The following is a 54,336-nucleotide window of genomic DNA, read 5'->3' on the forward strand; positions in this document are numbered from 1 at the left end:
TCCATGGGGCGGGCTTCGTTGACCACTACGCTGCGGCCGCCCAGGGGCTGGCCGTTCATGCCGTTGATGGCGGCTTGCGCCTCGGCGTCACTGCCCATTTCGACGAAGCCGAAGCCCTTGGAGCGGCCGGTGTCGCGCTCCATCATGACTTTGGCGCTGGTCACGGAACCGAACTGGCTGAAGGCCTGTTCGAGGTCGCCGTCACGCACCGAGTAAGGCAGGTTGCCGACGTAGAGTTTGTTGCCCATGCAAGGGACTCCTAAAAACACATAAACAAAGCGATGGAGTCCCGAAAACGCATTCAACAAACCGCAGAACACCGTAAGGAAGCGAGACTGAGCTGCGCACCGCAAACTTTGGCGCGGGCACTGGAACCTGCGCCGGGTCATTATGCGCCATACCGTACGGGCTTTTGCAAGTGTTTTTTGCGCCAAAGTGTTGGGGAAAACCAGCATCGGCATGAAAAAAGGGCCCGCAGGCCCTTTTCAGTTCGGATATCGACGCAGGGCTCAGTAGCCGCCGCGGCCGCCGCCACCGTAGCCGCCACCACTGCGGCCACCGCCGCCGTAGCCGCCACCACCACCGCCGCCAAAGCCGCCGCCACCGCTGCGCGGGGGGCGCGATTCCATCGGGCGGGCTTCGTTGACCACCAGGTTGCGGCCACCCATGTTCTGGCCGTTCATGCCCTTGATGGCGGCTTGCGCCTCGGCATCGCTGCCCATTTCGACAAAGCCGAAGCCCTTGGAGCGGCCGGTGTCGCGCTCCATCATGACCTTGGCGCTGGAGACATTGCCGAACTGGCCGAAGGCCTGGGCCATGTCAGAGTCGCTGAAAGAATAGGGCAGGTTGCCCACGTAAAGTTTGTTGCCCATGGAAGGGACTCCTCAAGAGATGCAAAAACGCGATGGAGTCCGCTTTACGCCGTCAACAAATCCGTGAATCTTATGGAACGCGAAACTGACCAAAACACCGCAATCATGTGCGGCTGTTTAGAGCGACACTCTCGCATTATGCGCCACATGTCGCCTGTGTGGTTTTACCAGCTCGCTTCGCGCTCCGGCGTGGCACTGATCTTGTGGATGCTGAGGTCGGCGCCGTCGAACTCCGCCTCCTGGCTCAGCCTGAGGCCCAGCGTCGCCTTGAGCAGGCCGTAGACCAGGAAGCCGCCGGCCAGCGCCCAGGCCAGGCCCAGGCCCGTGCCCAGCAGCTGCGCGCCCAGGCTCACGCCGCCGAGGCCGCCCAGCGCGGGGCTGCCGAACAGGCCGGCCGCCACGCCGCCCCAGGCGCCGCACAGGCCGTGCAGCGGCCACACGCCCAGCACGTCGTCGATCTTCCAGCGGTTCTGCGTCAGCGTGAACATGACCACGAACAGGGCGCCTGCCACCGCGCCCACCGCCAGTGCCCCCAGCGGGTGCATCAGGTCCGAGCCGGCGCAGACCGCGACCAGGCCTGCCAGCGGGCCGTTGTGCACGAAGCCGGGGTCGTTCCTGCCCAGCAGCAGGGCGGCCAGGGTGCCGCCCACCATGGCCATCAGCGAGTTCACGGCGACCAGGCCGGAGATCTTGTCCAGGGTCTGGGCGCTCATCACGTTGAAGCCGAACCAGCCCACGGTCAGGATCCAGGCGCCCAGCGCCAGGAAGGGGATGTTGGACGGCGGGTGGGCCGACATGGCGCCGTCCTTGCGGTAGCGGTTGCTGCGCGCGCCCAGCAGCAGCACAGCCGGCAACGCAATCCAGCCGCCCACGGCATGCACCACCACCGAACCCGCGAAGTCGTGGAATTCGGCGCCGGTCTGGGCCTTGAGCCAGGCCTGCACACCGAAATGCTGGTTCCAGGCGATGCCTTCGAAGAAGGGGTAGACGAAGCCTACGATGACCGCGGTGGCCAGCAGCTGCGGCCAGAAGCGCGCGCGCTCGGCGATGCCGCCCGAGACGATGGCGGGGATCGCGGCAGCAAAGGTCAGCAGGAAGAAGAACTTCACCAGCTCGTAGCCGCTCTTGGCCGCCAGCTGCTCGGCGCCGACGAAGAAATGCGTGCCGTAGGCCACGCCGTAGCCGACCAGGAAATACGCCACGGTCGAGACCGAGAAGTCGACCAGGATCTTGACCAAGGCGTTGACCTGGTTCTTCTTGCGCACGGTGCCGAGCTCCAGAAAGGCGAAACCGGCATGCATGGCCAGCACCATGATGCCGCCTAGCAGTATGAACAGGGCATCCGCGCCCTGTTTGAGTGCTTCCATAAGGTCCTCTGAGATTGAATTGATCTGTATTGGTGCTTTTTTCGCCGATTTCTCGGGAATGCACCAAAACAAAGCAAGAATCGCGCCAATTCTGGGCGATGCATTGCGCTAAAATCGCGCCTGTCATTGGGGAGTAGCCTCCCTTCGAATCCGAGAGGGGTTTGCGTCAACAGACTTGTCTGCCTGCGGCGGACATGGCGCAAACAGGCTCTACGGACTTGGCGAGACCTTTGACTGCGCAGCCTCCACTGCCCCTTGCGGGCCGGGCCGGAGATGCCGCGCGGTCATTGGTTTTGTGCTCACGGTCCGGCCCGGCCCCGCCATCCATGCAAGCCTTTCTCGTCTCCACCGGCCTCGTCGCGCTCGCTGAAATGGGCGACAAGACGCAGCTGCTCTCGCTGCTGCTGGCCGCGCGCTTTCGCAAGCCCTGGCCCATCGTGCTCGGCATCCTGGTCGCCACCCTGGCCAACCACGCGCTCGCGGGCGCGCTGGGCACCTGGGTCACGCGCTTGATGGGGCCCGAGCTGCTGCGCTGGGTGCTGGGCGGCTCCTTCCTCGCCATGGCGGTCTGGATGCTGATCCCCGACAAGCTCGACGAAGGCGAGGGCGGCAACGCGCCGCGCCTGGGCGTGTTCGGCACCACGCTGCTGGCCTTCTTCCTGGCCGAGATGGGCGACAAGACCCAGGTCGCCACCGTGATGCTGGCCGCGCAGTACCAGGCCTGGGTCTGGGTGGTGGCCGGCACCACCCTGGGCATGATGCTGGCCAACGCGCCGGTGGTCTGGCTGGGCGACGCGATCACGCGGCGCGTGCCGATCCGCGTGGTGCATCTGGCCTCGGCCGCCGTCTTCGCCGGCCTGGGCGCGTTCGCGCTGCTGGCCTGATCGCCCTATGGGGCCGCCTGCTGGCCGCGCCGGTAGATCAGGTGGTAGCTCAGGCCCACCCCCAGGCTGCCGCCGACCAGGTTGCCGGCGATCACCGGACCCAGGTTGGCAGCGAAGCCGCCCCAGCTCACCAGTGCCTGGCCGGGCAGAACGGGGTCGGCCTGCTGGATCAGCAGGGCCAGCGGGAACAGGTACATGTTGGCGATGCTGTGCTCGAAGCCGGCCGCCACGAAGGCGCTGATCGGGAACACGATGGCCACGGCCTTGTCGACCACGCTGCGCCCGGCCATGGCCATCCAGACCGCCATGCAGACCAGCACGTTGCACAGCACGCCGCGACAAAAGGCCTGCAGGGCCGGCAGCTCCTGCTTGGCCAGCGCGATCTTGAGTACCGTGCGGCCGATCGCGCCCTCGTTCATCGCGGTGTGGCCGCTGGCGAACACCAGCAGCGCAAGCGCCGCCGCACCCGCGAGATTGGCCAGGCTGACCAGGGTCCAATTGCGCAGCACCTCGGCCGTGCCGATCTTGCCGTCGGCCCAGGCCATGACCAGCAGGTTGTTGCCGGTGAACAGCTCGGCGCCGGCCACCACCACCAGCAGCAGGCCGAGCGAGAACACCAGGCCGCCCAGCCACTGGCCCGCGGCGTAGCCCAGCGTGGCGTCCGACTTGACCAGCACGAAGCCCAGCGCCCCCAGGCCGATGAACACGCCGGCCAGCACGCCCAGCATCAAGAGCGGCAGCGTGGCCAGGCGTGCCTTGGCCACGCCCACGGATTCGACGCGCAGCGCGACCTCGCGCGGCGCATAGGCATCGGAGCCGTACAGCTCGGACATCGGCTTTCCCTTCATTGGCCGCACCGCGGCTTGCACGTATACTAGCTGCAGCGCCGATTTGCTCCAGCTTGCGGGCGCGCCGCGTCGGGGAGGATTTCCATCCCCGACGCGGCGAAAACAGCTAAAGAGGGACCCGTAGCCCGGTGTCGCTTCTTTGGCGTCACCGGGTTTTTTCTTGTCATGATCGTCACACCGCAGTCCATGAGTTTCGACGCGCCGCTGGCTCTGCAAAGCGGCGCATCGATACGCGGCTACTCACTGGCCTACGAGACCTACGGCCATCTCAACGCCGACCGCTCCAACGCCGTGCTGATCTGCCACGCGCTCAACGCATCGCACCACGTGGCTGGCCGCTACGAAGGCCAGGCCCGCTCCGAGGGCTGGTGGGACAACATGATCGGCCCGGGCAAGCCGGTCGACACGGACCGCTTCTTCGTGATCGGCGTGAACAACCTGGGCTCCTGCTTCGGCTCCACCGGGCCCATGCACCAGAACCCCGGGACCGGCAAGGCCTGGGGCGCCGATTTCCCGGTGGTCACGGTGGAGGACTGGGTCAACGCCCAGGCGCGCCTGCTCGACGCCCTGGGCATCCAGCAACTGGCGGCCGTGATGGGCGGCAGCCTGGGCGGCATGCAGGCCCTGTCCTGGACCCTGCAGCACCCCGAGCGCGTGCGCCACGCCGTGGTGGTGGCCAGCGCGCCCAACCTCACGGCCGAGAACATCGCCTTCAACGAGGTGGCGCGCCGTGCCATCGTGACCGACCCCGACTTCCACGGCGGGCATTTCTACGAGCACGGCGTGATCCCGAAGCGCGGCCTGCGCATCGCGCGCATGATCGGCCACATCACCTACCTGAGCGACGACGTGATGAACGAGAAGTTCGGTCGCAGTCTCAGGGCCCCCACGCTCCCCGCTGCGCGTGGTTCGCTGCCCCCCGAGGGGGCTGGTCCGGCTAGGGGCGGCCCGTCGCCGGACCTGCGCGACTATTTGTATACGACGCAGGACGTGGAGTTCCAGATCGAGAGCTACCTGCGCTACCAGGGCGACAAGTTCAGCGAGTACTTCGACGCCAATACCTACCTCTTGATCACGCGCGCGCTCGACTACTTCGACCCGGCGCGCGCCCATGGCGGCGACCTGACGGCCGCGCTGGCCCAGGCGGTCTGCAAGTTCCTGGTCGTCAGCTTCACCACCGACTGGCGCTTCTCCCCGGCGCGCAGCCGCGAGATCGTCAAGGCCCTGGTAGCCAACCGGCGCGAGGTCAGCTATGCCGAGATCGACGCGCCGCATGGCCACGACGCCTTCCTGCTCGACGACCCGCGCTACCTCGAGGCGGTGCGCGCCTACTTCGCGAACATGGAGGTGAGCGCCGCCGGGCCGTCCCAAGGTGCGAAGGCCCCCTCGGGGCCGGGCCTAAGCGTGATGCCTCGGGACGTGCATAGCGCAGGCCCGGCAGGGGCTCGCTTCGCTGTACAGCTGCGCGCACGGACGCTGCGCGAGCCCAGCGCAGTACACGGAGTGACCAGCGTGGGGGCCCGTACATCATGAGTGACTTGCTGATCATGCAGTCGATCGCCCGGCTGGTGCCGGAGGGCGCGCGCGTGCTCGACCTGGGCTGCGGCGACGGCGCCATGCTGGACCTCTTGCAGCGAGAGCGCGGCTGCAGCGGCTACGGCATCGAACTCAGCGACACCGACCTGCTGGCCTGCGTGCGGCGCGGCGTCAACGTGATCCAGCTCAACCTGGACCAGGGCCTGTCCATGTTCGGCGACCAGAGCTTCGACGTGGTGCTGCAGATCGATACCCTGCAGCACCTGCGCAACACCGAGACCATGCTGCGCGAGACTGCGCGCGTGGGCCGCATCGGCATCGTGGCCTTCCCCAACTTCGCGCACTGGCCCAACCGGCTCAGCATCCTGCAGGGCCGCATGCCCGTGACCAAGCGCCTGCCCTACCAGTGGTACGACACGCCCAACATCCGCGTCGGCACCTTCACCGACTTCGAGGTGCTGGCGCGCAAGAACGGCCTGCATGTGCTCGACGCCTTCGGCCTGCAGGAGGGCCGCGAGCTGCGGCGCTGGCCCAATCTGCGCGCCGGCACGGCGGTGTTCAAGCTGCAGCGCGGCTGAGAGGCATGGCCCCCACGCTCGGCACTGGCGTGTCCTCGCTGGCCCCCCGAGGAGGCCTTCGCGCCTGGGGGCGGCCCGAGTCACTCGCCGGCGGTGCCGGGCGCGAATTCCTTCTCGTGCATCCATGCCGCGTGCTTGGGGGCGCGCTTGGTGCGGCTCCATTCCTCGAGCATGTCCCACTTGACCTCGTCTAGCCGCTGGTGCATCCCGGGCGTGCCCGTGTTGGCCGCCAGCTCGAGGCGGTGGCCGTTGGGGTCGAAGAAGTAGATCGACTTGAAGAGGGTGTGGTCGGTCGGGCCCACGACGGGGATGCCGGCCGCCTCCAGGCGCGCCTGGGTGGCCTCCAGCGTGGCCGGGCTGTCGACCTCGAAGGCGATGTGCTGCACCCAGTCCGGCGTGTTGGGGTCGCGGCCCATGGGCGGCGAGTTCGGGATCTCGAAGAAGGCCAGGATGTTGCCGCCGCCCGCGTCGAGGAACAGGTGCATGTAGGGGTCGGGCGTGTGGGTCGAGGGCACCTGGTCTTCGGCGATCGCGAGCACGAAGTCCATGTTCAGGTGCTTGACGTACCAGTCCACGGTTTGCTTGGCGTCCTTGCAACGGTAGGCGACATGGTGGATCTTGCTGATTTTCATGAGGGGCTCCTTGGGTCTGGGGGCGATGGGGTGGGGTGTTCAGGCGGCGGCGCGCGCCAGGCGCAGGGCCTCGCGCAGCACGGCCAGGTCGCCGACGTGGTTGGCCAAGAGCAGGATCAGGCGCGCGTTGACGCGCTCGCTCTGCTCGTCGCTGAGCTCGCGGTGGGTCTCGATCAGGGCCTCGTAGAAATCGTCGCCGGGCGTGAAGTCGCGGAAGTAGCGCCGGCCGGCCTCGTGGAAGTTGGGCGCCAGGTTCAGTGCGGCAGCCGGCGCGGCCTCGCGCTGGCTCAGGGGGGCGTTCATCGTGGCTCTCCTTCGGTTCAGGCGTTGCAGGTGGCGCGTGCCAGGGCGGCGCGCACGCGGTCCGCGTCCAGGCTGCGCCAGCGCGCGGCCACATGCTGGTCCGGGCGGGCCAGGTAGCCGCTGCGGGGGTGCGCGTCGTAGCGCCGTGCGATCAGGCCATCGCGGTCGACCAGCACCGCGAAGCCCTCGACCTCGGCCGGGCAGGGCGAGACCAGCAGCGGCTCGACCGCGATCGCGCCCTGGGCCAGCGACTGCAGCGCCGCGCGGTCGGCGCCGGACAGGCGGCCTTGGGCATCCAGGAAATGCAGGCACTGGAAGCGGTTGCCGAGCTGGTCCAGCAGCCAGCCGTCCTGGCCTTCTCGCGCGATCGGTGCGTCGTCCATGGGCGCGCCGGGCACCATGTCGCCGGCGAACGGCTCCTGGTCGGGCGTGTTGAGCGGTGAATCGGTCAGGAAGGCCGGCACCGAGAGCCGGCCCGAGTTGACCAGCTTGCGCGCGAAGGCATGCTCGCGCGCCAGGTCCAGCACCGCGTTGCGGAAGCTCCGGCTGGCGCGGCTCTTGGGCGTGATGAAGTCGGTCGAGCGGGTGGAGTTCAGCAGGTTCTCGTCGGCCGCGAACTCGCGCTCGGCGGCGTAGCTGTCGAGCAGGCGCTCGGGCGCCTGGCCGGCCTGCACCAGGCGCAGCTTCCACATCAGGTCGTCCGTGTCCTGGAAACCCGAGTTGGCGCCGCGCGCGCCGAAGGGCGAGACCTGGTGCGCGGCATCGCCGACGAACAGGAGGCGGCCATGGCGGAAGTCCTTCATGCGCCGGCACTGGAAGGTGTAGATGCTCACCCATTCGAGCTCGAAGGGCCGCGCGTCGCCCAGCATGGCCTGGATGCGCGGGATCACCTTCTCGGGCTTCTTCTCCTGCTCGGGGTCGGCGTCCCAGCCGAGCTGGAAGTCGATGCGCCAGACCTTGTCGGCCTGCTTGTGCAGCAGCACGCTCTGGCCCGGGTGGAAGGGCGGGTCGAACCAGAACCAGCGCTCGGCCGGGTAATCGGCCTGCATGATCACGTCGGCGATCAGGAAGCGGTCCATGAAGATGCGGCCCTCGATGTCCAGGCCCAGCTGGCGCCGGATAGCGCTGCGCGCGCCGTCGGCCACCAGCAGCCAGTCGGCCTCGATCTCGAACCGGCCGTCGGGCGTCTCCACGGTCAGCCGCGCGTGGTCGGCCTGGGGCTGGACCGAGATCAGCTTGTGCTGCCAGCGGATGTCGGCGCCGAGCTCCAGCGCCCGCACGATCAGCATTTCCTCCAGGTGGTACTGCTGCAGGTTGATCATGCCGGGCCGCTTGTGGCCGGGCTCGGGCACCAGGTTGAACTGGTAGACCTCCTGCTCGTTGAGGAAGGTGCGGCCCACGTTCCAGCTCACGCCCTTGGCGCAGGCGGCCTCGCCCACGCCCAGGCGGTCCAGGATCTCGAGCGCGCGCTTGGCGTAGCAGACCGCGCGCGAGCCGACCGAGACGGTCTTGTCCTCGTCCAGCAGCAGCACGGGCAGGCCTTGCAGGCGCGCGTCTATGGCGGCGGCCAGGCCCACGGGGCCGGCGCCGACCACGATCAGCGGGCGGCGCTGCGGCGGGCTGGACTGCAGGTCCGTGGGCGGACGGTAGGGGTAGGTTGGATTGATGTAGGTACCCATCAGAGGTCTCCGGCTCGGTTTTTGGCGCGGATGCGCCAGTGAAAACTTTAATTTACTATAGAGAAACGAATTTACCTAATCGAAATTAAAGTGGTGTGGTCGACCGTTTGATCTGGATCAACCCTGGCCGCGCTGGGATTTCGCCGCGTCGGGAACACAGGCTCCCGACCTGGCCAGGACGGTGTCCCGTCCAAGTGCTGGCGGGCTGATGGAGGTTTCTCCACGGGCACCACGCGCCCGCCCCGCAGCGTTTCCTTTGCCGAAGCCCTGCGCTTCTGCCTCAAGCTCGGCTTCATCGGCTTCATCGGCTTCGGTGGCCCGGCCGGTTGGGCATGAGGCAGGGCCGGGCGCGGGTATTCCGCAGCATGCAGGCGCCGTCGCATGGGTTAAATTCGTATGATGACTTTAGAGTGCCTCGCATGAACGCCCGCTTTCAGTCCATCACGCCGGGCGCGCGCCTGTCCGACCAGGTCGCCGACGCGCTGGGCACCGAGATCCGTTCCGGCCGGCTGGCCGTCGGCGCCAAGCTGCCGACCGAGCAGGAACTGGCCGGGCAGTTCTCGGTCAGCCGCACCGTGGTGCGCGAGGCGGTGTCGCGGCTCAAGTCCCTGGGCCTGGTCGATTCGCGCCAGGGCAGCGGTGTCTATGTACGCGACGCCGGCTTTTCACCGCTGAACTTCGACGCGCGCTACGCCGGCTCGCGCGAGGCCGTGATCCAGATGGTCGAGGTGCGGCGCGCGCTCGAGGGCGAGGTGGCCGCGCTGGCGGCCCAGCGCCGCAATCCTGAGGACCTGCTGCGCCTGCGCCAGGCCATAGCGGCCCTGGAGATGGCGGTGCAGGCCGGCGGCGACGGGGTCGAGGAGGACGTGCGCTTTCACCGCGCCATCGCCGAGGCCACGGGCAACCCCTTCCTGATGGACACGCTGCAGTACCTGGGCCAGTTCCTGCGCGGCGTGACCCAGGTGACGCGGGCCAACGAGGCGCGGCGCGCCGATTTCGCGCGCCAGGTCAGCGAGGAGCATGTGCTGATCCTGCAGGCCATAGAGGCCGGCGACCCGGACCGCGCCCGCCAGGCGGCGGCGGGCCACATGAGCAATGCCATAGGCCGCATCCGCCAGGCCGACCCGGCCTTCTGGCAGCAGGAGGGCGCCGAGCTCGCGAGCCCGCTGCTGGCAGCCCGGCCCGGCAGCGCGCGGCCCTGAGCCCTCGCCTGGCCTGGGGCTAAGGGATAGCCCTGATGGGTTCGCTCGGCTAAATTTGTATGATAACCATATCAATACACGCTGACGGGTGTGCGTCCGGGGCGCGCCCGCCCAGGCGTCGTCGGTGGCCGGCGGCGCCACACCCTGTCCGGCCTCTCAAGGAGTTTTGACATGCAACCCAGCATCGGCCTGATCGGCCTCGGCGCCATGGGTGGCGGCATGGCGCAGTCGCTGCGCCGCGCCGGCCACGCCCTTCATGTCTACGACGTTCGTGCCGAGGTGGCCCAGGCCTTCGCCCAGGACGGCGGTACGGCCTGCGCCACGCTGGCCGAGCTCGGCGCGGCCAGCGACGTGGTGGTCTCGGTGGTGGTCAACGCCGCCCAGACCGAGAGCGTGCTGTTCGGCAGCGCCGGGCAGCCGGGCTGCGCGGCCAGCATGAAGCCCGGCAGCGTGTTCGTGATGTGTTCCACCGTGGATCCGAACTGGTCGATCGCGCTGGAGGCGCGCCTGGCCGAGCTCGGCATCCTCTACATCGACGCGCCGATCTCGGGCGGCGCGGCCAAGGCCGCCAGTGGCCAGATGACCATGATGAGCTCGGGCCGTCCCGAGGCCTATGCCCTGGCCGAGCCGGCGCTCAACGCCATGGCCGCCAAGGTCTACAAGCTGGGCGAGCGCGCGGGCGCGGGCAGCAAGGTCAAGATCATCAACCAGCTCCTGGCCGGCGTGCACATCGCGGCGGCGGCCGAGGCCATGGCCCTGGGCCTGCGCGAGGGCGTGGACGCGGCGGCGCTGTACGAGGTCATCACCCACAGCGCGGGCAACAGCTGGATGTTCGAGAACCGCATGGCCCATGTGCTGGCGGCCGACTACCGGCCGCTGTCGGCGGTCGACATCTTCGTCAAGGACCTCGGCATCGTGCTCGACGTGGCGCGTGCCAGCAAGTTCCCGCTGCCGCTGTCGTCCACGGCGCACCAGATGTTCATGCAGGCCTCGACCGCGGGCTTCGCGCGCGAGGACGACAGCGCCGTGATCAAGATCTTCCCGGGCATCGAATTGCCACAGCCGCCGGCCCAGGCCGAATGAGGCGACACTGGCCATCACCGCTCCCTTTCCCATTCCTTCTCGAGACAAGCCCATGAACATCCTGATCACCGGCGGCTGCGGCTTCCTCGGCGCCCGCCTGGCCCGCACCCTGCTGCAGCAGGGCAGCCTGTCGCTGGCCGGCGCCGCGCCGCGTGCCATCAACCGCATCACCCTGGCCGACCGCGTGGCCCCGCCCGAGGACCTGCGCGCCGACCCGCGCATCGCGAGTGCCGAAGGCGACCTGCTCGAGCTGATCGCCAGTGGCCAGGGCCTGCCGGCCGACACCGACCTGGTGTTCCACCTCGCGGCCGCGGTCAGCGGCGAATGCGAGGCCGACTTCGACCTCGGCATGCGCAGCAACCTCGAGGCCACCCAGGTCCTGCTGCAGGCCTGCCGCGCCCTGGGCAGCAAGCCGGTGCTGGTGTTCTCCAGCTCGGTCGCGGTGTTCGGCGACTCGCCCGAGCAGCCGCTGCCGCCGGTCATCACCGACACCACCCTGCCCACGCCGCAGAACAGCTACGGCATCCAGAAGTTCATCGGCGAGCAGCTGGTGGCCGACTGCACGCGCAAGGGCTTCGTGCGCGGGCGCAGCGTGCGCCTGATGACGGTCTCGGTGCGTCCGGGCCGGCCCAACGCGGCGGCCTCGAGCTTTCTCAGCGGCATGCTGCGCGAGCCCCTGGCCGGCCAGCGCGCCACCTGCCCGGTGCCGCCCGACACCGCCGTGGCCCTGTCCTCGCCGGGCAACACGGTGGCCGGCCTGATCCGCGCGGCGACCGCCTCGGACGGCGAATGGGGCGCGCGCACCGCGGTCAACCTGCCGGCGCTCACGATCACGGTGCGCGAGATGGCCCAGGCGCTCGAGCGCGTGGCCGGCCCGGCCGCCACCGCCCTGATCGCCTGGCAGCCCGACGCCCAGATCGCCAAGATCGTCACCAGCTGGCCCAGCCGCATCCAGGCCACTCGCGCTAAAGGCCTGGGGCTTGAGGCCGACGCCAGCTTCGAGGCCATCATCCGCGCCTACGCGCAGGAGAACCCCGACGCGGTCAAGCTGGAAGTCAGGGGCTGAGCATGGGCGCAGGCATCCTCCTGGGCTGCATCGCCGACGACTTCACCGGCGCCAGCGACCTGGCCAACAACCTGGTGCGCGCCGGCATGCGCGTGGTCCAGACCATAGGCGTGCCCGAGGGGCCCCTCAGCGTCGAGGTCGACGCCGTGGTGGTGGCGCTCAAGTCGCGCACCATCGCGCCCGAGCAGGCCGTGGCTCAGTCCCTCGAAGCCCTGGCCTGGCTGCAGGCCCAGGGCGCGCGCCAGATCTACTTCAAGTACTGCTCCACCTTCGACAGCACGCCGCAGGGCAACATCGGCCCCGTGACCGAGGCGCTGATGGACGCGCTGGGCTGCGACTTCACCATCGCCACCCCGGCCTTCCCCGACAACGGCCGCACCGTGTTCAAGGGCTATCTGTTCGCCGGCGATGTGCTGCTGAGCGAGAGCGGCATGCAGAACCACCCGCTCACCCCCATGACCGACCCCAACCTGGTGCGCGTGCTGCAGGCGCAGACCCGGCGCAAGGTGGGCCTGATCGACTACCGGGCGGTGAGCCAGGGCGCCGATGCGGTGCGCGCGCGCATCGCCGAGCTGCGCGAACAGGGCGTGGGCATGGCCATCGTCGACGCGGTCTCGAACGAGGACCTGCTGCGCATGGGCCCGGCGCTCAAGGAGCTGCCGCTGCTGACCGCCGGCTCGGGCGTGGCGATTGGCCTGCCGGCCAACTTCGGCGTCGCGCCCTCGCCCCAGGCCAGCCGTCTGCCGCCCGCGGGCGGCCTGCAGGCCGTGGTCTCGGGCAGCTGCTCGCTGGCCACCAACCGCCAGGTGCTGGACTTCATCAAGTCCGGCCGGCCCGCGCTGGCCATAGACCCCTTGCGCATCTCGGCCGGCGTGGACGTGGCCGCCGAGGCCCTGGCCTGGGCCGAGCCGCTGCTCGAGAGTGGGCCGGTGCTGGTCTATGCCACCGCCGACCCCGCCGCCGTCAAGGCCGTGCAGGGCCAGCTCGGCGTCGAAGAGGCGGGCGCCATGGTCGAGCGCTGCATCGCGGCGATCGCGCGCGGCCTGGTGCAGCGCGGCGTGCGCCAGCTGGTGGTGGCGGGCGGCGAGACCTCGGGCGCCTGCGTGCAGGCGCTGAGCATCGCCCAGCTGCAGATCGGCCCGCAGATCGACCCCGGCGTGCCCTGGTGCCATGCGCAGTCTGTTGCGTCCGGTGGCGAGGGCCTGCACCTGACGCTCAAGTCCGGCAACTTCGGCAGCGACGACTTCTTCACCAAGTCCTTCAAAATGCTGCAGGCATGAACGAGACACAAGCCCGCGAAGAGATCTGCCGCGTCGGCCGCAGCCTGTTCGAGCGCGGCTACGTGCATGCCACGGCCGGCAACATCAGCCTGCGGCTGGACGACGGCTTCCTGATCACGCCCACCGACGCCTGCCTGGGCCGGCTCGACCCCGCGCGCCTGGCGCGCCTGGACGCCAACGGGCAGCAGCTCGGCGGCGACCGCGCGAGCAAGACCCTGGCCCTGCACCGCCAGATCTACGACGCGGCCCAGCGCTTCGACCCCGGCACCCGCTGCGTGATCCACACCCACAGCACGCACTGCGTGGCGCTGACGCTGCGCGCCCAGGGCGAGGAATTGCTGCCGGCGCTCACGCCCTATTTCGTGATGAAGGTCGGCCATGTGCCGCTGATTCCCTACCACCGCCCCGGCGACCCGGCCGCCGCGGCCCTGGTGGCCGAGACCATCGCGCGCTACGGCGAGCGCGGCGCGCCCATCCGCGCGGTGATGCTCGAGCGCCTGGGACCCAATGTCTGGCACGACAGCCCGGCCGCCGCCATGGCCACGCTGGAGGAGCTCGAGGAGACCGCGAGGCTGCTGTGCCTGAGCCCTTCGCCGCCCGCCCCGCTGGACGAGGCGCAGATCGAGGAGCTGCGCCGGAGCTTCGGCGCGCGCTGGTAAGCCCGCGCGCGCCTTCCATCGACCCGTCTTCCAAGGACAACCCATGCCCAAGTTCGCTGCCAACCTGTCCATGATGTACCCCGAGCTGCCCTTCCTCGACCGCTTCGAGGCGGCGGCCAAGGACGGCTTCCGGGCCGTCGAATACCTGTTTCCCTACGCCTTCGCCAGGGAGGAACTGGCCGCGCGCCTCAAGGCCCATGGCCTTCAGCAGGTGCTGTTCAACGCCCCGCCCGGCGGCACCGACGCCGCGTCCATCGACGCGGCCTGGGCCGGCGGCATGCGCGGCACGGCCTGCCTGCCCGGCCGCGAGGCCGAGTTCCGCGCCGGCGTGGCGCTGGCCCTGGACTACGCCGAGGCGCTGGCCTGCCCGCGCATCCACCTGATGGCCGGCCTGCTGCCGGCCGACCGCACGCGCGAGGAGCTGCGCCCCACCTATGTCGCCAACCTGCGCTGGGCCGCGGACCAGGCGGCCCGGCGGGGCCGCGAGGTGCTGATCGAGCCGATCAACCTGCGCGACATCCCGGGCTTCTTCCTGAACCGCCAGGACCAGGCCCATGCCATCGTGGCCGAGGTCGGCGCGCCCAACCTCAAGGTGCAGATGGACCTCTACCACTGCCAGATCGTCGAGGGCGACGTGGCCATGAAGATCCGCCAGTACCTGCCCAGCGGCGCCGTGGGCCACCTCCAGATCGCCGGCGTGCCCGAGCGCCACGAGCCCGACATCGGCGAGCTCAACTACCCCTACCTGTTCGGCGTGATCGACGAGGTGGCCGCCGCCTGCGGCTGGGACGGCTGGCTGGGCTGCGAGTACAAGCCGCGCCAGGGCGGCCAGGCCGGCGGCACCTCGGCCGGCCTGGGCTGGATGCAGGCCTGGCGCTGACGCGCGGGATTGAGTTGCGGGGCCGGGTGTGAAACACTGGGCCCATGGATGACGGCGCAGGCAAGAAGACGGCCTTTGTTCTGGCCGGTGGCGGCAGCTTCGGCGCGGTGCAGGTCGGCATGCTGCGCGCCCTGGTCGCGCATGGCCTGAGGCCTGACCTGGTGGTCGGCTCCTCGGTGGGCGCGATCAACGGCGCCTACTTCGCCGGCGCGCCCCATGCGCGCGGCGTGGCGCAGCTCGAGGCGATCTGGCGCAGCCTGGATCGGCGCGAGGTCTTTCCCCTGGCCTGGCGCGACGTGTTCGGCGTGGTGGGCGGCCGGCGCAGCTTCGCCATCGACCCCACGGGCCTGCGCCGCCTGTGCGAGCGCTGCCTGCCCTACCAGCGGCTGGAGCAGGCGCAGCTGCCGCTGCATGTGGTGGCGACCGACCTGCTGGGCGGCGGCACGGTGCGCCTGTCGGAGGGGCCGGCGGTCGACGCCATCATGGCCAGCAGTGCGATCCCGGTGGTGTTTCCGCCGGTACGCCTCGCCGGGCGCTACCTGATAGACGGCGCGATCACCGGCAACACGCCGATCAGCACGGCGGTCGAACTCGGCGCGCAGCGCGTGATCGTATTGCCCACGGGCTTTGCCTGCATGCTCGACGCCCCGCCGGCCAGCGCGGTGGCCAGCGCCCTGCACGCCGTGACCCTGCTGATCGCGCACCAGCTGGCGCTGGAGTTCGAGCGCCACCGCGAGCAGGCCGAGATCATCACCGTGCCGCCGCTGTGTCCGCTGACCACCTCGCCCTACGATTTCTCGCGCGCCGGCGAACTGATAGAACGCGCGGCCGAGCAGACCGAGCGCTGGCTGGCGCGCGGCGGCCTGACGCGCCAGCGCATGCCGCGCGCGCTGATGGCGCACTTTCACTGATCGGGCGGGCACGCCCGGCGCTTCACCAGCTGCGCAGGCGGCCGGTGTCTAGGTGCACGAACTGCTCGCGCGCGTAGAAGCCGACCCCGCCGCCGCGCAGCGAGAGGGCGGCATCGCGCAGCTCGGCCAGCGGCAGGTCGGTGATGCGGATGTCGATGGCCTTGCCGTCCATGTGCAGGCTGCGCTGGGCCACGCCGCCGCCGCGCGTGCTGCGCAGCCGGCTGTTGGTGGCCGGGCAGCGGTAGCCCGAGATGACCTGGAACCAGGGCTCGCCGCCCAGGGTCTGCTTGACGCAGTGCAGCAGGTCGAACAGCTGGGGGTCTATAGTGCCGACCTCGCCCGAGTAATGGTCGCGCAGGAAGCGGTTCAGGCGGCCCAGCGACTCGGGCAGGTAGTCGTCGCCCAGGGCATAGACCAGGGAGAGGCGCTCGCCGGTGTGGGCATGGCTCAGGCTCAGGCTGCGCGCGTCCGGGCGCGCGGCCAGGGCGGGCAGCGCCAGCGGCAGGGCGCTGCCGGCCAGCGCCAGGCGCATGCCCTGGCGCAGGAAGCGGCGGCGGGAGGGGGTGGTCGGCAGGCTGGGCACGCAGTGGATTCTGGCAGCAATCCTCATGGCGTGCCGGGCTGCGGGGCCATGGGCCCAGCGGGTCGGGGGCGGGCGCGCAGCGCCTCGTCGAGCAGGCGGTCATGGCCGTACAGGTCGGGGAAGAAGAACACCCGTCCGTCCTGCCGCACCAGGGTGGTGCTGTAGGCGATCACCACCGGCACCGGGTCTTTGAGGCGCAGGGTGGCGGATTCGCCCCTGGCCATGGCCTCCAGAATCCGCGACTCGGGCCAGTCGGGCGCGTCCTGCAGCACGAACTTGGCCAGCGCCACCGGCTCCTCCACGCGTATGCAGCCGTGGCTGAAATCGCGCCGCTCGCGCTGGAACAGCTCGGGCGCGGGCGTGTGGTGCAGGTAGATGTTGTCGTTGTTGGGGAACACGAACTTGATGTCGCCCAGCGCGTTGGCCGGGCCAGGCCGCTGGCGGATGCGCAACTGGCCGCGCAGCACGCGCTCGAGCTGGGCGTCCGACAGCGTCCTGATCACCGAGCCGTCGCCGGCCACGAACTCGAAGCCCTGCTGCTCGAAATAGGCCGGCTCGCGGCGCAGGCGCGGCACCAGCTCGCCGCGCGCGATCGACGGCGGCACGTTCCAGTAGGGGCTGAACTCGATGAAGCGCATGGCCTCGTCGAACAGCGGCGTGCGCGTGTCCAGGGCCTTGCCGACGATGACTTTCATGGCCAGGCGAACCTCGACCCGGCCTTCGCGCACCTCGTAGGCGCGCAGCATGAACTCGGGCACGTTGACCACGATCATGCGTGGTCCCTGCAGCAGCGGGGTCCAGCGCAGGCGCTCCATGCTCAGCTCGATCTGCCGCGCGCGCGCCGCGGGCGGCTGGTTCAGCTGGGCCAGCGTGGCCGGGCCGAGCACGCCGTCCTGGGCCAGGCCGTGGCGCGCCTGGAAGGCGCGCACGCTGTCCACCAAGGCGCCCTCGTAGCGCCCGGGCAGCGGCGCGCCGGCCGGCAAGTCGCCGAGCGCGCCGAGCCGCTGCGCCAGCAGGGGCAGGCCGTACCAGGCCTGCCCGGGCTTCAGGGCCTTGCCCGGCAGCGGCGGCAGGGACGCTTGCCAAGCCGGGTGCTCGGCCAACTCGCGGTAGCGGGCCAGGGCCGCGCGCAGCCGCGGGTACTGGGGCAGGGCCGGCGCCGCCTCGCGCACCGCCTCGGCCAGCCGGTTGCCTGCCAGCGCCGTGCGCAGCCGGGCGGGCGCATCGATGCGCCCGGGTGATGTCACGCTGAAATCCGCGTGGATGCGGCGCGGGTCGACACGGCCCTGGTGCAGGTCGGCCAGGTAACGCTGCATGGCCTGAGTCAGCGCCTGGTCCAGCGGCCGCAGCGCGGGCCCTGCGGGCGCCTGCTCGACCTGGGCCAGGGCGAGCGACAGCGGCTCGGCCTGGTAGTCCGCGGGGTCCAGCCCGTCGGACCGGGCGGCCTGCAGGAGCTCGATCGCCTGCCGCGCCTGGGCACTGGGCCGGCCGGCCGCGAACCACAGCAGTTCCTCGCCAGCCGCGGCCCAGCTGGCCCCGCTCGCCAGGGCCAGGCACAGGCCGAGCGCCAGGGCCAGGGCCAGGCGCCTTTGGCCAGGGGCCGGGGAAAGCCGGGGAGCGCGCATCAGCATGGCCAGGGGCCGTCATGGGAAAGGATGGGGCCATTCTAGGCCGCAGCCTGCTGCGCTTCGTTTCAAGAGGTCACGCAAGTCCCTGCTGTCTTGTAAATCGAAATGAGAGTGGTTATCATTAGCGATATTGAAAAGAGAGGTTGAGGCATGTTCCAGGTGTTGCTGATCGGATTTCGCGAAGGCCTCGAGGCCTTTCTGGTGGTGGCCATCGCCACCCTGTACCTGCGCCGTTTCGGGTTGTTCACGCTGCTAGGCGCTCTGCGCTGGGGCGTGGTCGCGGCCGTGACCGGTTCGGCCCTGCTGGGCCTGCTGCTGTCGCAGATCGGCGCCCTGTCGCCGGCCTGGGAGGGCAGTCTGGCGCTGCTGGCCGCCGCCGCCGTGGCCTGGTGCGTGGTCCACATGCGGCGTGCCGGCAAGGGCATGGTCCAGGACATCGCCCTGCGGCTGGAGCAGGCCGCGGCACGCAACGGCGCCGCCGCCTGGTGGTCGGTATTCGCCTTCACGGTCTTCATGGTCGGGCGCGAGGGCGTGGAGACCGCGACCATGATCGCCTCGCTGGCCGGCAACCACGAGCTGCGCCACATGGCCGTGGGCGGCTTCATGGGCCTGCTGATCGCCGCCGCCATCGCCCTGCTGTGGGTGCGCTTCGGCCACCAGGTGCAGCTGGGCCGCTTCTTCCGCGTCACGGCCTGGTTCATGGCCTTGTTCGCACTGCAGCTGGTCATCTACGCCCTGCACGAGTTCACCGAGGCCAACCTGGTGCCTGTCGTCGACAACGCCTGGTGGCACCTGGCCACCGAAGACCTGGCCGAGGGCTGGATCGCCCAGGCGATCTCGCTGGCCCTGGTGCTCGTGCCCACGGCCTGGCTGGCCGGCGCCTGGCTGCTGGACCGGCGCGCCCAGCGCCCGGTGAGCGCCGGCGCCCGCTGAGCTGCGCGGCCGGCGCGGGGGTACAGTAGCGTCTCCCACCGGAGACCGCCATGAATGCCCCGCTGCACCGCGAATTGCCCGCCGGCGCGCTCGACGCCGCCGCCGCCCTGGACCATGTCACGCGCGCCTGGGACGGCGACATCCTGCGCCAGCTGACCGACTACATCGCCATTCCGGCCAAGTCGCCGGCCTTCGACGCCGACTGGGCCGCGCACGGCCACATCGAGACCGTGGTGCGCAACGCCGCGGCCTGGGTCGAGGCGCAGAAAGTCGAGGGCCTGAAGCTCGAGGTCGTGCGCCTGCCAGGCCGCACGCCGGTGCTGTTCTTCGAGATCGGCGCCACGCGCAGCGACGCGCGGGAAACGGTCTTGATGTACGGCCACCTCGACAAGCAGCCCGAGTTCTCGGGCTGGCGCAGCGACCTGGGCCCCTGGACGCCCAAGTACCAGGACGGCAGGCTCTATGGCCGCGGCGGCGCCGACGACGGCTACGCGGTCTACGCCAGCATCGCGGCCGTGCAGGCCCTGAAGGCCCAGCAGCTGCCCCACCCGCGCATCGTGGGCCTGATCGAGACCTGCGAGGAGTCGGGCTCCTACGACCTGCTGCCCTATGTTCATGCCCTGCGCCCGCGCCTGGGCCAGGTGGGCCTGGTGATCTGCCTGGACAGCGGCGCCGGCAACTACGACCAGCTCTGGCTGACCACCAGCCTGCGCGGCATGGCCAGCGGCACGCTCAAGGTCGAGGTGCTGAGCGAGGGCGTGCACTCGGGCGACGCCTCGGGCCTGGTGCCCTCGAGCTTTCGCATCATGCGCCAGCTGCTGGACCGCCTGGAGGACAGCACCACCGGCCGCCTGCTGCCGGCGAGTTTCCACTGCGAGGTGCCGCCTGACCGGCTGGCCCAAGCGCGCGCCACGGCGGCCATCCTCGGCGAGGAGGTGCACAAGCGCTTTCCCTGGGCCCACCACGACTGCGGCGGCTCCACGGTCTTCACCCTGCCCACCACGCGCGACCCGCTGGACGGCCTGCTGGCCCGCACCTGGGCGCCCACGCTCAGCGTGACCGGCGCCGAGGGCCTGCCCGCGCTCAAGGACGCGGGCAACGTGCTGCGGCCCTATACGGCTTTCAAGCTCAGCCTGCGCCTGCCGCCGCTGGTCGACGCGGCCGTGGCCCTGCAGCAGATGAAGGCGCTGCTGGAGGACGACGCGCCCTACCAGGCCAAGGTGACTTTCCATCCCGACGGCGCGGCCAGCGGCTGGAGCGCGCCCAGCGCGCCGCCCTGGTTCGGCGCCGCGCTGGACGCGGCCAGCCAGGCCTATTTCGGCGCGCCCTGCGGCTACATAGGCCAGGGCGGCACCATCCCGCTGATGAACCTGCTGAGCCAGGGCTTCCCGCAGGCGCAGATGATGGTCTGCGGCGTGCTCGGGCCGCAGAGCAATGCCCACGGGCCCAACGAGTTCCTGCATGTGCCCTATGCGCGCCGGCTCACGGCCGCCGTGGCCGAGGTGATCGCGCGCATGCCTTGAGGCCGGCTACGCGCGGCCTTCGGCGCGCTGGCGCAGCGCCAGCCAGGCCAGCGCCGCGCCGGTCAGCGCCACCGGCAGCAGCGAGCCCAGGTTGAGCAGGGCCCAGCCCTGGGTGGTGACCAGGGCGCCCGAGGCGAAGGAGCTCAGCGCCATGACCAGGAACACGAAGAAGTTGATCGCCGCCTGGGCGCGGTCCTTCTCCTCGGGCCGGTAGGCGCGCAGCGACAGCGTGGTGCTGCCGGTGAACAGGAAGTTCCAGCCCAGGCCGAGCAGGAACAGCGCGACCACGAATTGATGGAGCTGAACGCCCGAAAGCGCCACCGCGATGCAGGCCGCGTTGAGCAGCACGCCCACGCCCATGACCGGCAGGGCGCCGAACTTGCGGATCAGGTGGCCGGTGAAGAAGCCCGGCGCGAACATGCCGATCACATGCCATTCCAGCACCAGGGCGGTGTCGGCGAAAGGCAGGCCGCAGACCTGCATGGCCAGCGGCGTGGCCGCCATCAGCAGGTTCATCACGCCATAGCCCAGGGCCGCGGTCGCGGTGGCGACGATGAACACCGGCTGGCGCATGATTTCGGACAGCGGCCGCCCGCTGCCCTGGCCTTCGCTGCGCGGCGGGCTGGGCGGAAAGCGCAGCCCCGCCATCAGCGCCATGCCGAGCAGCGCCACCGCGGCCAGCGCGAGGTAGGCGCCGACGAAGGGCGCGGCCGTCAGCTCGCGCGTGCGCGCCGCCAGGTTGGGGCCCAGCACCGCGCCCAGCAGTCCGCCGGCCAGCACCAGGGACACGGCCTTCTCGCGGAAGGCCGGCGCCGCGAGCTCGGCCGCGGCGAAGCGGTAGAGCTGGCCATTGGCGCTGTAATAGCCGGCGACCACGGTGGCCGAGACCAGCAGCCAGAAGTTGCGGCTCCAGGCCGCATAAGCGCACAGCAGGCAGGACAGCAGTGCCACGGCCAGGCCGCTCTGGAACGAGGCGCGCCGGCCCCAGCGCGACTGCGTGCGCGCCACCAGCCCGGTCGACAGTGCGCCGCCCACCACATAGCCCATGACGGGCAGGGTGGCCATCCAGCCCAGCGGTGCCAGGCTCAGCCCGACCAGGCCGTTGATCGCGATGAAGGTGACGTTGTTGGTCAGGAACAGGCCCTGGCACAGGGCGAGCAGGGCAAGGGAAGGGTTCATGGGCGGAAGTTGGCGGCAAGGGCGCGCGCGGGGTCGCGCGCCAGGCGCAGTGTAGGCCGCCCGACGCCCCCGAGTTTGACGGTGCCCTTGACGGGGCGCAAAACCCTGTCGCCGCCTTGGGGCTAACTTGCCTGCTGGGCGCCATGCCCAGCCACCTGCCCAGGAGAAGCCGATGTACCCGCCTGCTGCCCCACTGCCCCTGGTCTACGCCTGCTCGGGCTGCTCCAGCGCCGCGCAGCTGGCCAACCATGTGGCGCTGCAGCTGGACCGGCGCGGCCTGGCCGAGATGTCCTGCATCGCGGGCGTGGGCGGCGACGTGCCGCACCTGCTCAAGATCGCCCACTCGGGCCGGCCCATCGTCGTGCTCGACGGCTGCCCGCTGGGCTGCGCCAGGAGCTGCCTGGCGCGCCACCAACTGGCAGCCCAGCGCTACTACGCGCTGCACCTGTGGGGCGTGAAGAAGCGCAGCCATGCGGACTTCGACCCGGCCGAGGCCGAGGCGGTGCTGGCGCGGGTCGAGGCCGAGCTGGCGGCCTGAGGGTCAGGGCAAGCGCGTCAGAGCAGCAGCGCAGCCAGCACCGCCAGCGGGGCGGTCTCGGCGCGCAGCACGCGCGGCCCCAGCGTGACCGGGGCAAAGCCGGCGGCCAGGGCGGCGGCCTCCTCGGCCGGGGTCAGCCCGCCCTCGGGGCCGGACAGCAGGGTGACCGGGCCGTCGCCGGCCGCGGCCTGGACCAGCGGCCGGGCGCCCGGGTGCAGCGAGAGCAGCAGGCGCTGGCCCGAGGCCGGGTGGTCGGCCAGCCATGGCGCCAGGCCCGTCGCCTCGTGCAAGCTGGGCAGGCGGTTGCGGCCGCACTGCTCGCAGGCCGCGGCCGCGACGCCGCGCCAGTGCGCGAGCTTCTTGTCGGCGCGCTCGCCCTTGAGCTTGAGCACGCTGCGCTCGGCCAGCAGCGGCGTGAAGCTGGCGGCGCCGAGCTCGGTGGCCTTTTCCACCAGCCAGTCCATGCGCTCGTTGGCGATGCTGGCGGCCAGCAGGTGCACCTCGCGCGCGGCCTCGCGCTCGATGGCGTGGTGAGCCACGAGCTCCACCGTCACCGAGCTGCGGCCCATCTGGACCACGCTGGCGTCCCACTCGCCGCCCTCGCCGTTGAACAGGGTGACGGATGCGCCGGGCTGCAGGCGCAGCACCTGGACATGGCGCGCGGCGCCGGCCGGTAGATCCAGCCGCGCGCCGGCGCTCAGGGACAGGGGACAGTAGAAGCGCGGCATGGCCGGCGACTTGCGCTCAGATGCGCCCGAAGGCGTAGCCGCTCACGGCCTCGCTGCCCTCGATCTCGTCGACCAGGCGCAGCAGCGGCGCGAGCTCGCGGTAGCGCGCGGCCGTGGTGCGGATGTAGGCGATGAAGCGCGGCGTATCGGCCAGGTAGCGCGGCTTGCCGTCGCGCAGCGTCAGGCGCGCGAAGATGCCGGCCACCTTGAGGTGGCGCTGCAGGCCCATCCATTCGACGGCGCGGTAGAAGGCGCCGAAGTCGCTGTGCCAGTCCTCGTGGTCGAGCAGGCCGGCGCGGCGTGCCTTCTCCCAGTAACGGATGGTAATGTCGAGCACAAAATCTTCCTCCCAGCTCAGGAAGGCGTCGCGCATCAGGCTGGCGATGTCGTAGGTGACGGGGCCGTACACCGCATCCTGGAAGTCCAGCACGCCCAGGGCCTGCACGGGATCGGCCTGGGGCTGGCGCGGGATCATCAGGTTGCGCGGCATGAAGTCGCGGTGCACGTAGACGCTGGGCGCGGCCAGGTTGCGCGCCACGATCTGCTGGAAGCAGGCATCCAGGGTCTCGCGCAGCCGGCCCTCCACGGCCACGCCGCGGTGCCGGGCCAGGTACCAGTCGGGAAACAGGGCCAGCTCGCGCTGCAGCAGCGCCGCGTCGTAGGGCGGCAACACGCCGGGCCTGGAGGCGCGCTGCCAGGCCACCAGGGCGTCGACCGCCTGCAGGTACAGGGCCTGGTTGGCCTGCGGCCGCCCGCGGTCTATGGCCTCCATCATGGTCTGCTGGCCCAGGTCGGTCAGCAGCATGAAGCCCTGGGCGGCGTCCCAGTCCAGTACCCGGGGCACGTTCAGGCCGGCCTCGGCCATCAGGCCCGCCACCTGCACGAAGGGCGCGCTGTTCTCCTGCGCGGGCGGGGCGTCCATGACGATGCGGCTGTCCTGGCCGTCCTCGGTGTCGAGGCGGAAATAGCGCCTGAAGCTCGCGTCGGCCGAGGCCAGGCGCAGGCTGGTGACGGCCAGTCCCTGGGCCGGGGCGATGCGCGCCAGCCAGCCGCGGAACGCTGCCTCGCGCGCCGGATCGCTCCAGGCGATGGCGGCGGGCTGGCCGGGGGCGGTCGGTGATGGGGAGGAGGTCGGTGCGCTCATGGATAATCCATTCTAAAACCCAGCCCCGTCGGGCCGGGCCCGCCTGTCCCGTCTTTTCCATGCGCCGGATGCACACCCTCAACCCTTGCCAGCGTCGCCGTCTCCCATGAGTTGCGGGGCTTTGCGCATGCCCCTCGCGCTCAGGCCCGTGGCCTGGGCCGCCCTGGCCCTGCTGCAGGGGGCGGCCTGGGCGCAGGCCGACACCGCGCCGCTGCGCACCAGTCCCCGGCTCGAAGAGCCGGTCAGCGAGGCGCAGCGCCGGCAGACGCCGACCTTCGTGTCGGGCGAGCGCATCTCGGGCCAGCAGGACCTGGTCACCGTGGTCGAGGGCGATGCCGAGCTGCGCAGAGCCGACACCGTGATCCGCGCCGACCGCCTCGAGTACCACCAGCCCGAGGACTTGGCCAAGGCGCGTGGCCATGTGCGCATCAACCGCGCCGGCGACCTGTTCCAGGGGCCGGAGCTCGAGCTCTACGTCGATGCCTTCGAGGGCTTCTTCCTGCAGCCGACCTACCAGCTGCTGCGCAACCAGGCGCATGGCGAGGCCTCGCGCGTGGACTTCGCGGGCGAGAAGCGGGCCATCGTGCACCAGGCGAGCTACACCACCTGCCTGCGCGAGCCGGGGCCGAGCTGGATGCCCGACTGGATCCTGCGCGCCGACCGCATCACTTTCGACCAGGAGGCCGAGGTGGGCCAGGCCGAGGGCGCGCTGCTGAGCTTCAAGGGCCTGCCCCTGCTGCCGATTCCCTCGATGAGCTTCCCGCTCAGCGACCGGCGCAAGTCCGGCGTGCTGCCGCCCACCTTCGGCATCGACAGCGTCAGCGGCCTGGAGCTGTCCCTGCCCTATTACTGGGACATCGCGCCCAACCGCGACGCGACCTTCACGCCCACCTTGATGAGCAAGCGCGGCGTGGACCTGGCCAGCGAGTTCCGCTACCTCGAGAACGACTACAAGGGCCAGGCCCGCGTGAACCTGATGCCCAGCGACCGGCTGCGCGATCGCGACCGCTGGGGCTATTCGCTGCAGCACCAGGGCAGCGTGCAGACCGGCTGGTCGCGGGTGGGTGCGCTGGGGCTGAACCTCAACCTCAACCGCGTCAGCGACGACAACTACTGGCGCGATTTCCCGCGCGCCGGCCTGACGCTGACCCAGCGCCTGCTGCCCAGCGACGGCAGCCTGGCCTGGGCGCGCGGCGACTTCTCGTTCAATGCGCGCGCGCTCAAGTGGCAGACCCTGCAGGACGTGACGGCTCCCATCGTGCCGCCCTACGACCGCATGCCCCAGCTGGCCGCGCGCTACGCGCGCTTCAACATCGGCGGCTTCGACTATTCGGTGGACGCCGACACCACGCGCTTCGAGGCCGATTTCTCGCGTCTCGCGCCCAGCCTGCGTCCCGTGCAGCCCAACGGCCAGCGCAGCTTCCTGCTGGCGCAGCTCAGCCGGCCCTGGCTGCGCTCCTGGGGCTTTCTGACCCCCAAGCTGCAGCTGCACGCCAGGAACTACCAGTTCGACGCGGCGCTGGCCAACGGCGCGACCACGGCCAGCCGCACGCTGCCGACCTTCAGCCTGGACAGCGGCCTGGTGTTCGAGCGCGACGCCAGCTTCTTCGGCCGCGCCCTGAGACAGACGCTGGAGCCGCGCGCCTTCTACGTGCGCACGCCGTTCCGCGACCAGAGCCTGCTGCCCAACTACGACTCGGGCGCGAACGACTTCAACTTCGCCACCATCTACACCGAGAACGCCTTTGTCGGCCACGACCGCATCGCCGACAACAACCTGCTGACCATGGGCGTGACCACGCGCCTGCTGGATCCCGAGACCGGCGCCGAGGCCGCGCGCTTCGGCCTGGCCCAGCGCTTTCGCTTCTCGGACCAGAACGTCACCCTGCCCGGAGGCACACCGGTCAGCGAGCGGCTGAGCGACGTGCTGCTGGGCGCGGCTCTCAACTGGGACCCGCGCTGGGGCTTCGACGGCACCGTGCAATACAACCCCAAGACGCACCGCTCCATCCGCACCACGCTGGGCGCGCGCTACCTGCCCGGGCCCTACCGCGTGCTCAACCTGGCCTACCGGCTGCAGCGCGGCACCAGCGAGCAGATCGACTTCGGCTGGCAGTGGCCCCTGTCCAGTCTTTCCAGCCTGGGCGGCGACAGCGGCGAGAAGCGCTCGGGCGGCCGCTGGTACAGCGTGGGGCGCCTCAACTACAGCCTGCAGGACCGCAAGCTGGTCGACGCCATCCTGGGCGTCGAGTACGACGCCTGCTGCTGGATAGGCCGCGTGGTGCTCGAGCGCCTGCAGAGCACCACCACCACGGCGAACACGCGCATCCTGTTCCAGCTCGAGTTCGTCGGCTTCTCGCGCATCGGCTCCAGCCCGCTGAAGACCCTGCGCGACAACATCCGGGGCTACCAGGAACTGCGCTCGCAGAGCACCGCGCCCAGCCGCTTCAGCAACTATGACTGATATGAATTCACGTTCCCTCCTCGCGCCGCGCCCCCTCCTGGGTCTGCTGGCCGTGCTCGCCCTGCTCGCCGGGCCGGGCGCCCAGGCCCAGGCCTTGCGCGCGCCCGGCCGCGCGGGCGGCCTGGCCCTGCCGGCGGCCCCGGCGGCAACGACGGCGCAGAGCCAGGCCGATTACATCGTGGCCGTGGTCAACACCGAGCCCATCACCAACCAGGAGCTGCGCGCCCGTGTGGCGCGCGTGCAGCGCCAGCTGGCCCAGCAGGGCGGCACGCAGCCGGGGCGCGAGGCGCTGGCGCGCCAGGTGCTCGAGCAGCTGATCGTCGAGAAGGCCCAGCTGCAGCTGGCGCGCGAAACCGGCCTGCGCGTGGACGACGCGGCGCTGGACGAGGCCGAGCAGAGCGTGGCGGTGCAGAACCAGATCGATCGCGCCGAGTTGCGCAGGCGCCTGGCGCAGGACGGCGTGCCACTGGCCCAGTTCCGCGAGGAACTGCGCAACCAGCTGCTGCTGGCGCGGCTGCGCGAGCGCGAGGTCGACGCGCGCGTGCGCATAGGCGAGCCCGAGCTGGACCAGTTCATCCGCAGCCAGGCCAGCGACGCCCCGGCCGCCGCGGTGGAGCTCAACCTGGCCATGCTGCTGGTGGCCGTGCCCGAGAACGGCACGCCGGCCCAGGTCGAGGCCTTGCGCCAGCGCGCCCAGGGCCTGGCCGATCGCGCGCGTGCCGGCGCGGATTTCGGCGCCCTGGTGCGCGAGTTCTCGGACGCCAAGGACCGCGCGCCCGAGGGCGGCCAGATGGGCCTGCGCAGCGTCGACCGCTATCCCACGCTGTTCGTCGAGGCGACCCAGGCGCTGCGTCCCGGCGAGATCGCCGGGCCGGTGCGCTCGGGCGCGGGCTTTCACGTGCTCAAGCTGATCGAGAAGCGCCAGGCCAGCCAGCCCTCGATGACGGTGGCCCAGACCCGTGCCCGCCACATCCTGCTGCGCCCCAGCGCCTCGCTCGGCGAGTCGGCCGCGCGCGCGCGCCTGGCCGACTACAAGCGCCGCATCGAGGCGCGCCAGGCCGACTTCGCCGCGCTCGCGCGCGAGCATTCGCAGGACGGCAGCGCGCGCGAGGGCGGCGAGCTCGGCTGGGCCAGCCCGGGCCAGTTCGTGCCCGAGTTCGAGGAGGCGATGGACAAGCTCGCGCCCGGCCAGATCAGCGAGCCGCTGGTGTCGCGCTTCGGCGTGCACCTGATCCAGGTGCTGGAGCGCCGCCAGTCCAGCCTGGGCCCGCGTGAGCAGCGCGAGCTGGCGCGCCGCATGCTGCGCGAGAAGAAGCTGGACGAGGCCTACGTCAACTGGGTGCAGGAGCTGCGCGCCCGCGCCTACGTCGAGTTCCGCGAGCAGCCGGCGCCCTGACCGAGAGTTTGTGAAACACATCCCCCGCAAGCGTTTCGGCCAGCATTTCCTGGCCGACCTGAGCATCATCGACGCCATCGTGCGCGAGATCGCGCCGCGTCCCGGACAGGCCATGGTCGAGATCGGCCCGGGCCTGGCGGCGCTGACCCAGCCCCTGGTCGAGCGCCTGGGGCATCTCACCGTGGTCGAGCTCGACCGCGACCTGGCCGCGCGCCTGCGCGCCCACCCGCAGCTCACGGTGGTCGAGTCGGACGTGCTCAAGGTCGACTTCACGGCGCTGGCGCGCGAGGCTGGCGCTCCCAAAGTCAGAATTGTCGGCAACCTGCCCTACAACATCTCGACGCCCATCCTGTTCCACCTGCTCGAGCATGTGGCGGTGGTCGAGGACCAGCATTTCATGCTGCAGAAGGAAGTGATAGACCGCATGGTGGCCGCGCCCGCGACGGCCGACTATGGCCGCCTGTCGGTGATGCTGCAGTGGCGCTACGCGATGGAAAACGTGCTGTTCGTGCCGCCCGGGAGCTTCGACCCGCCGCCGCGCGTGGACAGCGCCGTGGTGCGCATGCTGCCGCTGGCCGATCCGGCGCCGGTCGACCAGGCGCGGCTGGAAGTCCTGGTCCAGGTCGCTTTCAGCCAGCGGCGCAAGCTGCTGCGCCACACCCTGGGCCCCTGGCTGCAGACCCAGGGCTTCGCCGGCGACTTCGACCTGCAGCGGCGCGCTGAAGAGGTGCCGGTGGCGGAGTACCTGGCCTTGGTCCAGGCCTTGCCGGCCTGACAAAGAAAAAGGCCCGTCGCAAGGACGGGCCCGGGGTCTGGGGCGGCCTGCGCTCAGGCGGCGGCCAGCCAGTATCCGGCGTTGAAGGGGCTGCTCATGCGCAGCGCCAGCGGCGACACGTCGACCAGTTTGTCGGTCGGCATCTTCTCGCCATTTTCGGTGGTCAGCTCGATGCCGCTGACGGCATCGCTGTTAGCCTCGTTCGCCCGTTCTGCTTGGCTGGTTTGTGCAGAACGGGCTACAGAAAAGAATAGAAGCATCGGAAGGGTATCTTCCGGTCTCCCCAGTAATCGGCCGCGTCGCGGAAGATGTCGAGCAGCTGCTCGCGCGCTTCCTTGTCGAATTTGGCGTTGGCCGGGATCTGCTCGAGCACGACGATGAAGCCGGGCTGCGGGCCCGACTTGTGCAGCGGGTCGGTCATGCAGTCGTACAGCGCGTCGAAGTTCTTGCCGAAGTGCGACGGGAAGGTGAACTGCTGGGCGATCATGTCCAGCACGTCCTGCTTGCTCTGGGCGTTGGCCAGGTTGGCGTACAGGAAATGGTGGCCCAGCCCCTGAGCGGCTTCATGCAGGTCACTCACGCGGAAGGCGCGGATCGACTGCACGATGTTGGTTCGCACCCCTTTCAACGGGGTGTCGGTGTCTTTACGAAGTGGCGTATCCATCTCCGTGGCTCTTTCTCGTAGGTCAAAAAACTCTCGCCGCATCGTCACTCGACGATGCGGCTGAAACTGGCGTAATGGTCGCTCGTGTAATAACAGGCGTCCGGCGTGCGCGCCGGACCGCCACACACGATGCGGCGGGCCCCGCGGTCGCGGGAGCCGGGTGTTTTCACGGTGTATTCGCGGTAATAGCCGCGCTGCCTGGAGGGCAGCAGGCGCTCCCGGTTGCCGAACACGGTGCCGTCCTTGCTGTACGGGAAAGGCCCGCCCGCATGGATCAGCCGGTAAGTCTCACGTCCCTGGGGCGGCAGCGCGGCCACCACCACGGTGGCCGAATCGGCCGCTGTCAGAGGCTGGCGGGCCTGAACTCCAAAGGAGCCTGTCAGGCTGGCCAGCAGCAGCACACTTGCGAGCAAGGACTTACTTTTTAGACTTGTTGCGGCTCGCAACATAAACACACCTTCAAAAAACCCCGGGTAAACCCGAAATTTCAAGGCGCTAGTGTGACCGAACTGGCTGCAAAAAGCAAGCGGCCGCCCGATTCACGGGCAGCCGCCAGGGGCCGGGTTCAGCGTCCCGGCAACGAAAGTGAGTGTGTGCTCGCTGCGCTTTTTGGCTTACCTCGCCGCGTTGGCGTCCGCCACGGTCAGCGCGGTCATGTTGACGATACGGCGCACGGTGGCGCTGGCCGTCAGGATATGGACCGGTTTGGCCGCGCCCAGCAGCACCGGGCCGATGGCGATGTTGCCGCCGGCGGCGGTCTTGAGCAGGTTGTAGGAGATGTTGGCTGCGTCGATGTTGGGCAGCACCAGCAGGTTGGCGTCGCCGTTCAGCGTGCTGCTGGGCATCATGGCGCGGCGCGCCGCCCCGTCCAGGGCCACGTCGCCGTGCATCTCGCCGTCGACTTCCAGCCAGGGCGCCTGGGCCTGGAGCAGCTCCAGCACCCGGCGCATCTTGAGCGCGCTGGGCTGGCTGGACGAGCCGAAGTTGGAATGGCTGAGCAGGGCGCACTTGGGCTTGATGCCGAAACGCATCATCTCCTCGGCCGCCATCACCGTGATCTCGGCCAGCTGCTCGGCCGTGGGATCGTAGTTGACATGGGTGTCGACCAGGAACACCTGGCGGCCCGGCAGCATCAGCGCGTTCATGCAGGCGTAGGTGTTGACGCCCGCGCGCTTGCCTATCACCTGGTCGATGTAGTTCAGGTGCATGGGGTTGGTGCCCCAGGTGCCGCAGATCAGGCCGTCCACGTCGCCCTTGTGCAGCAGCATGGCGCCGATCAGCGACAGGCGGCGGCGCATCTCGATCTTGGCGAGCGGCATGGTGATGCCCTTGCGCTCGGTCATGCGGTGGTAGGTCTGCCAGAAATCGCGGTAGCGCTCGTCGTGCTCGACGTTGACCACGTCGTAGTCGCTGCCCTCCTTCAGGCGCAGGCCGAACTTCTCGATGCGCTGGGCGATGATGGCGGGGCGGCCGATCAGCGTGGGACGCGCGATGCCCTCGTCGACCACGATCTGGGCGGCGCGCAGCACGCGCTCCTCCTCGCCCTCCGAGTAGGCCACGCGGTTGCGCAGGGCCCGCTTGGCGGCCTGAAAGATCGGCTTCATCGCCGTGCCCGAGGCGTAGACGAAGGTCTGCAGCTTCTCGCAATAGGCGTCCAGGTCCGCGATCGGGCGCAGCGCCACGCCGCTCTCGGCCGCCGCACGGGCCACGGCCGGCGCGATCTTCATCATCAGGCGCGGGTCGAAGGGCTTGGGGATCAGGTACTCGGGACCGAAGGCCAGCTGCTCGCCGGCGTAGGCCGCCGCCACCACCTCGCTCTGCTCGGCCTGGGCCAGCTCGGCGATGGCGTGCACGGCCGCGATCTCCATCTCCACCGTGATCGTGGTCGCGCCCGAGTCGAGCGCGCCGCGGAAGATGTAGGGGAAGCACAGGACGTTGTTGACCTGGTTCGGGTAGTCGGTGCGCCCGGTGGCCATGACCGCGTCGTCGCGCACCGCCTTGACGTCCTCCGGCATGATTTCCGGATTCGGGTTGGCCAGCGCCAGGATCAGCGGGCGGGCCGCCATCTTCTTGACCATCTGGGGCTTGAGCACGCCGCCGGCCGACAGGCCGAGGAACACGTCGGCGCCCTCGATGACCTCGGACAGGCTGCGCGCCGAGGTCTTCTGCGCGAACTGGACCTTGTCCTCGTCCATCAGCTCGGTGCGGCCCTCGTAGACCACGCCCGCCAGGTCGGTGACCCAGATGTTCTCGCGCGGGATGCCCAGCTTGACCAGCAGGCCCAGGCAGGCCAGCGCCGCCGCGCCCGCGCCCGAGGTCACGAGCTTGATCTTGGACGGGTCCTTGCCCACCACCTTGAGGCCGTTGAGTATGGCCGCGCCGACCACGATGGCCGTGCCGTGCTGGTCGTCGTGGAAGACCGGGATCTTCATGCGCTCGCGCAGCTTGCGCTCGATGTAGAAGCAGTCCGGCGCCTTGATGTCCTCGAGGTTGATGCCGCCGAAGGTGGGCTCGAGCGAGGCGATGATCTCGACCAGCTTGTCCGGGTCCTTCTCGTTGATCTCGATGTCGAACACGTCGATGCCCGAGAACTTCTTGAACAGCACGCCCTTGCCTTCCATGACCGGCTTGCCGGCCAGGGGGCCGATGTCGCCCAGGCCCAGCACGGCCGTGCCGTTGGTCACCACGCCGACCAGGTTGCCGCGGCTGGTGTACTTGAAGGCCGTGTTCGGGTCCTTGACGATCTCCTCGCAGGGCGCCGCCACGCCGGGTGAATAGGCCAGCGCCAGGTCGCGCTGGTTCATCAGCTGCTTGGTCGCGGCGATCGCGATCTTGCCGGGGGTGGGAAACTCGTGGTATTTGAGCGCGGCATCGCGCAGATCGGCGCGCTTGTCTTCGGGATTCACCTTGGCGGTGGACATTCAGGATCTCCTGCAGGGACGGCGGCTGGCCGGGGGCCGGCCGTGTCAGCTCTTGTAAGGGAATCGGATTGTAGACCTCGCGCTCCATCCTCCGTAGTTCGCAATTCTGCGTAGTCGGGTGGTTCGGTTTTGACTTCTGGGTAAAAGTGCGCCGGTCCCCGGGGCCGGTGTGAAAAGCGCGAGGGGCCGGCAGCGACGGTCCGCCGCCTCGCAAGCCCTTTCAGTTCAGCGCCTCGTCCTTCCAGTACTTGGAGCCCTTGACCGTGGCCTGCAGCGCCAGGCCGGTGCGGGTGATCTGGTAGACGCGTATGCCGTCGACCAGCAGCTCGCCGCCCACGGCCGCGCCCTGGCCGGCCGCCTTGGCCGCGGCGTCGGCGTGGCCGCCGAACTCCCAGCCGCGGCTGACGAAACGCTCCATGGTCGCGCGGTCGCGGAACACGAACACGGCGCGGAAGTCCTTGAGGCCCAGTCCCAGGCCTATGCCGGCCTCGGCCATCTTCATGTAGGTCTGGCGGCCGCTCTGGTTGTCCTGGACCACGCCGCGGCCGCCGCTGAAGCTGGCCAGGACCACGTTGACGTTGGCGTTGCTGAACACGGCATAGCCGGGCGCTGCCTCGATCTCGGCCTTGGCCGGCGGGTGGATGCGGTAGAGCTCGGCCAGCACCTCGTCGCGCATGGCCAGCACGGCGGCGCGCTGCTCCTGGGGCGAGCGGCCGATCGCGCAGGCCGGCAGCAGCAGCGATAGACTCAGGGCCAGGGCGGTGCGTCGTTCCATGAGGGGACCTCCTGCAGGGCAGCCGGTGGCGCCCACCGCGCATCCTGCGCCCAAGCTGGCGCAAGATCAAGGGGTGCTCGATGGCCTGCACAGCGCCCGCGAAATCCGCTAGCATGGTCTGCAAGGGGTGGCCTGCAGCGCCACCGCCCGCGCTGCACGCAGCGACCCGGCGCGAGACGAGATCGAGCGAGGAAGGACGCGTATGAGCCAGCATCAGCCGCTACGTCTTCATGTGCCCGAGCCGACCGGGCGCCCCGGCCACGCCACCGATTTTTCCTATCTGCACCTCTCGCCCGCCGGCCAGGCGCGCCGCCCGCCGGTGGACGTGGCGCCGGCCGACACCAGCGACCTGGCCTACGCCCTGGTGCGCGTGCTCGACGACCAGGGCCGCGCGGTCGGCCCCTGGGCGCCGCAGGTCGACCTGGCCTTGCTGCGCCGCGGCCTGCGCGCCATGATGAAGACGCGCGTCTACGACGCGCGCATGCTGATCGCCCAGCGCCAGAAGAAGATCTCGTTCTACATGCAATGCCTGGGCGAGGAGGCCATCGCCACCGCGCATGCGCTGGCCTTGCAGCCCGGCGACATGTGCTTTCCCACCTACCGCCAGCAGGGCCTGCTGCTGGTGCGCGACGACATCGACCTGGTCGAAATGATCTGCCAGTTGATGTCCAACGAGCGCGACCCGATCAAGGGCCGGCAGCTGCCGGTGCTCTACTCGTACAAGCGCGCGGGCTTCTTCACGATCTCGGGCAACTTGGCCACGCAGTTCATACAGGCCGTGGGCTGGGCCATGGCCTCGGCGATCAAGGGCGACACGAAAATCGCCTCGGCCTGGATAGGCGACGGCTCCACGGCCGAGTCCGACTTCCACACCGCGCTGACCTTCGCCCATGTCTACCGCGCGCCGGTGATCCTCAACGTGGTCAACAACCAGTGGGCGATCTCGAGCTTCCAGGCCATCGCCGGCGGCGAGGCCACGACCTTTGCCGCGCGCGGCGTGGGTTGCGGCATCGCCTCGCTGCGCGTGGACGGCAACGACTTCCTCGCCGTCTACGCGGCCTCTTGCTGGGCGGCCGAACGCGCGCGCAGCAACCTGGGGCCGACGCTGATCGAATGGGTCAGCTACCGCGCCGGCGCGCACTCGACCTCGGACGACCCCTCGCGCTACCGCCCGGCCGACGACTGGGCGCATTTCCCGCTCGGCGACCCGATCGCGCGCCTGAAGGCGCACCTGATAGCCCTGGGCGCCTGGACCGAGGCCGAGCACGAGGCCACGCAAAAGGAGCTGGAGGCCCAGCTCGCCGCCGCGCAGAAGGAGGCCGAGCGCTACGGCATGCTGACCGACGGCCATATCCCCAGCGCGGCCTCGATGTTCGAGGACGTCTACAAGGAGCTGCCCGAGCATCTGCGCCGGCAGCGCCAGGAACTTCTCGGAGCCTGATCGTGGCCGCGATGACCATGATCCAGGCCCTGCGTTCGGCCATGGACGTGATGCTGGCGCGCGACGACAACGTCATCGTCTACGGCCAGGACGTGGGCTACTTCGGCGGCGTGTTCCGCTGCACCGAGGGCCTGCAGGCCAAGTACGGCTCCTCGCGCGTGTTCGACGCGCCTATCTCCGAGGGCGGCATCGTCGGCTCGGCCATAGGCATGGGCGCCTACGGCCTCAGGCCCGTGGTCGAGGTGCAGTTCGCCGACTACTTCTACCCGGCCTACGACCAGATCGTGTCCGAGGCGGCGCGCCTGCGCTACCGCTCGGCGGGCGACTTCAGCGCCCCCATCACCATACGCATGCCCTGCGGCGGCGGCATCTACGGCGGGCAGACGCACAGCCAGAGCCCCGAGGCCCTGTTCACCCATGTCTGCGGCATACGCACCGTGATGCCCAGCAACCCCTACGACGCCAAGGGCCTGCTGATCGCCTGCATAGAGAACGACGACCCGGTGATCTTCCTCGAGCCCAAGCGCCTGTACAACGGGCCCTTCGACGGCCACCACGAGAAGCCCGTGGTGCCCTGGTCCAGCCACCCCACGAGCGAGGTGCCGGAGGGGCACTACACCGTGCCGCTGGAGTCGGCCGCCGTGTTCCGTGCCGGCCGGGACCTCACGGTGCTGACCTACGGCACCATGGTCTGGGTGTCCGAGTGCGCCGCCCGGGAGAGCGGCATAGACGCCGAGATCATCGACCTGCGCAGCCTGTGGCCGCTGGACCTGCCCACCCTGGTCGACTCGGTGAAGAAGACCGGCCGCTGCGTCGTGGTGCACGAGGCCACGCGCACCAGCGGCTTTGGCGCCGAGCTGGCCGCGCTGGTGCAGGAGCATTGCTTCTACCACCTGGAGGCGCCGATCGAGCGCGTGGCCGGCTGGGACACGCCCTACCCGCATGCCCAGGAATGGGCTTACTTCCCGGGCCCGGACCGCGTCGCGCGGGCCATGCGCCGCGTCATGGAGGCATGATGGGTGTGCATGTCATCAAGATGCCGGACATAGGCGAGGGCATTGCCGAGGTGGAGCTGGTGGCCTGGCATGTGCGGCCCGGCGCCGTGGTGGCCGAGGACCAGGTGCTGGCCGACGTCATGACCGACAAGGCCACGGTGGAGATTCCTTCGCCGGTGGCGGGCCGGGTGCTGGCCCTGGGCGGCGAGGTCGGGCAGGTCCTGGCCGTGGGGGCCGAGCTGATACGCATCGAGGTCGAGGGCGCGGGCAACCTCGCCGCGCCGCCGCCGGCCGCGGCGGTGGCCGTGGCGCCTCCGCCCCCACCACCCCCTTCACCGGCCTGGCCCGCGGCGCCGGCCCCGCAGGCCGCCGCCCAGTCCAGGCCAGAGCCGCCAGCCGCTGCCGTACCGCCGCCCGGCAACGAGCGGCCCATCGCCTCGCCGGCCGTGCGCCGCCGCGCCTGGGAGCTCGGCATCGACCTGGCCCAGGTGCGCGCCACCGGCACGGCGGGGCGCATCGTGCAGGCCGACCTCGACGCCCATGTGGCCAGCGGGGCACCGCGGCTGTCGGCGGGGGGCGCGGCCGGCGCGCGGCTGCAGCCGCGCGAGGGCGAAGAGGCGGTGCGCGTGATCGGCCTGCGGCGCAAGATCGCGCAGAAGATGCAGGAGGCCAAGCGCCGCATTCCGCATTTCACCTATGTCGAGGAGGTGGACGTGACCGAGCTGGAGGCGCTGCGCGCGCGCCTGAACGGCCGCTCGGGCGCCCGGCGCCCGCACCTGACCCTGCTGCCCTTTCTGATGCGCGCCATGGTGCTCGCGGTCGAGCGCTTTCCCGACTTCAACGCACGCTTCGACGACGAGGCCGGCGTGCTCACGCGGCACCGCGCGGTGCACATCGGCATCGCGACCCAGACCGAGGCCGGCCTGCTGGTGCCCGTGCTGCGCCATGCCGAGGCGCTGGACCTGTGGGCCAGCGCGGCCGAGGTCGCGCGCCTGGCCGAGGCCGCGCGCAGCGGCAAGGTGGTGCGGGCCGAGCTCTCGGGCTCGACCATCACGCTGACCAGCCTCGGCGCCCTGGGCGGCCTGGTCGCCACGCCGGTGATCAACCACCCCGAGGTGGCCATCGTGGGCGTCAACCGCATGGTCGAGCGGCCCGTGCTGCGCGCCGGTGTCTGGGTGCCGCGCCTGCTGATGAACCTGTCCTGCTCCTTCGATCACCGCGTGATCGACGGCCTGCACGCGGCCGAGTTCGTGCAGGCCCTGCGCGGCCACCTCGAATGTCCGGCGACCCTGTTCATGGAGCAGGGCGATTTTCTGTAAGTCAACAAGAGGAGAGCTTCATGAGCAACCATGTCTACAAGCAGATCGAACTGACCGGCTCGTCCAGCGTCGGCATAGAGGACGCGGTCAGCCACGCGATTGCCAAGGCGCACGAGTCGCTGCGCAACATCCAGTGGTTTGCCGTCACCGAGACGCGCGGCCACGTGGTCGACGGCAAGGTCGCGCACTGGCAGGTGACGATCAAGGTCGGCTTCACCCTCGAATAGGGCCGAACGAAGAAGCCGCCCCCGACCTTGCGGCCGGGGGCGGCTTGCTGTCCACCTATGACGCCCGAATCAATGCATCGGGACTCTGGAGATGCGAGCGTGCCGTTGTCCATCCATCAACGCATGGAAGTCGTCGTGGGACAAGCGCAGCAGCCGTTCATGGTCGCCGGCTTCCACGTAGACAACGTCGTTCTCCTCAAGTTCATCGTCGACGACGGTCTCGATGCCCCAGGCCATTCCGACCGAGGGCACGGCACCGCGATCGCAGTCACCGAACAGTGCCACGATCCGTTCTTCGTCGGCCAACCTCAGCTCCTTGCGTCCCAGCAGGCGCGCAAGCTCACCCACCATCACGCTTCTATCGGCGGGGATCACGGCCATCACACAACCGCTCTCGTCTTCGAGGATCACCGACTTGGCCAGCAGGCTGGGCATCACGTTGGCTGTTCGCGCGGTCTCCGCGCTGCTGCGGCTGTACGCATGTGTACAGACCTCGTAGCGTGCGCCGCGTTCGTCGAGGTAGCTGGAAAGATATCTGGAAACTGACATGACAGCCTCCTGTTGAAAATCCATGAGCCGAAACCCATGGGCCCTACCACCACGGCGTCCTTGACACCGGGTCCATTTTCAATTTAGACGCAGTTCCGCCGCTTTTCCAGAAACCCGGCAGACATCAGGGTTGCCGCGGCGCGGCTTCAGGCCGGCAGGCCGTGGCGGCGCGCGATGGCCTCGCGCAGGTCGGCCGGAATCGGGATGGCGCCATGGCTGTCCAGCGAGGTGGTGACCAGGGTCTGGCGCACTGCCATGCGCAACTCGCCTTCGGCGCTCTCGCAGCGCAGCGCCAGCACCAGGGAGCGCTGGCCCAGGCGTTCCACGGCCAGCGACAGCGCCACCGCGTCGCCCATGCGGCTGACGGCGCGGAAGTCGGCCTCCAGCCGCACCGTCGGCAGGCCGATGCGGCGCTCGCCGATCAGGCGTGCGAAGCCCAGGCCCAGGGCCTCGTCGACCCAGGCCTCGAGCAGGTCGTTGAGCAGCACGAAGTACTGCGGGTAGAACACGATGCCGGCCGGATCGCATTCGGAGAAGCGGATGCGGTGCGCGCGCCGGAACACCGCGCGGTCCGCGGGCTGGGGCAGGCTGTCCGTGCTCACATGAGCTCGCCGCCGCAGACCGCGATGGCCTGGCCGGTGACGGCGCCCGCGCCATCGCCGCACAGCCAGGCCACGGCGTCGGCCACCTCGTCCGGCTGCACCAGGCGGCCCTGCGGATTGCCGGCCGTGAACTGGGCGCGCGCGGCCTCGGCGCTGCGCCCGGTCTTGGCCACCACCTTGGCGATGCTCTCGGTCAGGATGTCGGTGTCGGTGTAGCCGGGGCAGACCGCGTTGACGGTGATGCCCTTTTTCGCCAGCTCCAGCGCCAGCGATCGCGTGAGGCCGATCACACCGTGCTTGGCCGCGCAGTAGGCCGACACATAGGCATAGCCCTTGAGGCCCGCCGTGCTCGCGACGTTGACGATGCGGCCCCAGCCGGCCTCCAGCATCTGCGGCAGGGCGGCCTGGGCGCACAGGAAGCTGCCCGTCAGGTTGACGGCCAGCATGCGCTGCCAGAGCTCGAGCGAGGTGCCGGCGAAGGGCGCGCTCTCGGCCTGGCCGGCGTTGTTCACCAGCACGGTGACGGGCCCGAAGCGCTCGCGCGCCTGGGCGAAGGCGGCCTGCACCGCGGCCGGGTCGGCCACGTCCGCCGCCAGCGCCTGGACCTCGCCGGGCAGCTCGGCGGCCAGGGCCTGCAGGCCCTCCAGCCTGCGCCCGACCAGGGTCAGGCGCGCGCCTTGTTCGGCCAGGGCGCGCGCGATCGCGGCGCCTATGCCGCGCGCCGCGCCGGTGACCAGGGCGTGGCGGCCGCTCAGGGGCATGGGATTCGCCATCAGACCCCCTGCGCGCGGTTGGCCTGCTCCAGCGGCGACAGGCCCACGGCCTGGGCCGCCATCGCGCGCTCGCGCTCGAGGTTGCGCTCGAGCTGCTGCTTGGCGGCGCGGTACTGGCGAGGCCAGGCCAGGTCGAGGTAGCCGATCTTGGCCGCCTCCATCAGCGTCCAGGCCGGGTTCGCCAGGTGCGGGCGCGCCACGGCGCAGAGGTCGGCGCGGCCGGCGGCGATGATGCTGTTCACATGGTCCGCCTCGGAGATCGCGCCCACGGCGATGGTGGCGATGCCGGCCTCGTTGCGCACGCGGTCGGCGAACGGGGTCTGGAACATGCGTCCGTAGACCGGCTGCTCCTTCTTGCTGACCTGGCCCGACGAGCAGTCGATCAGGTCGGCGCCCGCGGCCTTGAAGGCCTTGGCGATCTGCACCGCGTCGTCGGGCGTGATGCCGCCCTCGACCCAGTCGTGCGCCGAGATACGCACCGACATCGGCTTGTGCTGCGGCCAGACCTCGCGCACGGCGTGGAACACCTCGAGCGGATAGCGCAGCCGGTTTTCCAGCGGGCCGCCGTAGTCGTCGGTGCGCTGGTTGGTCAGCGGCGAGATGAAGCTGGACAGCAGGTAGCCGTGGGCGCAGTGCAGTTCCAGCCAGTCGAAGCCGGCCTCGTCGGCCCAGCGCGCGCTGTGCACGAAGTCGGCCTGCACGCGCTCCATGTCGGCGCGCGTCATGGCGTGCGACCACTGGCTCACGCCATCCAGGTATTGCTGCGGCGAGGCCGAGAGCAGTGGCCAGGCGCCCTCGTCCAGCGGCTGGTCTATGCCCTCCCAGGCCGGGCGGGTCGCGCCCTTGGCGCCGGCATGGCCGAGCTGCAGCGCGATCTTGGCATCGCTGTTGGCATGCACGAAGTCGACGATGCGCTTCCAGCCGTCGCGCTGCCCGGTGTGCCACAGGCCGGGGCAGCCGGGCGTGATGCGCGCATCGGGCGAGACGCAGGTCATCTCGGCCATCACCAGGCCCGCGCCGCCCATGGCGCGCGCGCCCAGGTGCACCAGGTGGTAGTCGGCCGCCAGGCCGTCGACGCAGGAGTACTGCGCCATCGGCGAGACCATGACGCGGTTCTTGAGCGTGAGGCCGCGCACCGTGAAGGGCGTGAACATGGGCGGGATGGCCGCGGCGCTGGGCGCGCGCTGCGCGCCGGCGCGCTCGGCGATCCAGTCCTCGTAGCGTTCCACGTAGTCCTTGTCGCGCAGGCGCAGGTTCTCGTGGCTGATGCGCTGGCTGCGCGTGAGCAGCGAGTAGGCGAACTGCTCGGGCGGCAGGCCGGCGTAGCGCGTCACGTTCTCGAACCACTCGGTCGAGTTGCGCGCCGCGTTCTGGATGCGCAGCACCTCGACGCTGCGCACCGCCTCGTAGTCCGCGAGCGCCGCGGCCAGCTCGCCCGGGTGCCGGGCGATGCAGCGCGCCAGTTCGATCGCGTCTTCGAGCGCCAGCTTGGTGCCCGAGCCGATAGAGAAATGCGCGGTGTGGGCCGCGTCGCCCATCAGCACCACCGGCGCCCGCCCGTTGTGGTGCACCCAGGTCCTGCAGACCACGCGCGGGAACTTGATCCACTGCGCCGAGCCGCGCAGGTGCGAGGCGTTGGACATCAGCGCATGGCCGTCCAGGTGCTTGGCGAACAGCTGCTCGCAGAAGGCGATCGCCTCCTCCTTCTCCATCTTGTCCAGGCCGGCCTTGAGCCAGACCTCCTCGGGCGCCTCGACGATGAAGGTGGAGGTCTGATCGTCGAAGCGGTAGGCATGGGCCTGGAACCAGCCGTGCTCGGTCTGCTCGAAGGCGAAGGTGAAGGCGTCGAACAGCTTGCGCGTGCCCAGCCAGACGAAGCGGCAGCGCCGCGTGTCGATGTCGGGCTGGTAGGTCGCCGCGTACTTCGTGCGGATGCGGCTGTTCAGGCCGTCGCTGGCGATCACGAGGTCGGCGTCGGGGTACTGCTCGTCGCTCTGCACGTCGGTCTCGAACACCAGCTTGACGCCCAGCTCCTCGCAGCGCGCCTGCAGGATGTTGAGCAGGCGCTTGCGGCCTATGCCGCAGAAGCCGTGGCCGCCCGAGCGCAGCTTGTGGCCGCGGATGTTCACCTCGATGTCGTCCCAGTGGCTGAAGGCGTCGAGGATCTGCGTGGCCGTCCTGGGGTCGGCCTGGCGCAGGTGGCCCAGGGTCTGGTCGGAGAACACCACGCCCCAGCCGAAGGTGTCGTAGGGCTTGTTGCGCTCGACCACGGTGATGTCGTGCGACGGGTCCTGCTGCTTCATCAGCAGGGCAAAGTAGAGGCCGGCGGGGCCGCCGCCGATGCAGACGATGTTCATGCGTTTTCCTCGATCACAGGGTCATTGAGCCGCCCCGGCTGGAGGCGGTGGGACGAGGAAAGATTACACATAAATAGTTTAGATGTCAAATATATATCGCTCCCGGGTTTTCCCTGGGCGCGGCGCCGAGGTCTTGACGGCCACCGGCATGGAGGCCGGGCGGGCTCAGATCTCGACGACTTCGAAGTCCGCCTTGGCCACACCGCAATCCGGGCAGGCCCAGCCCTCGGGAACTTGGGCCCAGGCCGTGCCGGGCGCGATGCCGTCCTCGGGGCGGCCGGCGGCCTCGTCGTAGACAAAGCCGCACACGATGCAGATGTAGGTTTTCATGGGTCTTCCTTTGCAGATGAAGGGTTCGATGAAGAGGGTGTCGCCCGGACGCCTGGACCGGCCTCAGGCCGCGACCTGGGCCAGCTGGTCCTGGTAGTGGCGGGCGTGGCGCTCCTCGACCTTGGCCAGCGCGGCGAAGCGCTTGCGGGCTTTCTCCAGCGTGGCGCGGAACTGCGCGGCATGCTCGCGGGACTCGGCGATCTGCTCGTCCATCTCGGCCACGGCGGCCCAATGGCCCTCGGCTTCGGCGGTGGCGCGAAAGCCCGGGTACATCTCGCTGTATTCGTAGGTCTCGCCGTCTATCGCGATCTGCAGCGCCTTGGCCGGCGTCATGGTGGCCCGGGGGTAGAGCAGGTCCAGGTGGCCGAAGGCGTGCATGACCTCCTGGTCGGCGGTGGCCTCGAAGGCGCGCGCCGTGTCCTCGTCGCCCATCTCGCGCGCTAGGGCCTAGCTCGCGCTGTTTTCGCACTGGCAAAAACAGCGTGAACAGGCCCTGGCTTGGCGAAATAGCGGTACTTGATGTGGGCCATGGACTCGCCGGCGAAGGCAGCCTCGAGGTTGGCCAAGGTCTTGATCTCGGGGCGTTGCGGCTTGCTCATGGGAACTCCAGTCGTGGGGCGGTGGGTAAATCGATTGATGTCTTCAATCGCGGCAGGGGAAATGGTAGAAAATTTCAATTAAATTTGCCAATTGATGATTGCTAATCAATTGATGAAAACTATTTTTTGCCACATGACTCGACCCAGGGAAAGCCCTGAAATTAATTGTCAACAACGTTGTTGACATAGTTGTCTGAGTATTTCTATACTGCCCTCATGTTGTCGAGGATCCGGGGCGTTGCGCGCACGCCTGCCGCTCCACGGCTGCACAATGGGCCGGAACGGCGGGGCATCCCAGGCGAACCGGCGCGCCACATCCACATCGCGAGACATCGACCATGAGCCTCTCAACCACCGTTCACGCCGGGGCGGCACCGCACTCCCAGAGCGAGATCGACACCACCTACCGCAAGATCACCTGGCGGCTGATCCCCTTCCTGGCCTTCCTCTGGCTGCTGGCCTGGATCGACCGTGTCAACGTCGGCTACGTCAAGCTGACCATGCTCGACGAGCTCAAGTGGAGCGAGTCGGTCTACGGCCTGGGCGCCGGCATCTTCTTCCTCGGCTACTTCTTCTTCGAGATCCCGAGCAACCTGATGCTGCAGAAGATCGGCGCCAAGAAGACCCTGATGCGCATCACCATCGGCTGGGGCGCGACCTGCATCGCGATGATGTTCGCCAAGACCCCCGAGGTGTTCTACGCGCTGCGCTTCCTGATGGGCGCGTTCGAGGCCGGCTTCCTGCCCGGCGTGATCGTCTACCTGACCTACTGGTTCCCGAGCGGACGCCGGGCCAAGGTGCTGAGCCTGATCACCGCCGCCTCGGCGCTGTCCAGCGTGGTCGGCGGCCCGCTGGCCGGCAACATCCTGAACCTGATGGGCGGCGTGGGCGGCCTGTCGAGCTGGCAATGGGTGTTCCTGATCGAGGGCACGCCCACCGTGCTGGCCGGCGTCTTCACCTACTTCTACCTGACCGACCGCCCGCAGGAAGCCAATTGGCTGAGCGCACGCGAGAAGCAACTGGTCGCCGCCGAGCTCGAGCGTGACCACCAGGCCTTGGGCCACCGCGAGCACAGCGTGTTCGCCGCGCTCAAGGATGCGCGCCTGTGGCTGTTCGTGCTGATCTATTTCAGCATCGTCGCCGCCAACGCCACGCTGAACTTCTACGGCCCCAGCATCGTCAAGGAGCTGGGCTACACCAACCCCGCCACCATAGGTTGGATCATGTCGGGCGCCTTCCTGCTCGGCGCGGTGGCGCAGATCGCCAACGGCTCGCATTCGGACCGCCAGCAGGAGGTGCGCTGGCATTGCGCCGGCGCGGCCCTGCTGGGCGTGATCGGCATGCTGATCGTGGCCATCTCGCTGGGCCGCAGCCCGGCCCTGGTGCTGACCGGCCTGGTGATCGCCGTCATCGGCACCAGCAGCGCCTTCCCGGTGTTCTGGCAGATGCCCAACCGCCTGCTCAGCGGCGCCGCCGCGGCCGTGGGCGTTGCGCTGATCAACTCGATCGCCAACCTCGCCGGCTTCGGCTCGCCCTTCATGCTGGCCGAGGTCAAGGCCGCCACCGGCGGCCTGAGCCCGGGCCTGTTCGTGATCGCCGCGGTCGAGCTGCTGGCCGTGCTGCTGATCCTCTGGTTCGTGCCCAAGCACCCCAAGGCGCGCAAGGCCGCCTGAACCCAAGAAAGACCCACCATGAGCCAACGCAAACTCATCGGCGTGCTGACGCCGTCCTCCAACACCGCGCTGGAGCCGCTGACCAGCGCCATGGTCGGCAGCCTGCCGGGTGTCTCGGCGCATTTCTCGCGCTTCACCGTGACCGAGATCTCGATGCGCGACCAGTCGCTGAACCAGTTCGACGACAGCAAGATCCTCGAGGCGGCGCGCCTGCTGGCCGACGCCCGGGTCGACGTGATCTGCTGGAGCGGCACCTCGGCCAGCTGGCTGGGCTTCGAGCGCGACCGCCAGCTGTGCGCGCGCATCACCGAGGCCACCGGCATACCGGCCACCACCTCGGTGCTGGCGCTCAACGAGATCCTGGCCGCGCAGGGCGCGCGCAGCCTGGGCCTGGTCTCGCCCTATGTCGAGGAGGTGCAGCGCCTGATCATGGCCAACTACGCGGGCATAGGCGTGCCCTGCGTGTCCGAGCAGCACCTGAGCATCACGGTCAACTACGACTTCGGCGAGGTCGAGCCCGAGACCCTGCGCCGCATGCTGCGCGAAGCGGCCCAGGCGCGGCCCGAGGCCATGACCATCATGTGCACCAACCTGCGCGGCGCGCAGCTGGTCGACGAGATGGAGCGCGAGCTCGGCATCCCGATCTACGACTCGGTGGCCACCGTGGTCTGGCGCGCGCTCAAGACCGTGGGCGTGGACCCGCGCGAGCTCAAGGGCTGGGGCCGGCTGTTCCAGGAAGTGGCTTGAGCCGGGGTTCGGAAGCAGCAGCATGAGTTTTCCCGCCTTTGACCTGGTGGTGCGCCACGCCCGCGTGGCCACCGCCAGCGACACCTTCGAGGCCGATCTCGGCATACGCGACGGCCGCATCGTGCAGATCGGCACCCAGCTGCCCGCCGGCGCGCGCGAGATCGACGCGGCCGGCCGCGTCGTCACCCCCGGCGGCGTCGACGCCCATTGCCACCTGGACCAGCCCATGGCTCCGCCGGTGCGCATGGCCGACGACTTCGACAGCGGCACCCGCGCCGCCGCCTGCGGCGGCACCACCACCGTCATCCCCTTCGCCGCCCAGGAAAAGGGCCAGTCGCTGCGCGCCGCCGTCGCCGACTACCACCGCCGCGCCGAGGGCCGCGCCCATGTGGACTACGCCTTCCACCTGATCGTCAGCGACCCCACGCCCCAGGTCCTGGGCGAGGAATTGCCCGCCCTGATCCGCGAGGGCTACAGCTCGTTCAAGATCTACATGACCTACGACGAGCTCAAGCTCGACGACGGCCAGATCCTCGATGTGCTGGCCGTCGCGCGCCAGCACGGCGCCATGGCCATGGTCCATGCCGAGAACGCCGACTGCATCGCCTGGCTGACCAAAAAGCTCGAGGCCGCCGGCCAGACCGCGCCGCGCTTTCATGGCCTGAGCCGCCCCATGCTGGTCGAGCGCGAGGCCACCCACCGTGCCATCGCCCTGGCCGAGCTCGTGGACACGCCCATCCTGGTCGTCCATGTCTCGGGACGCGAGGCCGTCGAGCAGATCCGCTGGGCGCGCGCCCAGGGCCTCAAGGTCTTCGCCGAGACCTGCCCCCAGTACCTGTTCCTCTCCGCCGAGGATCTCGGCATAGACAACAGCTACCTGGGCGCGCGCTGCGTCTGCAGCCCGCCGCCGCGCGACAAGGCCAACCAGCAGGTGATCTGGGACGGGCTGGCCGACGGCCTGTTCACCGTCTTCTCCTCCGACCACGCGCCCTTCAACTACGACAGCCCCGAGGGCAAGAAGCCCGGCGGCCAGGAGGTGGCCTTCCGCCACATCCCCAACGGCATCCCCGGCATAGAGACCCGCATGGCGCTCTTGTACTCCGAGGGCGTGCTGGGCGGGCGCATCACCTTGAACCGCTTCGTCGAGCTCACCGCCACCAACCCGGCCAAGGCCTATGGCCTGCACCCGAGGAAGGGCACCATCGCCGTGGGGGCCGACGCCGACCTGGTGGTCTGGGACGAGGGCGAGCGCGTCATACGCAACGCCGATCTACACCACGCGGTGGACCACACGCCCTACGAGGGCCAGCGCCTGCGTGCCTGGCCGGGCCTGACGATCGCGCGCGGCGAGGTCGTCTGGGACGGCCAGGACTTCCGGCCGCCGTCCCGGCCCGGGCAGTTCCTGGCCTGCGGCGCGCCCACGCTGCTGCCGCGCGTGGCAGCCCTGCCGGCGCGAACGGGCACGGATGGCTAGAATGCGGCCTTGCCTTCAGGCGCCCCGTGGGCGCCAGCGGTGACCGGCCCCGGCCACCGCGCGGCAAGCCTGTTTCTGCCAAATGCCACCAAAAAACACAGCAGCGCTCAGCAAGGCCGCCCCGGCGCGGGAAAAGACCGTCGAGGAAATCGTCGAGAAGGTGTATACGGCGATCCAGGAGCACCGCCTGGCGCCGGGCACCAAGCTCGGCGAGGACCGCCTGGCCACCATCTTCAGCACCAGCCGCGCCCGCATCCGCGAGGTGCTGGCCCGGCTGGCCAACGAGCGCGTGGTCGACCTGTTCCCGCAGCGCGGCGCCTTCGTCGCCAAGCCCACGGTGGAGCAGGCCTACGACGTGTTCGAGGCGCGGCGCCTGATCGAGCCCGGCATCATCAAGCGTCTGGTCGAGCGCCTGGACGCGACCATGCTGGCGCGGCTGCGCGAGCACCAGCGCAAGGAGGTCGAGGCCCGGCGCATGGACGACAAGCGCGCCATCGTGCGCCTGTCGGGCGAGTTCCACCTGCTGCTGGCCGAGCTGGCCGGCAACACCGCCCTGGTGCGCAGCATGCGCGAGCTGTCCACCGTCACCTGCCTGATCATCTTCCTGTACGACGCGCCGACGGCGACCAGCTGCCGGGCCGACGACCACGACCACATCGTCGACGCGATCGCGGCCAAGGACTTGGCCAAGGCCCAGGCCCTGATGCTGCACCACCTGGACGACATCGAGCGCAGCCTCAAGCTCGAGGGCGCGCCCATCGAGGCCGACCTCGAGGCCATCTTCCAGTAGCGCTGAGCGCGCCGCCCTCGGCTCGAATTTGAAAGCAAGCCGCGGAGTGCGAAGACGCGGCGCTGCGGCTAAATTTCCTTTCATGCAGCCCCTGCGACGAAAGGAAGACGCCGTGACCCGTTCCGCCTCCCAGCCGGCCGACCCCGCGGCCGCGACCTTGCGCGACCCGCGCTGGGCCGCGGTGCTGGCGCGCGATGCGCAGGCCGACGGCCGCTTCGTCTACTCGGTGCGCAGCACCGGCGTGTACTGTCGGCCCTCCTGCCCCTCGCGCCACGCCCGGCCCGAGAACGTGCGCTTTCACGCCAGCTGCGCCGAGGCCGAGCAGGCGGGCTTCCGGCCCTGCCTGCGCTGCCGGCCCCAGGAGGCCGCGCTGCCCGAACGCCACGCGGCCCTGGTGGCCCGGGCCTGCCGCCTGATCGCGGCCAGCGAACAGGCGCTGCCACTGGCGGAGCTGGCCCGGCAGCTGGACCTGAGCCCGCATCACCTGCACCGATTGTTCAAGCAGCACACCGGCCTCACGCCGCGCGCCTGGGCGCAGGCCGCGCGCGCGCAGAGGCTGCGCGAGGCGTTGGCGCGCGGCGCGCCGGTGACCGAGGCGCTGTACGAGGCCGGCTACGGCGGCAGCAGCCGCCTCTACGAGCAGGCCGACCAGGTCCTGGGCATGACGCCGGGGCGCTATCGTGCCGGCGGCGCGGGCAGCGAGGTCCGCTTCGCGCTCGGCCAATGCTCGCTGGGCGCCATCCTGGTGGCCGGCAGCGAACGGGGCATCTGCGCCATCGCGCTGGGTGACGAGCCCGAGCCCCTGCTGCGCGAGCTGCAGGACCGCTTCCCCAGGGCGACCCTGGTCGGCGGCGACGCGGGTTTCGAGCAATGGGTGGCCCGGGTGGTCGGCCTGGTCGAGGCGCCGGCCCTGGGCCTGGACCTGCCGCTGGACCTGCGCGGCACGGCCTTCCAGCAGCGCGTGTGGCAGGCGCTGCGCGAGATCCCGCCGGGCCAGACCTGCAGCTACACCGAGCTCGCGCAGCGCCTGGGCGCGCCGCGCGCCGTGCGCGCCGTGGCCGGCGCCTGCGCCGCCAACCCACTGGCCGTGGCCATTCCCTGCCACCGCGTGGTGCGCAGCGACGGCGGCCTGTCGGGCTACCGCTGGGGCGTGGCGCGCAAGGCCGCCTTGCTGGCGCGCGAGGCCAGCGCGTGACGCAGGCCTTGTTCGACCTGGGGCCGACCATGCTCGGGCCGGGCGCGGTCCTGCTGCCGGGTTTCGCGCTGGATGATGCGCCAGCGCTGCTGGCCGAGGTGGAGGCGATCACGGCGCAGGCGCCGCTACGCCAGATGCTGACGCCGGGCGGCCAGACCATGTCGGTGGCCATGAGCAACTGCGGCGCGCTGGGCTGGGTCAGCGACCGCCGCGGCTACCGTTACGACCCGCTCGACCCCGACAGCGGCCGCCCCTGGCCTGCCATGCCGCCGCTGCTGCTGCGCCTGGCGCAGGCGGCGGCCAGGGAGGCGGGCTTTGCGGATTTCCAGCCCGACGCCTGCCTGGTCAACCGCTACCGGCCCGGCGACCGACTCTCGCTGCACCAGGACCGCAACGAGCGCGACTTCGGCAGGCCCATCGTCTCGGTCTCGCTGGGCCTGCCGGCCGTCTTCCTCTGGGGCGGGCTGCGCCGCGCCGACCGGCCGCGGCGCCTGCCGCTCGCGCATGGCGACGTGGTGGTCTGGGGCGGGCCCTCGCGCCTGGTCTACCACGGCGTGCTGCCGCTGGCCGAGGGCAGCCATCCGCTGACGGGCGCCGAGCGCATCAACCTGACCCTGCGCCGGGCCGGTTGACTCATACCGCCTGGCATCCAATCGTCGGCGCCGGGATCAACCGCGCATCAGCGCCTCGATCTCGTCCGGCTCGACCGGCACGCCGCGCGTGATCAGCTCGCAGCCCGTGTCGGTCACGATGGCGTCGTCCTCGATGCGGATGCCGATGTGGTGGAAGGCCTCGGGCACGCCCGGGGCCGGGCGCACGTAGAGGCCGGGCTCGACGGTCAGCACCATGCCGGGGCGCAGTATGCGGCTGGGCCGGTCCTTGATGGTCTCGCCGCTGATCGGGTCGCGGCGCTCGCTGACCTGGCCCTGCTCGCCGGGCTCGACGTAGCTGCCGCAGTCGTGCACGTCCATGCCCAGCCAGTGGCCGGTGCGGTGCATGTAGAACGGGAAGTAGCTGCGGTTGGCGATCACGTCGTCGACCGAGCCGACCTTCTTGCCGTCCAGCAGGCCGAGGTCGAGCAGGCCCTGGGCCAGCACCTTCACGGCGGCCTCGTGCGGCGCGGTGAAGCGCGCGCCGGGCCGCGTCTCGGCCACGGCCGCGTCCTGGCTGGCCAGCACCAGCTCGTAGAGCGCGCGCTGCGGGCCGCTGAAGCGGCCGTTGGCCGGGAAGCTGCGCGTGATGTCGCTGGCGTAGCCGTCGAGCTCGCAGCCCGCGTCGATCAGCACCAGCTCGCCGTCGCGTATCGGCGCCTGGTCGGCACGGTAGTGCAGCACGCAGGCGTTGGCCCCGGCGGCCACGATGGAGCCGTAGGCCGGGTACTGCGAGCCGTGCTGGCGGAACTCGTGCAGCAGCTCGGCGTCGAGGTGGTACTCGCGCAAGTCCTCGCCCGCGCGCAGCATGGCGACGCAGCGGCGCATGGCGCGTACATGGCCCTGGGCGCTGATCTGCGCGGCACGGCGCATGATGGCCTGCTCCTCGGCGTCCTTGAACAGGCGCATCTCGTCCAGGACGGCGCAGAGGTCGCGCTGCTCGGCCGGGCACAGGGCGCCGAAGCGCACACGCGCGCGCACCTTGCCCAGCCAGCCGTCGATCCGGCTTTCCAGGCCCGCATGGGTGGCGAACGGGAACCAGACCGTGGCCTGGTTCTCCAGCAGCCGGGGCAGCTCGGAGTCGAGCTGGCCGATGGGGTAGGCGGCGTCCACGCCCAGCGCCTCGGGCGCGGCCCCGGGCCCCAGGCGCAGGCCGTCCCAGATCTCGCGCTCCGGGTCCTTGGGCTGGCAGAACAGGGTGCTGCGGCCGTCGGCCGTGATCACCAGCCAGGCGTTGGGTTCGCTGAAGCCGCTCAGGTAGTAGAAGTAGCTGTCGTGCCGGAACAGGTAGTCGCTGTCGCGGTTGCGCTGGCGCTCGGGCGCGGTGGGCACGATGGCGATGCCGCCGGGGCTGAGCTGCGCCGCCACGCGGGCGCGGCGCTGGGCGTAGAGGGAGGGGTTCATGGTGCGGTTCCTGAGGTGTCGGTCATGCGGCATTGAGTTCGGCCAGCCGTCCGGGCGTGCCCACGTCGGTCCAGGCGCCTTGGTAGAGCTCGGCGCTGACCAGGCCCTGGTCCATGGCGGCGCGCAGCAGCGGCGCCAGCGGCGCGGCCGTGCCCTGCGGGTTGCCGGGCAGGATGGCGCACCAGGGCGGCTCGAACAGCGCTCGGCGGTACAGGGCGATGGTGCTGAAGGTGTAGGTCTGCGCGGCCTGGTTCAGCGCCAGGCCCTGGGCCGAGAGGCCGAAATCGCCGCGCGGGTGGTGCGGCGGATTGGGCACCAGCCAGAGGTGGGCCAGCATGCCGCTGGCGGCGAAGCGCTCCACGCTGTCCTGTGCGAAGCGGAAATCCGGCGCGTAGACGTCGCCGGCCAGCACCCAGAACGGATCGCCCAGCAGGGGCAGGGCGCGCGCGATGCCGCCGGCGGTCTCCAGGGCATAGCCGAAGTCCTGTCCCTCGTGCGAGTAGTCGATGTGCACGCGCTCGGCCCTGGCTGCCGGGCTCGAAGCCTCCAGCAGCGGCTGGGGGCCGAACTGCGCCGCGATCTGCTCGCCCAGCCAGGCCGTGTTGACCACCAGGCGCGAGAAGCCGCCGCGCGCCAGCGCCTCCATGCTCCATTGCAGCAGCGGCTTGCCCCGCACGGCCAGCAGGGGCTTCGGGCGCTGGTCGGTCAGCGGGCGCATGCGCTCGCCGCGGCCGGCGGCCAGGATCATGGCCGCCACATGGGGCAAGGGGGGGGACGCGGTCAACCTCATGCCGCTATGGTGCCATGCTCTGCGCAGGCCCGGAAAAGGCGCCGCCGGGGCCAAACGGTAAAATCCTCGGTTTCCCCTGATTTCCCCGGAGCTGCCTGACATGGCCCAAACCCTCACCGTGCCCACCGCCAACCGCGTGAACATGGCCAATGCGATCCGCGCGCTGGCCATGGACGCCGTCCAACAAGCCAACTCCGGGCACCCGGGAGCGCCCATGGGCATGGCCGACATCGCCGTCGCGCTGTGGGGCCAGCACCTGCGCCACAACCCGGCGAACCCGCACTGGTTCGACCGCGACCGCTTCGTGCTGTCCAACGGCCACGGCTCGATGCTGATCTACGCCCTGCTGCACCTCACGGGCTACGCGCTGCCGATCGAGGAGCTGAAGAACTTCCGCCAGCTGCACAGCAAGACCGCGGGCCACCCCGAGACCGGCGTCACGCCCGGCGTGGAAACCACCACCGGCCCGCTGGGCCAGGGCCTCACCAACGCGGTGGGCATGGCGCTGGCCGAGAAGCTGCTGGCCAAGGAGTTCAACCGCCCGGGCCATGCCATCGTCGACCACCGCACCTATGTCTTCCTGGGCGACGGCTGCCTGATGGAGGGCATCAGCCACGAGGCCGCGGCCCTGGCCGGCGCCTGGAAGCTCAACCAGCTGGTCGCGCTGTACGACGACAACGGCATCTCGATCGACGGCCAGGTCACGCCCTGGTTCATCGACAACACTGCGCTGCGCTTCGCCGCCTACGGCTGGAACGTGGTCGGCCCGATCGACGGCCATGACGTGGACGCCGTCTCGCGCGCCATAGCCGACGCCAAGAACAGCGCCGACAAGCCCACACTGATCGTCTGCAAGACCCACATCGGCAAGGGCTCGCCGAATCGTGCCAACACCGCCAAGGCGCATGGCGAGCCGCTGGGCGCCGACGAGATCAAGCTCACGCGCGAGGCCCTGGGCTGGGAGCACGCCCCGTTCGAGGTGCCGCAGGAGGTCTACGCCGACTGGGACGCGCGCGCCAAGGGCTTGGCCGCCGAGGCCGAGTGGGACGCCAAGTTCGCCTCCTACAAGGCCGCCCATCCCGAGCTCGCCGCCGAGTTCGCGCGCCGCATGCAGGGCGAGCTGCCCAAGAGCTTCCACCAGGTCGCGGTCGACGCCACGATCGCGGCCCACACCAAGGCCGAGACCGTGGCCAGCCGCAAGGCCTCGCAGCTGGCGCTGGAAGCCTTCACCGCCGCCTTGCCCGAGCTGCTGGGCGGCAGCGCCGACCTGACCGGCTCCAACCTGACCAACACCAAGTCGACGCCGGCGCTGCGCTTCGACCTGGCCGGCGAGGTGGTGACCACGCCCGAGGGCCAGGTCGGCCGCCACATCAACTACGGCGTGCGCGAGTTCGGCATGGCCGCCATCATGAACGGCATCGCGCTGCACGGCGGCTACATCCCCTATGGCGGCACTTTCCTGACTTTCAGCGACTACAGCCGCAACGCCATCCGCATGGCGGCGCTGATGAAGCAGCGCGTGATCCATGTGTTCACGCACGACTCCATAGGCCTGGGCGAGGACGGCCCCACGCACCAGTCGATCGAGCATGCGGCCAGCCTGCGGCTGATTCCCAACCTCGACGTCTGGCGCCCCGCCGACACGGCCGAGACCGCCGTGGCCTGGGCCGTGGCATTACAAAACCAGAACAAACCCACGGCCCTGCTGCTTTCGCGCCAGAATCTGCCCTACGCGCCGAAGTCGGACCTCGGCGAGATCAGCCGCGGTGCCTACGTGCTGGCCGAGCCTGGCCGCGTGGGCCTGAAGAAGAAGGCGCAGGCCGTCATCATCGCCACCGGCTCCGAGGTGCAGCTGGCGCTGAAGGCGCAGGAGCTGCTGGCCGAAAAGAAAATCGCGGTGCGCGTGGTCTCCATGCCCAGCACCACGGCCTTCGACCGTCAGACCCTCGCCTACAAGAGCGAAGTCCTGCCCCAGGGCCTGCCGCGCATCGCGGTGGAGATGGGCGTGACCGACGGCTGGTGGAAGTACGGCTGTGCGGCCGTGGTCGGCATCGACTGCTACGGCGAGTCGGCGCCGGCACCGGTGCTGTTCAAGCATTTCGGCTTCACCGCCGAGAACGTGGCCGAGACGGTGCAGGCCGTGCTGGCCCGCTGAGTTTCAGGTTTTTAACTTCTAGGAAGATCCAATCATGACCATCAAGATCGGCATCAACGGCTTCGGCCGCATCGGGCGCATGGTGTTCCGTGCCGCCGTGCAAAACTTCCAGGACATCGAGGTCGTGGGCATCAACGACCTGCTCGAGCCCGACTACCTGGCCTACATGCTCAAGTACGACAGCGTGCACGGCCGCTTCAAGGGCGAGGTCAGCGTCGATGGCAACACCCTGGTGGTCAACGGCAAGAAGATCCGCCTGACCGCCGTCAAGGACCCGGCCGAGCTCAAGTGGAACGAGGTCGGCGCCGACGTGGTGATCGAGTCCACCGGCCTGTTCCTGACCAAGGAAACCGCCGAGAAGCACCTCGCCGCCGGCGCCAGGAAGGTCATCATGTCGGCCCCGTCCAAGGACGACACGCCGATGTTCGTCTACGGCGTGAACGACAAGAGCTACGCCGGCCAGGCGATCGTCTCCAACGCCTCCTGCACCACCAACTGCCTGGCCCCCGTGGCCAAGGTGCTGAACGACAAATGGGGCATCAAGCGCGGCCTGATGACCACGGTGCACGCCGCCACCGCCACGCAGAAGACCGTGGACGGCCCGTCCAACAAGGACTGGCGCGGCGGCCGCGGCATCCTGGAGAACATCATCCCCAGCTCCACCGGCGCTGCCAAGGCCGTGGGCGTGGTGATCCCCGAGCTGAACAAGAAGCTGACCGGCATGGCCTTCCGCGTGCCCACCTCCGACGTCTCGGTGGTGGACCTGACCGTGGAACTGAACAGCGAGGCCAGCTACGCCGAGATCTGCGCCGAGATGAAGGCCCAGAGCCAGGGCGCGCTCAAGGGCGTGCTGGGCTACACCGAGGACAAGGTGGTCTCGACCGACTTCCGCGGCGAAGCCATGACCTCGGTGTTCGACGCCGAGGCCGGCATCGCGCTGGACAAGAGCTTCGTCAAGCTCGTGTCCTGGTACGACAACGAGTGGGGCTATTCCAACAAGTGCCTGGAAATGGCGCGCGTGGTGGCGGCCAAGTAAGTCATTGCCTCGCACAGAAAAAACGCGCCCGAGGGCGCGTTTTTTCATGGCGGCTGCGCGTCCCGCAGGACCGCGGCTCAGTGGTGGTGGCCGTGCGCCCCATGCGCATGGCCGTGGGTGATCTCCTCGGCGCTGGCCGCGCGCACGTCCGTCACCTTGAGCGAGAAGCGCAGCACCTTGCCCGCATGCGGGTGGTTGC

At 69.9% G+C, this 54,336-nt stretch carries 54 protein-coding genes, 1 pseudogene and 1 riboswitch (1 of these 56 only partly in view); of the genes and pseudogenes, 28 read left to right on the plus strand and 27 right to left on the minus strand.

Annotated elements, in window-relative coordinates:
• From rbp (FFS10_RS03630) to FFS10_RS03640, 3 genes and pseudogenes are all read right to left on the minus strand, one after another.
• Nucleotides 1–248, minus strand: a 248-nt coding sequence (gene rbp, locus FFS10_RS03630) for an RNA-binding regulator (protein WP_137891576.1), incomplete at its 3' end; no start/stop codon positions are given.
• Between the two features lie 264 nt (nt 249–512).
• Nucleotides 513–872, minus strand: a pseudogene (gene rbp / locus FFS10_RS03635) (RNA-binding regulator); the annotation flags it as partial.
• Nucleotides 873–1,036: 164 nt separating this feature from the next.
• On the minus strand, nt 1,037–2,239 hold the full coding sequence (locus FFS10_RS03640) for an ammonium transporter (protein ID WP_137891581.1): 1,203 nt from the start codon (nt 2,237–2,239) through the stop codon (nt 1,037–1,039).
• Between the two features lie 116 nt (nt 2,240–2,355).
• A riboswitch (yybP-ykoY riboswitch) is annotated at nt 2,356–2,540 on the plus strand.
• Between the two features lie 25 nt (nt 2,541–2,565).
• Here FFS10_RS03640 and FFS10_RS03645 point away from each other — a divergent pair.
• Entirely contained in the window at nt 2,566–3,123 is a 558-nt protein-coding gene (locus FFS10_RS03645; RefSeq protein ID WP_137891583.1) for a TMEM165/GDT1 family protein, read from the plus strand.
• Between the two features lie 5 nt (nt 3,124–3,128).
• Here the strand turns inward: FFS10_RS03645 and FFS10_RS03650 are convergent, their stop codons facing one another.
• Nucleotides 3,129–3,956: a formate/nitrite transporter family protein gene (locus tag FFS10_RS03650; protein WP_137891585.1), complete on the minus strand. Its 828-nt coding sequence runs from the start codon at nt 3,954–3,956 to the stop codon at nt 3,129–3,131.
• A gap of 201 nt (nt 3,957–4,157) precedes the next feature.
• Between FFS10_RS03650 and metX the strand changes: the two genes are divergently transcribed.
• Together metX and metW are read left to right on the plus strand one after the other, a co-directional pair.
• Entirely contained in the window at nt 4,158–5,504 is a 1,347-nt protein-coding gene (metX, locus tag FFS10_RS03655) for a homoserine O-acetyltransferase MetX (RefSeq protein ID WP_249931153.1), read from the plus strand.
• Nucleotides 5,501–6,085, plus strand: a complete 585-nt coding sequence (metW, locus tag FFS10_RS03660) for a methionine biosynthesis protein MetW (protein ID WP_137891589.1) — start codon at nt 5,501–5,503, stop codon at nt 6,083–6,085. The genes metX and metW overlap by 4 nt, the downstream gene beginning before the upstream one ends.
• A gap of 80 nt (nt 6,086–6,165) precedes the next feature.
• Here the strand turns inward: metW and FFS10_RS03665 are convergent, their stop codons facing one another.
• Genes FFS10_RS03665 through FFS10_RS03675 form a run of 3 tightly spaced genes read right to left on the minus strand, consistent with a single transcriptional unit; the run spans nt 6,166 to nt 8,699 of the window.
• Nucleotides 6,166–6,717, minus strand: a complete 552-nt coding sequence (locus FFS10_RS03665; RefSeq protein ID WP_137891591.1) for a VOC family protein — start codon at nt 6,715–6,717, stop codon at nt 6,166–6,168.
• Nucleotides 6,718–6,756: 39 nt separating this feature from the next.
• On the minus strand, nt 6,757–7,020 hold the full coding sequence (locus FFS10_RS03670; protein WP_137891593.1) for a DUF2783 domain-containing protein: 264 nt from the start codon (nt 7,018–7,020) through the stop codon (nt 6,757–6,759).
• Between the two features lie 17 nt (nt 7,021–7,037).
• A complete protein-coding gene (locus FFS10_RS03675; protein ID WP_137891595.1) occupies nt 7,038–8,699 on the minus strand; it encodes an FAD-dependent oxidoreductase in 1,662 nt (553 codons plus the stop codon).
• A 419-nt stretch (nt 8,700–9,118) separates the two neighbouring features.
• On the opposite strand from FFS10_RS03675, the gene FFS10_RS03680 reads away from it, so the two are divergent.
• The 7 genes from FFS10_RS03680 to FFS10_RS03710 all read left to right on the plus strand — a co-directional run bounded on the left by FFS10_RS03680 (nt 9,119) and on the right by FFS10_RS03710 (nt 15,780).
• Nucleotides 9,119–9,901 (plus strand): FadR/GntR family transcriptional regulator, encoded by a 783-nt coding sequence (locus FFS10_RS03680; RefSeq protein ID WP_137891597.1) that lies wholly within the window; start codon nt 9,119–9,121, stop codon nt 9,899–9,901.
• A gap of 171 nt (nt 9,902–10,072) precedes the next feature.
• Complete coding sequence (ltnD, locus tag FFS10_RS03685) at nt 10,073–10,984, plus strand: L-threonate dehydrogenase (RefSeq protein ID WP_137891599.1); 912 nt, start codon at nt 10,073–10,075, stop codon at nt 10,982–10,984.
• A gap of 52 nt (nt 10,985–11,036) precedes the next feature.
• The gene (denD, locus tag FFS10_RS03690; protein ID WP_137891601.1) at nt 11,037–12,050 is read left to right on the plus strand and encodes a D-erythronate dehydrogenase; all 1,014 of its coding nucleotides are present in this window, start codon (nt 11,037–11,039) and stop codon (nt 12,048–12,050) included.
• A gap of 2 nt (nt 12,051–12,052) precedes the next feature.
• Nucleotides 12,053–13,330: a 3-oxo-tetronate kinase gene (gene otnK / locus FFS10_RS03695; protein ID WP_137891603.1), complete on the plus strand. Its 1,278-nt coding sequence runs from the start codon at nt 12,053–12,055 to the stop codon at nt 13,328–13,330.
• Complete coding sequence (locus FFS10_RS03700) at nt 13,327–13,989, plus strand: class II aldolase/adducin family protein (RefSeq protein WP_137891605.1); 663 nt, start codon at nt 13,327–13,329, stop codon at nt 13,987–13,989. Before otnK ends, FFS10_RS03700 begins: the two co-directional genes overlap by 4 nt.
• Nucleotides 13,990–14,032: 43 nt before the next feature.
• Nucleotides 14,033–14,869: a 2-oxo-tetronate isomerase gene (gene otnI, locus FFS10_RS03705; protein WP_137891607.1), complete on the plus strand. Its 837-nt coding sequence runs from the start codon at nt 14,033–14,035 to the stop codon at nt 14,867–14,869.
• Nucleotides 14,870–14,913: 44 nt separating this feature from the next.
• Nucleotides 14,914–15,780 carry a patatin-like phospholipase family protein gene (locus FFS10_RS03710; protein ID WP_137891609.1) on the plus strand — a complete coding sequence of 289 codons (867 nt, stop codon included), beginning with the start codon at nt 14,914–14,916 and terminating at the stop codon, nt 15,778–15,780.
• A 22-nt stretch (nt 15,781–15,802) separates the two neighbouring features.
• Here FFS10_RS03710 and FFS10_RS03715 read toward each other — a convergent pair whose 3' ends face one another.
• Together FFS10_RS03715 and FFS10_RS03720 are read right to left on the minus strand one after the other, a co-directional pair.
• A complete protein-coding gene (locus FFS10_RS03715; protein WP_171016057.1) occupies nt 15,803–16,390 on the minus strand; it encodes a peptidoglycan L,D-endopeptidase MepK in 588 nt (195 codons plus the stop codon).
• The gene (locus FFS10_RS03720; RefSeq protein ID WP_137891772.1) at nt 16,387–17,988 is read right to left on the minus strand and encodes a L,D-transpeptidase family protein; all 1,602 of its coding nucleotides are present in this window, start codon (nt 17,986–17,988) and stop codon (nt 16,387–16,389) included. The genes FFS10_RS03715 and FFS10_RS03720 overlap by 4 nt, the downstream gene beginning before the upstream one ends.
• A gap of 153 nt (nt 17,989–18,141) precedes the next feature.
• Here FFS10_RS03720 and FFS10_RS03725 point away from each other — a divergent pair, with 153 nt between their 5' ends.
• Nucleotides 18,142–18,924, plus strand: coding sequence for an FTR1 family protein (locus tag FFS10_RS03725; protein ID WP_137891611.1), 783 nt, complete (start codon nt 18,142–18,144; stop codon nt 18,922–18,924).
• Nucleotides 18,925–18,974: 50 nt separating this feature from the next.
• Nucleotides 18,975–20,447, plus strand: coding sequence for a M20 family metallopeptidase (locus tag FFS10_RS03730; RefSeq protein WP_137891613.1), 1,473 nt, complete (start codon nt 18,975–18,977; stop codon nt 20,445–20,447).
• A gap of 6 nt (nt 20,448–20,453) precedes the next feature.
• Here the strand turns inward: FFS10_RS03730 and FFS10_RS03735 are convergent, their stop codons facing one another.
• A complete protein-coding gene (locus FFS10_RS03735; protein WP_137891615.1) occupies nt 20,454–21,626 on the minus strand; it encodes an MFS transporter in 1,173 nt (390 codons plus the stop codon).
• Nucleotides 21,627–21,798: 172 nt separating this feature from the next.
• On the opposite strand from FFS10_RS03735, the gene FFS10_RS03740 reads away from it, so the two are divergent.
• On the plus strand, nt 21,799–22,164 hold the full coding sequence (locus FFS10_RS03740; RefSeq protein WP_137891617.1) for a putative zinc-binding protein: 366 nt from the start codon (nt 21,799–21,801) through the stop codon (nt 22,162–22,164).
• A 17-nt stretch (nt 22,165–22,181) separates the two neighbouring features.
• Here FFS10_RS03740 and FFS10_RS03745 read toward each other — a convergent pair whose 3' ends face one another.
• Both FFS10_RS03745 and FFS10_RS03750 read right to left on the minus strand, forming a co-directional pair.
• Complete coding sequence (locus tag FFS10_RS03745; protein ID WP_137891619.1) at nt 22,182–22,892, minus strand: 16S rRNA (uracil(1498)-N(3))-methyltransferase; 711 nt, start codon at nt 22,890–22,892, stop codon at nt 22,182–22,184.
• Nucleotides 22,893–22,908: 16 nt separating this feature from the next.
• Nucleotides 22,909–24,036 carry an aminoglycoside phosphotransferase family protein gene (locus FFS10_RS03750; protein WP_137891621.1) on the minus strand — a complete coding sequence of 376 codons (1,128 nt, stop codon included), beginning with the start codon at nt 24,034–24,036 and terminating at the stop codon, nt 22,909–22,911.
• A 127-nt stretch (nt 24,037–24,163) separates the two neighbouring features.
• Here FFS10_RS03750 and FFS10_RS03755 point away from each other — a divergent pair, with 127 nt between their 5' ends.
• Genes FFS10_RS03755 through rsmA form a run of 3 tightly spaced genes read left to right on the plus strand, consistent with a single transcriptional unit; the run spans nt 24,164 to nt 28,671 of the window.
• Nucleotides 24,164–26,500 (plus strand): LPS-assembly protein LptD, encoded by a 2,337-nt coding sequence (locus tag FFS10_RS03755; RefSeq protein WP_249931154.1) that lies wholly within the window; start codon nt 24,164–24,166, stop codon nt 26,498–26,500.
• A 1-nt stretch (nt 26,501) separates the two neighbouring features.
• Nucleotides 26,502–27,896 carry a peptidylprolyl isomerase gene (locus FFS10_RS03760; protein ID WP_137891625.1) on the plus strand — a complete coding sequence of 465 codons (1,395 nt, stop codon included), beginning with the start codon at nt 26,502–26,504 and terminating at the stop codon, nt 27,894–27,896.
• Nucleotides 27,897–27,906: 10 nt separating this feature from the next.
• Entirely contained in the window at nt 27,907–28,671 is a 765-nt protein-coding gene (gene rsmA, locus FFS10_RS03765) for a 16S rRNA (adenine(1518)-N(6)/adenine(1519)-N(6))-dimethyltransferase RsmA (RefSeq protein WP_137891627.1), read from the plus strand.
• Between the two features lie 53 nt (nt 28,672–28,724).
• Here the strand turns inward: rsmA and FFS10_RS03770 are convergent, their stop codons facing one another.
• The 5 genes from FFS10_RS03770 to FFS10_RS03790 form a co-directional block, all read right to left on the minus strand.
• Nucleotides 28,725–28,931, minus strand: coding sequence for a hypothetical protein (locus FFS10_RS03770; RefSeq protein WP_137891629.1), 207 nt, complete (start codon nt 28,929–28,931; stop codon nt 28,725–28,727).
• Nucleotides 28,910–29,335 (minus strand): barstar family protein, encoded by a 426-nt coding sequence (locus FFS10_RS03775; protein WP_137891630.1) that lies wholly within the window; start codon nt 29,333–29,335, stop codon nt 28,910–28,912. Before FFS10_RS03775 ends, FFS10_RS03770 begins: the two co-directional genes overlap by 22 nt.
• Nucleotides 29,336–29,379: 44 nt before the next feature.
• Nucleotides 29,380–29,784, minus strand: a complete 405-nt coding sequence (locus FFS10_RS03780; RefSeq protein WP_137891774.1) for a guanyl-specific ribonuclease — start codon at nt 29,782–29,784, stop codon at nt 29,380–29,382.
• 165 nt (nt 29,785–29,949) lie between these two features.
• Nucleotides 29,950–32,256 carry an NADP-dependent malic enzyme gene (locus FFS10_RS03785; RefSeq protein ID WP_137891633.1) on the minus strand — a complete coding sequence of 769 codons (2,307 nt, stop codon included), beginning with the start codon at nt 32,254–32,256 and terminating at the stop codon, nt 29,950–29,952.
• A gap of 220 nt (nt 32,257–32,476) precedes the next feature.
• Nucleotides 32,477–33,031 (minus strand): lipid-binding SYLF domain-containing protein, encoded by a 555-nt coding sequence (locus FFS10_RS03790; protein WP_137891635.1) that lies wholly within the window; start codon nt 33,029–33,031, stop codon nt 32,477–32,479.
• 202 nt (nt 33,032–33,233) lie between these two features.
• On the opposite strand from FFS10_RS03790, the gene FFS10_RS03795 reads away from it, so the two are divergent.
• Genes FFS10_RS03795 through FFS10_RS03810 form a run of 4 tightly spaced genes read left to right on the plus strand, consistent with a single transcriptional unit; the run spans nt 33,234 to nt 37,013 of the window.
• Nucleotides 33,234–34,472: a 3-methyl-2-oxobutanoate dehydrogenase (2-methylpropanoyl-transferring) subunit alpha gene (locus tag FFS10_RS03795; RefSeq protein WP_137891637.1), complete on the plus strand. Its 1,239-nt coding sequence runs from the start codon at nt 33,234–33,236 to the stop codon at nt 34,470–34,472.
• Nucleotides 34,473–34,483: 11 nt separating this feature from the next.
• A complete protein-coding gene (locus FFS10_RS03800) occupies nt 34,484–35,488 on the plus strand; it encodes an alpha-ketoacid dehydrogenase subunit beta (RefSeq protein WP_137891776.1) in 1,005 nt (334 codons plus the stop codon).
• On the plus strand, nt 35,488–36,786 hold the full coding sequence (locus tag FFS10_RS03805; RefSeq protein WP_137891779.1) for a dihydrolipoamide acetyltransferase family protein: 1,299 nt from the start codon (nt 35,488–35,490) through the stop codon (nt 36,784–36,786). Before FFS10_RS03800 ends, FFS10_RS03805 begins: the two co-directional genes overlap by 1 nt.
• 20 nt (nt 36,787–36,806) lie before the next feature.
• Nucleotides 36,807–37,013 (plus strand): dodecin, encoded by a 207-nt coding sequence (locus FFS10_RS03810; protein WP_137891640.1) that lies wholly within the window; start codon nt 36,807–36,809, stop codon nt 37,011–37,013.
• A gap of 69 nt (nt 37,014–37,082) precedes the next feature.
• On the opposite strand, the gene FFS10_RS03815 is transcribed toward FFS10_RS03810, so the two are convergent.
• The 7 genes from FFS10_RS03815 to FFS10_RS23360 all read right to left on the minus strand — a co-directional run bounded on the left by FFS10_RS03815 (nt 37,083) and on the right by FFS10_RS23360 (nt 42,223).
• On the minus strand, nt 37,083–37,562 hold the full coding sequence (locus FFS10_RS03815) for an aminoacyl-tRNA deacylase (RefSeq protein ID WP_137891643.1): 480 nt from the start codon (nt 37,560–37,562) through the stop codon (nt 37,083–37,085).
• A 146-nt stretch (nt 37,563–37,708) separates the two neighbouring features.
• Entirely contained in the window at nt 37,709–38,164 is a 456-nt protein-coding gene (locus tag FFS10_RS03820) for an acyl-CoA thioesterase (RefSeq protein WP_249931155.1), read from the minus strand.
• Nucleotides 38,161–38,937 (minus strand): SDR family NAD(P)-dependent oxidoreductase, encoded by a 777-nt coding sequence (locus FFS10_RS03825; protein WP_137891645.1) that lies wholly within the window; start codon nt 38,935–38,937, stop codon nt 38,161–38,163. The genes FFS10_RS03820 and FFS10_RS03825 overlap by 4 nt, the downstream gene beginning before the upstream one ends.
• Entirely contained in the window at nt 38,937–41,294 is a 2,358-nt protein-coding gene (locus FFS10_RS03830) for a bifunctional salicylyl-CoA 5-hydroxylase/oxidoreductase (RefSeq protein WP_137891648.1), read from the minus strand. Before FFS10_RS03830 ends, FFS10_RS03825 begins: the two co-directional genes overlap by 1 nt.
• Nucleotides 41,295–41,459: 165 nt before the next feature.
• On the minus strand, nt 41,460–41,624 hold the full coding sequence (locus FFS10_RS03835; protein ID WP_137891650.1) for a rubredoxin: 165 nt from the start codon (nt 41,622–41,624) through the stop codon (nt 41,460–41,462).
• 63 nt (nt 41,625–41,687) lie between these two features.
• Nucleotides 41,688–42,056, minus strand: coding sequence for a ferritin family protein (locus FFS10_RS03840; protein WP_249931156.1), 369 nt, complete (start codon nt 42,054–42,056; stop codon nt 41,688–41,690).
• Nucleotides 42,057–42,064: 8 nt separating this feature from the next.
• Entirely contained in the window at nt 42,065–42,223 is a 159-nt protein-coding gene (locus FFS10_RS23360; RefSeq protein ID WP_249931157.1) for a hypothetical protein, read from the minus strand.
• A gap of 338 nt (nt 42,224–42,561) precedes the next feature.
• Between FFS10_RS23360 and FFS10_RS03845 the strand changes: the two genes are divergently transcribed.
• From FFS10_RS03845 to alkB, 6 genes are all read left to right on the plus strand, one after another.
• Nucleotides 42,562–43,896 (plus strand): MFS transporter, encoded by a 1,335-nt coding sequence (locus FFS10_RS03845; RefSeq protein WP_137891652.1) that lies wholly within the window; start codon nt 42,562–42,564, stop codon nt 43,894–43,896.
• A gap of 18 nt (nt 43,897–43,914) precedes the next feature.
• Nucleotides 43,915–44,643 (plus strand): maleate cis-trans isomerase family protein, encoded by a 729-nt coding sequence (locus tag FFS10_RS03850; RefSeq protein WP_137891654.1) that lies wholly within the window; start codon nt 43,915–43,917, stop codon nt 44,641–44,643.
• A 22-nt stretch (nt 44,644–44,665) separates the two neighbouring features.
• Nucleotides 44,666–46,117: a dihydropyrimidinase gene (gene hydA / locus FFS10_RS03855; RefSeq protein ID WP_137891656.1), complete on the plus strand. Its 1,452-nt coding sequence runs from the start codon at nt 44,666–44,668 to the stop codon at nt 46,115–46,117.
• A gap of 82 nt (nt 46,118–46,199) precedes the next feature.
• A complete protein-coding gene (locus FFS10_RS03860) occupies nt 46,200–46,907 on the plus strand; it encodes a GntR family transcriptional regulator (RefSeq protein WP_137891658.1) in 708 nt (235 codons plus the stop codon).
• 82 nt (nt 46,908–46,989) lie between these two features.
• Nucleotides 46,990–48,102: a bifunctional DNA-binding transcriptional regulator/O6-methylguanine-DNA methyltransferase Ada gene (gene ada / locus FFS10_RS03865; protein ID WP_137891660.1), complete on the plus strand. Its 1,113-nt coding sequence runs from the start codon at nt 46,990–46,992 to the stop codon at nt 48,100–48,102.
• A gap of 29 nt (nt 48,103–48,131) precedes the next feature.
• Nucleotides 48,132–48,734 carry a DNA oxidative demethylase AlkB gene (gene alkB, locus FFS10_RS03870; protein ID WP_137891783.1) on the plus strand — a complete coding sequence of 201 codons (603 nt, stop codon included), beginning with the start codon at nt 48,132–48,134 and terminating at the stop codon, nt 48,732–48,734.
• A gap of 36 nt (nt 48,735–48,770) precedes the next feature.
• Here the strand turns inward: alkB and FFS10_RS03875 are convergent, their stop codons facing one another.
• Nucleotides 48,771–50,156 carry an aminopeptidase P N-terminal domain-containing protein gene (locus FFS10_RS03875; protein WP_137891662.1) on the minus strand — a complete coding sequence of 462 codons (1,386 nt, stop codon included), beginning with the start codon at nt 50,154–50,156 and terminating at the stop codon, nt 48,771–48,773.
• Between the two features lie 22 nt (nt 50,157–50,178).
• Nucleotides 50,179–50,946, minus strand: coding sequence for a nucleotidyltransferase family protein (locus FFS10_RS03880; RefSeq protein ID WP_283957571.1), 768 nt, complete (start codon nt 50,944–50,946; stop codon nt 50,179–50,181).
• A gap of 100 nt (nt 50,947–51,046) precedes the next feature.
• Between FFS10_RS03880 and tkt the strand changes: the two genes are divergently transcribed.
• Both tkt and gap read left to right on the plus strand, forming a co-directional pair.
• Nucleotides 51,047–53,101, plus strand: coding sequence for a transketolase (gene tkt, locus FFS10_RS03885; protein WP_249931159.1), 2,055 nt, complete (start codon nt 51,047–51,049; stop codon nt 53,099–53,101).
• Between the two features lie 34 nt (nt 53,102–53,135).
• Nucleotides 53,136–54,137, plus strand: coding sequence for a type I glyceraldehyde-3-phosphate dehydrogenase (gap, locus tag FFS10_RS03890; RefSeq protein ID WP_137891664.1), 1,002 nt, complete (start codon nt 53,136–53,138; stop codon nt 54,135–54,137).
• A gap of 77 nt (nt 54,138–54,214) precedes the next feature.
• Here the strand turns inward: gap and FFS10_RS03895 are convergent, their stop codons facing one another.
• On the minus strand, nt 54,215–54,336 hold the 3' end of the coding sequence (locus FFS10_RS03895; RefSeq protein ID WP_137891666.1) for an FKBP-type peptidyl-prolyl cis-trans isomerase. 355 nt of this gene lie beyond the right edge of the window; the window shows 122 of its 477 coding nt (coding positions 356–477); its start codon lies off the right edge, out of view; its stop codon occupies nt 54,215–54,217.

It is taken from the genome of Ramlibacter sp. 2FC (genome assembly GCF_005503345.1).
In the GTDB taxonomy this organism is placed as follows: domain Bacteria; phylum Pseudomonadota; class Gammaproteobacteria; order Burkholderiales; family Burkholderiaceae_C; genus SCMQ01.

Bases quoted from the DNA above. Each gene is read 5' to 3' on its own strand.
- FFS10_RS03810 (WP_137891640.1), top strand. From the start codon at position 36,807: ATGAGCAACCATGTCTACAAGCAGATCGAACTGACCGGCTCGTCCAGC.
- FFS10_RS03640 (WP_137891581.1), bottom strand. From the start codon at position 2,239: ATGGAAGCACTCAAACAGGGCGCGGATGCCCTGTTCATACTGCTAGGC.
- FFS10_RS03845 (WP_137891652.1), top strand. From the start codon at position 42,562: ATGAGCCTCTCAACCACCGTTCACGCCGGGGCGGCACCGCACTCCCAG.
- FFS10_RS03740 (WP_137891617.1), top strand. From the start codon at position 21,799: ATGTACCCGCCTGCTGCCCCACTGCCCCTGGTCTACGCCTGCTCGGGC.
- FFS10_RS03875 (WP_137891662.1), bottom strand. From the start codon at position 50,156: ATGAACCCCTCCCTCTACGCCCAGCGCCGCGCCCGCGTGGCGGCGCAG.
- FFS10_RS03785 (WP_137891633.1), bottom strand. From the start codon at position 32,256: ATGTCCACCGCCAAGGTGAATCCCGAAGACAAGCGCGCCGATCTGCGC.
- FFS10_RS03750 (WP_137891621.1), bottom strand. From the start codon at position 24,036: ATGAGCGCACCGACCTCCTCCCCATCACCGACCGCCCCCGGCCAGCCC.
- FFS10_RS03720 (WP_137891772.1), bottom strand. From the start codon at position 17,988: ATGCGCGCTCCCCGGCTTTCCCCGGCCCCTGGCCAAAGGCGCCTGGCC.
- FFS10_RS03860 (WP_137891658.1), top strand. From the start codon at position 46,200: ATGCCACCAAAAAACACAGCAGCGCTCAGCAAGGCCGCCCCGGCGCGG.
- hydA (WP_137891656.1), top strand. From the start codon at position 44,666: ATGAGTTTTCCCGCCTTTGACCTGGTGGTGCGCCACGCCCGCGTGGCC.
- FFS10_RS03725 (WP_137891611.1), top strand. From the start codon at position 18,142: ATGTTCCAGGTGTTGCTGATCGGATTTCGCGAAGGCCTCGAGGCCTTT.
- FFS10_RS23360 (WP_249931157.1), bottom strand. From the start codon at position 42,223: ATGAGCAAGCCGCAACGCCCCGAGATCAAGACCTTGGCCAACCTCGAG.
- FFS10_RS03735 (WP_137891615.1), bottom strand. From the start codon at position 21,626: ATGAACCCTTCCCTTGCCCTGCTCGCCCTGTGCCAGGGCCTGTTCCTG.
- FFS10_RS03790 (WP_137891635.1), bottom strand. From the start codon at position 33,031: ATGGAACGACGCACCGCCCTGGCCCTGAGTCTATCGCTGCTGCTGCCG.
- FFS10_RS03830 (WP_137891648.1), bottom strand. From the start codon at position 41,294: ATGAACATCGTCTGCATCGGCGGCGGCCCCGCCGGCCTCTACTTTGCC.
- FFS10_RS03835 (WP_137891650.1), bottom strand. From the start codon at position 41,624: ATGAAAACCTACATCTGCATCGTGTGCGGCTTTGTCTACGACGAGGCC.
- FFS10_RS03800 (WP_137891776.1), top strand. From the start codon at position 34,484: ATGACCATGATCCAGGCCCTGCGTTCGGCCATGGACGTGATGCTGGCG.
- FFS10_RS03700 (WP_137891605.1), top strand. From the start codon at position 13,327: ATGAACGAGACACAAGCCCGCGAAGAGATCTGCCGCGTCGGCCGCAGC.
- FFS10_RS03795 (WP_137891637.1), top strand. From the start codon at position 33,234: ATGAGCCAGCATCAGCCGCTACGTCTTCATGTGCCCGAGCCGACCGGG.
- FFS10_RS03775 (WP_137891630.1), bottom strand. From the start codon at position 29,335: ATGGATACGCCACTTCGTAAAGACACCGACACCCCGTTGAAAGGGGTG.
- FFS10_RS03760 (WP_137891625.1), top strand. From the start codon at position 26,502: ATGAATTCACGTTCCCTCCTCGCGCCGCGCCCCCTCCTGGGTCTGCTG.
- gap (WP_137891664.1), top strand. From the start codon at position 53,136: ATGACCATCAAGATCGGCATCAACGGCTTCGGCCGCATCGGGCGCATG.
- FFS10_RS03780 (WP_137891774.1), bottom strand. From the start codon at position 29,784: ATGTTGCGAGCCGCAACAAGTCTAAAAAGTAAGTCCTTGCTCGCAAGT.
- ltnD (WP_137891599.1), top strand. From the start codon at position 10,073: ATGCAACCCAGCATCGGCCTGATCGGCCTCGGCGCCATGGGTGGCGGC.
- FFS10_RS03770 (WP_137891629.1), bottom strand. From the start codon at position 28,931: ATGCTTCTATTCTTTTCTGTAGCCCGTTCTGCACAAACCAGCCAAGCA.
- FFS10_RS03880 (WP_283957571.1), bottom strand. From the start codon at position 50,946: ATGAGGTTGACCGCGTCCCCCCCCTTGCCCCATGTGGCGGCCATGATC.
- FFS10_RS03850 (WP_137891654.1), top strand. From the start codon at position 43,915: ATGAGCCAACGCAAACTCATCGGCGTGCTGACGCCGTCCTCCAACACC.
- denD (WP_137891601.1), top strand. From the start codon at position 11,037: ATGAACATCCTGATCACCGGCGGCTGCGGCTTCCTCGGCGCCCGCCTG.
- FFS10_RS03665 (WP_137891591.1), bottom strand. From the start codon at position 6,717: ATGAAAATCAGCAAGATCCACCATGTCGCCTACCGTTGCAAGGACGCC.
- FFS10_RS03715 (WP_171016057.1), bottom strand. From the start codon at position 16,390: ATGAGGATTGCTGCCAGAATCCACTGCGTGCCCAGCCTGCCGACCACC.
- FFS10_RS03815 (WP_137891643.1), bottom strand. From the start codon at position 37,562: ATGTCAGTTTCCAGATATCTTTCCAGCTACCTCGACGAACGCGGCGCA.
- alkB (WP_137891783.1), top strand. From the start codon at position 48,132: ATGCTCGGGCCGGGCGCGGTCCTGCTGCCGGGTTTCGCGCTGGATGAT.
- ada (WP_137891660.1), top strand. From the start codon at position 46,990: ATGCAGCCCCTGCGACGAAAGGAAGACGCCGTGACCCGTTCCGCCTCC.
- otnK (WP_137891603.1), top strand. From the start codon at position 12,053: ATGGGCGCAGGCATCCTCCTGGGCTGCATCGCCGACGACTTCACCGGC.
- FFS10_RS03670 (WP_137891593.1), bottom strand. From the start codon at position 7,020: ATGAACGCCCCCCTGAGCCAGCGCGAGGCCGCGCCGGCTGCCGCACTG.
- FFS10_RS03745 (WP_137891619.1), bottom strand. From the start codon at position 22,892: ATGCCGCGCTTCTACTGTCCCCTGTCCCTGAGCGCCGGCGCGCGGCTG.
- FFS10_RS03645 (WP_137891583.1), top strand. From the start codon at position 2,566: ATGCAAGCCTTTCTCGTCTCCACCGGCCTCGTCGCGCTCGCTGAAATG.
- FFS10_RS03650 (WP_137891585.1), bottom strand. From the start codon at position 3,956: ATGTCCGAGCTGTACGGCTCCGATGCCTATGCGCCGCGCGAGGTCGCG.
- FFS10_RS03710 (WP_137891609.1), top strand. From the start codon at position 14,914: ATGGATGACGGCGCAGGCAAGAAGACGGCCTTTGTTCTGGCCGGTGGC.
- FFS10_RS03675 (WP_137891595.1), bottom strand. From the start codon at position 8,699: ATGGGTACCTACATCAATCCAACCTACCCCTACCGTCCGCCCACGGAC.
- FFS10_RS03840 (WP_249931156.1), bottom strand. From the start codon at position 42,056: ATGGGCGACGAGGACACGGCGCGCGCCTTCGAGGCCACCGCCGACCAG.
- metX (WP_249931153.1), top strand. From the start codon at position 4,158: ATGAGTTTCGACGCGCCGCTGGCTCTGCAAAGCGGCGCATCGATACGC.
- metW (WP_137891589.1), top strand. From the start codon at position 5,501: ATGAGTGACTTGCTGATCATGCAGTCGATCGCCCGGCTGGTGCCGGAG.
- FFS10_RS03825 (WP_137891645.1), bottom strand. From the start codon at position 38,937: ATGGCGAATCCCATGCCCCTGAGCGGCCGCCACGCCCTGGTCACCGGC.
- FFS10_RS03805 (WP_137891779.1), top strand. From the start codon at position 35,488: ATGGGTGTGCATGTCATCAAGATGCCGGACATAGGCGAGGGCATTGCC.
- tkt (WP_249931159.1), top strand. From the start codon at position 51,047: ATGGCCCAAACCCTCACCGTGCCCACCGCCAACCGCGTGAACATGGCC.
- FFS10_RS03680 (WP_137891597.1), top strand. From the start codon at position 9,119: ATGAACGCCCGCTTTCAGTCCATCACGCCGGGCGCGCGCCTGTCCGAC.
- FFS10_RS03730 (WP_137891613.1), top strand. From the start codon at position 18,975: ATGAATGCCCCGCTGCACCGCGAATTGCCCGCCGGCGCGCTCGACGCC.
- otnI (WP_137891607.1), top strand. From the start codon at position 14,033: ATGCCCAAGTTCGCTGCCAACCTGTCCATGATGTACCCCGAGCTGCCC.
- FFS10_RS03755 (WP_249931154.1), top strand. From the start codon at position 24,164: ATGCCCCTCGCGCTCAGGCCCGTGGCCTGGGCCGCCCTGGCCCTGCTG.